Source organism: Planctomycetia bacterium (assembly GCA_016795155.1).
In the GTDB taxonomy this organism is placed as follows: Bacteria; Planctomycetota; Planctomycetia; order Gemmatales; family HRBIN36; genus JAEUIE01.
On the sequence record JAEUIE010000053.1, the window covers coordinates 173,014 to 230,684 of the forward strand.

48 protein-coding genes and 1 tRNA gene (2 of these 49 only partly in view) are annotated in these 57,671 nt (G+C 50.8%); 17 read left to right on the forward strand and 32 right to left on the reverse strand.

Annotation, left to right across the window (positions count from 1 at the left end):
• The 4 genes from JNJ77_18465 to JNJ77_18480 form a co-directional block, all read right to left on the reverse strand.
• Positions 1-189 carry the 5' end (the start) of a Gfo/Idh/MocA family oxidoreductase gene (locus JNJ77_18465; protein MBL8824576.1) on the reverse strand. 1,185 nt of this gene lie to the left of the window's left edge, so 189 of the gene's 1,374 nt are visible here — the first part of the coding sequence; its start codon is at positions 187-189; its stop codon lies beyond the left edge, outside the window.
• Between the two features lie 140 nt (positions 190-329).
• Positions 330-1,439 carry an LPS export ABC transporter ATP-binding protein gene (lptB, locus tag JNJ77_18470; protein MBL8824577.1) on the reverse strand — a complete coding sequence of 370 codons (1,110 nt, stop codon included), beginning with the start codon at positions 1,437-1,439 and terminating at the stop codon, positions 330-332.
• 36 nt (positions 1,440-1,475) lie between these two features.
• Complete coding sequence (locus tag JNJ77_18475; protein MBL8824578.1) at positions 1,476-2,933, reverse strand: hypothetical protein; 1,458 nt, start codon at positions 2,931-2,933, stop codon at positions 1,476-1,478.
• A gap of 73 nt (positions 2,934-3,006) precedes the next feature.
• Complete coding sequence (locus JNJ77_18480; protein MBL8824579.1) at positions 3,007-3,867, reverse strand: ATP-grasp domain-containing protein; 861 nt, start codon at positions 3,865-3,867, stop codon at positions 3,007-3,009.
• 49 nt (positions 3,868-3,916) lie between these two features.
• Between JNJ77_18480 and JNJ77_18485 the strand changes: the two genes are divergently transcribed.
• Complete coding sequence (locus tag JNJ77_18485) at positions 3,917-4,516, forward strand: nucleotidyltransferase family protein (protein ID MBL8824580.1); 600 nt, start codon at positions 3,917-3,919, stop codon at positions 4,514-4,516.
• Here the strand turns inward: JNJ77_18485 and JNJ77_18490 are convergent.
• Entirely contained in the window at positions 4,513-5,775 is a 1,263-nt protein-coding gene (locus tag JNJ77_18490; protein ID MBL8824581.1) for an NAD(P)/FAD-dependent oxidoreductase, read from the reverse strand. The genes JNJ77_18485 and JNJ77_18490 overlap by 4 nt on opposite strands.
• Before the next feature lie 76 nt (positions 5,776-5,851).
• On the opposite strand from JNJ77_18490, the gene JNJ77_18495 reads away from it, so the two are divergent.
• From JNJ77_18495 to JNJ77_18505, 3 genes are all read left to right on the forward strand, one after another.
• Entirely contained in the window at positions 5,852-7,822 is a 1,971-nt protein-coding gene (locus tag JNJ77_18495; GenBank protein MBL8824582.1) for a DUF2142 domain-containing protein, read from the forward strand.
• Between the two features lie 210 nt (positions 7,823-8,032).
• Positions 8,033-12,166, forward strand: coding sequence for a S8 family serine peptidase (locus tag JNJ77_18500; protein MBL8824583.1), 4,134 nt, complete (start codon positions 8,033-8,035; stop codon positions 12,164-12,166).
• Positions 12,167-12,231: 65 nt separating this feature from the next.
• Entirely contained in the window at positions 12,232-12,891 is a 660-nt protein-coding gene (locus JNJ77_18505) for a PEP-CTERM sorting domain-containing protein (protein ID MBL8824584.1), read from the forward strand.
• A 63-nt stretch (positions 12,892-12,954) separates the two neighbouring features.
• Here JNJ77_18505 and JNJ77_18510 read toward each other — a convergent pair whose 3' ends face one another.
• The 7 genes from JNJ77_18510 to JNJ77_18540 all read right to left on the reverse strand — a co-directional run bounded on the left by JNJ77_18510 (position 12,955) and on the right by JNJ77_18540 (position 20,826).
• Positions 12,955-14,373 (reverse strand): sigma-54-dependent Fis family transcriptional regulator, encoded by a 1,419-nt coding sequence (locus tag JNJ77_18510; protein MBL8824585.1) that lies wholly within the window; start codon positions 14,371-14,373, stop codon positions 12,955-12,957.
• A gap of 221 nt (positions 14,374-14,594) precedes the next feature.
• A complete protein-coding gene (locus JNJ77_18515; protein ID MBL8824586.1) occupies positions 14,595-15,059 on the reverse strand; it encodes a hypothetical protein in 465 nt (154 codons plus the stop codon).
• 215 nt (positions 15,060-15,274) lie between these two features.
• On the reverse strand, positions 15,275-16,846 hold the full coding sequence (locus JNJ77_18520) for a HAMP domain-containing protein (protein ID MBL8824587.1): 1,572 nt from the start codon (positions 16,844-16,846) through the stop codon (positions 15,275-15,277).
• Positions 16,847-17,058: 212 nt separating this feature from the next.
• Positions 17,059-18,255 carry an ACP S-malonyltransferase gene (locus JNJ77_18525; protein MBL8824588.1) on the reverse strand — a complete coding sequence of 399 codons (1,197 nt, stop codon included), beginning with the start codon at positions 18,253-18,255 and terminating at the stop codon, positions 17,059-17,061.
• A gap of 126 nt (positions 18,256-18,381) precedes the next feature.
• Positions 18,382-18,753 carry a hypothetical protein gene (locus tag JNJ77_18530; protein MBL8824589.1) on the reverse strand — a complete coding sequence of 124 codons (372 nt, stop codon included), beginning with the start codon at positions 18,751-18,753 and terminating at the stop codon, positions 18,382-18,384.
• Positions 18,754-18,942: 189 nt separating this feature from the next.
• Positions 18,943-19,923 carry a DUF1559 domain-containing protein gene (locus JNJ77_18535; GenBank protein ID MBL8824590.1) on the reverse strand — a complete coding sequence of 327 codons (981 nt, stop codon included), beginning with the start codon at positions 19,921-19,923 and terminating at the stop codon, positions 18,943-18,945.
• 390 nt (positions 19,924-20,313) lie between these two features.
• Positions 20,314-20,826: an adenine phosphoribosyltransferase gene (locus JNJ77_18540; GenBank protein ID MBL8824591.1), complete on the reverse strand. Its 513-nt coding sequence runs from the start codon at positions 20,824-20,826 to the stop codon at positions 20,314-20,316.
• 68 nt (positions 20,827-20,894) lie between these two features.
• Here JNJ77_18540 and JNJ77_18545 point away from each other — a divergent pair, with 68 nt between their 5' ends.
• Together JNJ77_18545 and JNJ77_18550 are read left to right on the forward strand one after the other, a co-directional pair.
• Positions 20,895-21,350, forward strand: a complete 456-nt coding sequence (locus JNJ77_18545; protein ID MBL8824592.1) for a GNAT family N-acetyltransferase — start codon at positions 20,895-20,897, stop codon at positions 21,348-21,350.
• Positions 21,351-21,408: 58 nt separating this feature from the next.
• Positions 21,409-22,152, forward strand: a complete 744-nt coding sequence (locus tag JNJ77_18550) for a hypothetical protein (protein MBL8824593.1) — start codon at positions 21,409-21,411, stop codon at positions 22,150-22,152.
• Positions 22,153-22,155: 3 nt separating this feature from the next.
• Here the strand turns inward: JNJ77_18550 and JNJ77_18555 are convergent, their stop codons facing one another.
• Complete coding sequence (locus JNJ77_18555; GenBank protein ID MBL8824594.1) at positions 22,156-22,665, reverse strand: hypothetical protein; 510 nt, start codon at positions 22,663-22,665, stop codon at positions 22,156-22,158.
• 179 nt (positions 22,666-22,844) lie between these two features.
• Here JNJ77_18555 and JNJ77_18560 point away from each other — a divergent pair, with 179 nt between their 5' ends.
• The 4 genes from JNJ77_18560 to JNJ77_18575 all read left to right on the forward strand — a co-directional run bounded on the left by JNJ77_18560 (position 22,845) and on the right by JNJ77_18575 (position 25,993).
• Positions 22,845-23,078 (forward strand): hypothetical protein, encoded by a 234-nt coding sequence (locus JNJ77_18560; GenBank protein ID MBL8824595.1) that lies wholly within the window; start codon positions 22,845-22,847, stop codon positions 23,076-23,078.
• A 192-nt stretch (positions 23,079-23,270) separates the two neighbouring features.
• Positions 23,271-24,500 (forward strand): PQQ-like beta-propeller repeat protein, encoded by a 1,230-nt coding sequence (locus JNJ77_18565; protein ID MBL8824596.1) that lies wholly within the window; start codon positions 23,271-23,273, stop codon positions 24,498-24,500.
• A 98-nt stretch (positions 24,501-24,598) separates the two neighbouring features.
• Positions 24,599-24,680 (forward strand) — tRNA-Leu (locus tag JNJ77_18570).
• Between the two features lie 224 nt (positions 24,681-24,904).
• The gene (locus JNJ77_18575) at positions 24,905-25,993 is read left to right on the forward strand and encodes a tyrosine-type recombinase/integrase (protein ID MBL8824597.1); all 1,089 of its coding nucleotides are present in this window, start codon (positions 24,905-24,907) and stop codon (positions 25,991-25,993) included.
• A 356-nt stretch (positions 25,994-26,349) separates the two neighbouring features.
• On the opposite strand, the gene JNJ77_18580 is transcribed toward JNJ77_18575, so the two are convergent.
• From JNJ77_18580 to JNJ77_18595, 4 genes are all read right to left on the reverse strand, one after another.
• The gene (locus JNJ77_18580; GenBank protein ID MBL8824598.1) at positions 26,350-27,225 is read right to left on the reverse strand and encodes a nucleotidyl transferase AbiEii/AbiGii toxin family protein; all 876 of its coding nucleotides are present in this window, start codon (positions 27,223-27,225) and stop codon (positions 26,350-26,352) included.
• Positions 27,222-28,040, reverse strand: a complete 819-nt coding sequence (locus tag JNJ77_18585) for a type IV toxin-antitoxin system AbiEi family antitoxin domain-containing protein (protein MBL8824599.1) — start codon at positions 28,038-28,040, stop codon at positions 27,222-27,224. The genes JNJ77_18580 and JNJ77_18585 overlap by 4 nt, the downstream gene beginning before the upstream one ends.
• 268 nt (positions 28,041-28,308) lie before the next feature.
• On the reverse strand, positions 28,309-28,839 hold the full coding sequence (locus tag JNJ77_18590; protein ID MBL8824600.1) for an ImmA/IrrE family metallo-endopeptidase: 531 nt from the start codon (positions 28,837-28,839) through the stop codon (positions 28,309-28,311).
• Positions 28,840-28,841: 2 nt separating this feature from the next.
• On the reverse strand, positions 28,842-29,174 hold the full coding sequence (locus JNJ77_18595; GenBank protein MBL8824601.1) for a helix-turn-helix transcriptional regulator: 333 nt from the start codon (positions 29,172-29,174) through the stop codon (positions 28,842-28,844).
• Positions 29,175-29,428: 254 nt separating this feature from the next.
• Here JNJ77_18595 and JNJ77_18600 point away from each other — a divergent pair, with 254 nt between their 5' ends.
• The 6 genes from JNJ77_18600 to JNJ77_18625 all read left to right on the forward strand — a co-directional run bounded on the left by JNJ77_18600 (position 29,429) and on the right by JNJ77_18625 (position 35,645).
• Positions 29,429-29,677 carry a multiubiquitin domain-containing protein gene (locus JNJ77_18600; protein MBL8824602.1) on the forward strand — a complete coding sequence of 83 codons (249 nt, stop codon included), beginning with the start codon at positions 29,429-29,431 and terminating at the stop codon, positions 29,675-29,677.
• Positions 29,652-30,854, forward strand: coding sequence for a ThiF family adenylyltransferase (locus JNJ77_18605; protein MBL8824603.1), 1,203 nt, complete (start codon positions 29,652-29,654; stop codon positions 30,852-30,854). Before JNJ77_18600 ends, JNJ77_18605 begins: the two co-directional genes overlap by 26 nt.
• Positions 30,844-31,293, forward strand: coding sequence for a hypothetical protein (locus tag JNJ77_18610; GenBank protein ID MBL8824604.1), 450 nt, complete (start codon positions 30,844-30,846; stop codon positions 31,291-31,293). The genes JNJ77_18605 and JNJ77_18610 overlap by 11 nt, the downstream gene beginning before the upstream one ends.
• A gap of 415 nt (positions 31,294-31,708) precedes the next feature.
• Positions 31,709-31,999, forward strand: a complete 291-nt coding sequence (locus JNJ77_18615; protein ID MBL8824605.1) for a hypothetical protein — start codon at positions 31,709-31,711, stop codon at positions 31,997-31,999.
• A 486-nt stretch (positions 32,000-32,485) separates the two neighbouring features.
• Positions 32,486-33,412 (forward strand): radical SAM protein, encoded by a 927-nt coding sequence (locus JNJ77_18620; protein ID MBL8824606.1) that lies wholly within the window; start codon positions 32,486-32,488, stop codon positions 33,410-33,412.
• A 40-nt stretch (positions 33,413-33,452) separates the two neighbouring features.
• Positions 33,453-35,645 carry a glycosyltransferase gene (locus tag JNJ77_18625; protein MBL8824607.1) on the forward strand — a complete coding sequence of 731 codons (2,193 nt, stop codon included), beginning with the start codon at positions 33,453-33,455 and terminating at the stop codon, positions 35,643-35,645.
• Positions 35,646-35,691: 46 nt separating this feature from the next.
• Here the strand turns inward: JNJ77_18625 and JNJ77_18630 are convergent, their stop codons facing one another.
• From JNJ77_18630 to JNJ77_18655, 6 genes are all read right to left on the reverse strand, one after another.
• Positions 35,692-35,994: a helix-turn-helix domain-containing protein gene (locus JNJ77_18630; protein ID MBL8824608.1), complete on the reverse strand. Its 303-nt coding sequence runs from the start codon at positions 35,992-35,994 to the stop codon at positions 35,692-35,694.
• A gap of 206 nt (positions 35,995-36,200) precedes the next feature.
• The gene (locus JNJ77_18635) at positions 36,201-37,460 is read right to left on the reverse strand and encodes a hypothetical protein (GenBank protein ID MBL8824609.1); all 1,260 of its coding nucleotides are present in this window, start codon (positions 37,458-37,460) and stop codon (positions 36,201-36,203) included.
• Positions 37,461-38,001: 541 nt separating this feature from the next.
• Positions 38,002-39,249 carry a hypothetical protein gene (locus tag JNJ77_18640; protein MBL8824610.1) on the reverse strand — a complete coding sequence of 416 codons (1,248 nt, stop codon included), beginning with the start codon at positions 39,247-39,249 and terminating at the stop codon, positions 38,002-38,004.
• A 1,296-nt stretch (positions 39,250-40,545) separates the two neighbouring features.
• Positions 40,546-40,830: a DUF1580 domain-containing protein gene (locus JNJ77_18645; protein MBL8824611.1), complete on the reverse strand. Its 285-nt coding sequence runs from the start codon at positions 40,828-40,830 to the stop codon at positions 40,546-40,548.
• Positions 40,831-41,186: 356 nt separating this feature from the next.
• On the reverse strand, positions 41,187-42,443 hold the full coding sequence (locus JNJ77_18650) for a hypothetical protein (GenBank protein ID MBL8824612.1): 1,257 nt from the start codon (positions 42,441-42,443) through the stop codon (positions 41,187-41,189).
• Between the two features lie 84 nt (positions 42,444-42,527).
• A complete protein-coding gene (locus JNJ77_18655; protein ID MBL8824613.1) occupies positions 42,528-42,788 on the reverse strand; it encodes a DUF1580 domain-containing protein in 261 nt (86 codons plus the stop codon).
• A gap of 425 nt (positions 42,789-43,213) precedes the next feature.
• Here JNJ77_18655 and JNJ77_18660 point away from each other — a divergent pair, with 425 nt between their 5' ends.
• Positions 43,214-44,092: a hypothetical protein gene (locus JNJ77_18660; protein MBL8824614.1), complete on the forward strand. Its 879-nt coding sequence runs from the start codon at positions 43,214-43,216 to the stop codon at positions 44,090-44,092.
• A 565-nt stretch (positions 44,093-44,657) separates the two neighbouring features.
• Here JNJ77_18660 and JNJ77_18665 read toward each other — a convergent pair.
• The 9 genes from JNJ77_18665 to JNJ77_18705 form a co-directional block, all read right to left on the reverse strand.
• Complete coding sequence (locus tag JNJ77_18665) at positions 44,658-45,374, reverse strand: hypothetical protein (GenBank protein MBL8824615.1); 717 nt, start codon at positions 45,372-45,374, stop codon at positions 44,658-44,660.
• A gap of 88 nt (positions 45,375-45,462) precedes the next feature.
• Entirely contained in the window at positions 45,463-46,152 is a 690-nt protein-coding gene (locus JNJ77_18670) for a ThiF family adenylyltransferase (GenBank protein MBL8824616.1), read from the reverse strand.
• The gene (locus JNJ77_18675; GenBank protein MBL8824617.1) at positions 46,133-46,834 is read right to left on the reverse strand and encodes a hypothetical protein; all 702 of its coding nucleotides are present in this window, start codon (positions 46,832-46,834) and stop codon (positions 46,133-46,135) included. The genes JNJ77_18670 and JNJ77_18675 overlap by 20 nt, the downstream gene beginning before the upstream one ends.
• 1,104 nt (positions 46,835-47,938) lie before the next feature.
• Entirely contained in the window at positions 47,939-48,169 is a 231-nt protein-coding gene (locus JNJ77_18680) for a molybdopterin converting factor (protein MBL8824618.1), read from the reverse strand.
• A gap of 396 nt (positions 48,170-48,565) precedes the next feature.
• Positions 48,566-49,360, reverse strand: a complete 795-nt coding sequence (locus tag JNJ77_18685; protein ID MBL8824619.1) for a phospholipase — start codon at positions 49,358-49,360, stop codon at positions 48,566-48,568.
• Positions 49,361-49,362: 2 nt separating this feature from the next.
• Positions 49,363-51,171, reverse strand: a complete 1,809-nt coding sequence (locus JNJ77_18690) for a DUF1998 domain-containing protein (protein MBL8824620.1) — start codon at positions 51,169-51,171, stop codon at positions 49,363-49,365.
• On the reverse strand, positions 51,164-54,532 hold the full coding sequence (locus JNJ77_18695) for a helicase (protein ID MBL8824621.1): 3,369 nt from the start codon (positions 54,530-54,532) through the stop codon (positions 51,164-51,166). Before JNJ77_18695 ends, JNJ77_18690 begins: the two co-directional genes overlap by 8 nt.
• Before the next feature lie 241 nt (positions 54,533-54,773).
• Positions 54,774-56,165, reverse strand: a complete 1,392-nt coding sequence (locus tag JNJ77_18700; GenBank protein ID MBL8824622.1) for a hypothetical protein — start codon at positions 56,163-56,165, stop codon at positions 54,774-54,776.
• Positions 56,166-56,338: 173 nt separating this feature from the next.
• On the reverse strand, positions 56,339-57,671 hold the final stretch of the coding sequence (locus tag JNJ77_18705) for an N-6 DNA methylase (GenBank protein ID MBL8824623.1). The gene runs 2,648 nt beyond the window's last position; only the last 1,333 of its 3,981 coding nucleotides appear in the window; its start codon lies beyond the right edge, outside the window; it ends in the stop codon at positions 56,339-56,341.

Sequence of the window (57,671 nt, forward strand, 5' to 3'; positions counted from 1 at the left end):
GGTAGCGATTGCGTTCTGGGCAGCGCCTGTGCCACGGCCGCCACAGCCAATCAGCGCAACGTCAATGGTGTTATTTTCACCAGCATGTACGCTGGGAATGCTTACGCCGGCAAGTGATGAGGTTGCGACGATTCCAGTAGTTGTTTTGATAACATCGCGACGAGAGGGGGAATTCAATCGTTCGGACACAATCTCGCTCCTGGTGTGAAAATGGCGGAATAAACCGGCGGGAATCGGTACTGATTTTATTATACAGCCGATACTAACGAAGATACTCACTCGAATGCTCAGAAGCGAGTCTAAACTTCATCTCTGCCATTTTTTCTTCATTAACCGGCTCGACGGTAAGCCCGGTCACGCAGTTTGTCGATTTGCATCCGACGTTGAGCTTCAGGTGCATAGGCGTCAAATTCGCCGCCATTTGGCTCGATCAGGCAAAAGACATGGTAGGCCATTCGGCGCAGTTCCAGATCTCGCCGTTCCAGAGCATCTACTAAATGAGGCAAGGCAGGCCTTCCGATATTGAGAAGTTCATGTTCAGCTTTATCTTTTTCCGATCCCTTCAACTGTTCAATCAATTCAAATACTCGTTCATGTTTAAGCACCGCATCTATGGTTTGAGCCGGAGCCATATTGCTCATGGACAGAATTTGCGGTGCAGCATCAGCAACGAAACCTCTTCCCTGCTGTTCTTCCGCAAAGTTCTGACCCAGGTAACGGGCAATCACTGTCTGATTCTTCACAATTTCATCTGGTGTACCTTGGGCAACCACCGATCCATCAGTGATGACATAAGACCGATCGGTAATGCGGAGGGTTTCCCGAACATTGTGATCGGTTATCAGAATGGAGATGCCTCGCTTGCACAAATTACGAACAATCACCTGAATTTCGCTGATGGTGATCGGATCGATGCCCGTAAACGGTTCATCAAGCAAAATCAAAAGAGGTTCAGTTGCCAGGCATCGGGCAATTTCCAGACGACGTTTTTCACCGCCTGAGAGCGTTTGAGCAATACTGTTTTTCAGACGATGCAGTCCGAACTCTTCCAGCTTGGCGTGGGTAATTTCCAGTCGTTGTTCTGCGTTGGGCCGTTTACCCTGCAAGGAACGTAAGCCGGGCATGGCTTCCAACACTGCAAGGATATTCTGTTCAACCGTCAACTTGCGAAAGATGCTAGATTCCTGAGAAAGGTACCCCAGCCCCAGTCGGGCACGCTGGTACATTGGCCAGTTCGTCACTGTCTTTTCTGCAAAGCTGACTTTGCCACGGTCTGGCTTCACCATTCCGGTGGTCATGCGGAAACTGGTTGTCTTCCCAGCACCATTGGGGCCTAGGAGCCCGACAACTTCACCTTGATTGACATGAAAGCCAACGCCGTTGACCACTTTGCGTCGGCCATAGGTTTTTTCAAGCCCTTCGACAGTCAGCAGCGACATGGATGTATTCCTCAGGATCTGAAACTGTCACTACGCTTAGCGAGGCGGCTGGTTAACCACCGTGCCTGAATTCAGGAAACCTGCTTTATTTGCTGGCTCATTGAATGCTGGCGCCTTCTTGGCGTTTTCCATGCGATTGATTTGTTCCAACACTTCTTCTGAAAAAGCGGGTAGTGGAGAAACAATGTTATTCTGGTAGGTACCAGCATTCACAATGTGCATGCGAGTGGGCAGCGGCTCGGTTGGTGCTGGTATGGTCGGCGAAATCCCTAGGCGTTTGAGGTAATCCTGAAATTCCGCCAACGTCCGGGGATCATTCTTCCTGGGCTCATTAGGCTTGGCTGGTGGTACCTGTTGAGGTTCAGGCTTGTTGCCTGACTGCCCTTTGCCTGAAACACCGGGAATACTTGGCAAACCACCTGGTGAAGAACTTTGTTTAGGCTCTTCAACGGGTGGTTTGTTAGCCACTGATGCAGGCGTTTTATCAGCTACTTGCTGTATGGCTGCTCCGCTCATGCCTGGAATCGTTGGTAAAGTGCTTGATTCAGCCTTTTCACTGGCTGGAAGCACTTTCGTTGTGGCATCATTTGCTTCTTCCATGCTGGCAAAAGTATTTGCGGACTTCCCAAGGCTCTGCTGACTGCCAGTTGGACTCGATTCTGATTTGGCGATTTCCGGTTGCTTGCCAGTTGCGTAATAGACCCATTGGCGCAACACGGCAAACTGATCCTTCGAGACCGGCCACTGTTTAATGTTGCCGTGAGGCTGAAACGCTCGTTGCAGCAGTTCACTTGCATCGGGCTTAACTTCGTCAACCAGTGCAAGAACGCGTTCCAGGTTGTATTTAGTCATAGCTGGCGAAGCAGGTACGCCGTTCAGTCCTCGTTTCAGGACAAAAGCACGTTTGCCTTCACTGACACCATGACATGCACCAGTACCGCATCCGCTCATCAGCGTGGGTTGTATACGCAATGCAAAATCTTGAGTAGCCTGCGGAGTCAGCATGGTTGGCCAGTCTTCGAGTTTGACTGGTTGCAAAGGCAATACTGTATTGCCGGGCAATGCAGGAATGTCTGGTGAACTGGAAGAAGGCTTATTCTGGTGTGCTATCCATTGCCGAGCTAATGTTTGTGCCTGCGAACTTCGCGGATCGGCTTTCAAGGCTGCGTTAATCTCCAGCTTGGCTTCCGCTAGTAGCTCATGATTCATGCAGAATTGTGCCAGGCGGCAATGCTCGTTGGGATCTTCAGGTACACTGCATTTCTTAAGGTAGGCATAGGCTTCTAACGGCCCTGAACAAACCTTGGCAACCATAGAAGCTGGATAACGCGATTCCCCGCTGCTGGATTTGCTGCGGATGATGTAGAAACTACCTTCCTGCACAACGCGGCCCGAGAGAACTGCTCCATTTTTGAGAAGCAGGAAATCAACCGGTGCAGGAGGATCAGCATGCAGTTGGCATACTATCCCCAGCAATACAAGAACTAGAGCCATCCATGGCTTCATACGGTATCCCATAACCCCGCACTATAACGAGGTTGCCAATCAGGTCAAGGCAGGAACTCATTCATATTCTTTCGCAATAAATAATTCTTGCGATTATCTCCTCCAGCAAATTCTCCGTAACGGCATGCCGCAACCATAGATAACTTGTCGTCAGTCGCGGATTTATTTCGATGGCTACATCCTGATCTTCTCCCAAAACTGCATCAATGCCGACGTAACCATTCAGACCGGGGATGTTAGCAACAGCCTGGCAGGCAATGTTGATGGTTCGTTGTTGCAGCATTTCATCCTGCACCAACTCGCCTCCGAGGTAGCGAAATCTACCATCAGTAGAAATATGTTGCTTGCAGGGGGGCAGTGGGGTGATTTCGCCATCGGGTGCTATGAGCAATGCTGCGCTGACGGCCTGCCCCGGATGGTATTCCTGAAGGATTGCATCTGATCCGAGTTGTTCGCCGTTCCACCAGGCGATGTCGAGTGAACCGGCACCGTAGCGGTGTTTGCGAAGGAATTTGCCTGGCTGAATGAGTGGAGAGTCAGGCAACCAGGTCATTGGAGTCAAAACATGATGCATTTGCCAATGCTGGTAGAGGTTCCATTTGTCTGCAGTGAATCGAATGGCTTCCGAATTGGGGCCAAGAAGTGGGCAACATGCATCTTCAACACTTTTAACACATGCTTGGAGGATGCCATCAAATTCTGGAGCAATGATTAAGGCGCAATCGGCTTTTCGAGCAGTTTCATACAATCTTTCCGTGAAGCCGGTTGATGAGTCAGAAACCGCAACCGGTTCCCAGCCATGAAGTTGCTGGGCATCTTCCCATACTGCATCGAACATGGCTCGGCCTTCCCGCCGCACTGATTCGGGCAAGTTGGCTGAAGCAGATTGAGCACAGGCATGTTCGTAGATTAAAAGCTTCATCGCTGTTTCTGCACTTGAGATTTTATCTGTTCACAGATACGCTTTAAGCATGAGCAAGGCTATTGAATTGCAGCCGGTGACCTGGGAAAGGATGATGCGTGCCGTGGAGAAAGTGCGCGAGAGATTATTGCGTGCAACACAAGCACTGGAACAGGCTGGTATTCCGTATGCCGTGGTTGGTGGCAACGCTGTAGCAGCCTGGGTATCGCGGGTGGATGAATCTGCGGTACGTAATACTGCGGATGTCGATTTACTTATCAATCGTTCGGATCTTTCAGCCGTAACCATGGCACTGGAGCAAGCCGGCTTTCGCTATCGTCATGGCGCAGGCATTCATATGTTTCTCGATGGCCCCAATGCCAAAGCGCGTGATGCTGTGCATGTACTGTTTGCTGGTGAGAAAGTACGGCAAGAATATGTAAGTACAAGTCCGCTGGTTACTGAATCGGTCACCGCACAACTTGCCAATTTCAAGCACATTGATTTAGAAGCACTTACAAGAATGAAACTGAACTCGTTCAGAGATAAGGATCGAATGCATCTACGTGATTTAATTTCGGTCGGCTTACTAGATCAATCGTGGCCTGCACGGTTCGAACCGCCCTTGGCTGCCCGGCTGCAGGAACTGCTGGATAATCCCGAAGACTAATCTTCACTCATCGAACGTCCTGCCAGCCAGCCTGTGCTGAATGCTGCCTGGAAGTTGTACCCGCCAATCGGGCCATCAATATCGAGAACTTCCCCTGCCAGCCAGAGGTTTGGTACGATCTTACTTCGCATGGTGCTTGAATCGACTTCTTTCAAATGTACTCCGCCTGCTGTGACCTCCGCTTTGGGGAATCCCAATGTGCCTTGCAAGACGAACTCGGTTGATTTGATCCATCTCAGCACATTGGTACGTTCCGATTTGTTGAGTTCAGACATTTTTCTATCCATCGGCACCTGGGCCTGCTGCATCAGGGCTTCGACCAGGCGGTGTGGCAACTTTTGTCCCAAAAGAGTTGCTACCTGCCGTTTGCCACCAGCGTTTGCTTCCTGCAGAAGCCATTGCTGTAACGCTGCATCGGTGTCGTCAGGCAGCCAGTCGCATCGCAGACGCAACTGTTTAGGATGCGGATGGCCTGTGTAAGCCCGGCTCACATTCAGTGCTGCAGGGCCGGAACAGCCCAGATGCGTGAAGAGAAACGATGAACGGGCTGTGTGCAGAATCTGCTTTCTGCCCGATTGCGTAGTGTCGATCATGGCTACTATCGTATCTGGCAACGTGATGCCCTGCAGAGCCTGCGCCCACGGTATCTGCCAGGTGAAAGGCACGAGAGCAGGGCGGGGTGGCACAATCGTGTGTCCCAGTTCACTGAGCCAGGCATATGCATCGCCGGTGGTGCCACAGCCAGGGTACGATTGCCCACCGGTGGTTATCATCAATCGCTTGCAGGTATAATCCTGTTGCGTGGTTTGGACCTGCCAATGCTGTGCATCGTTTAACTGAATGAGTTTTTGAACCGCTTCCCTTAGTTGAAGTATTGCGCCACTGCGATTTAGACGTTTCACAAATCCATGCTGGATATCGACAGCACTATCGCTGGCAGGGAATATCTTGCCTGTGGACTCAGTCTTGAGTTCTATCCCCTCTGACTCCACGTAATGAATCAGATCCTGCGGGCTGAGGGCGGCCAGCGGCGAATGCAGGAATTTGCCCTGATAATCGGGGAAGGCGGAGATGATGCCTTTACGGTCGGTAGCATGCGTCAGGTTGCAGCGGGTGCCTCCCGACATCAGAATCTTGACACCAGGCTTGGGCGCCTTTTCCAGAAGCAGCACCCGTTTGCCACCTTCTGCGGCACGGGTAGCGCCAATCAGGCCGGCAGCGCCTGCTCCGATCACTATGACATCCCAGACATTCGTCATCTCATTTCTCTGGTTCCAAACTGTCTCCACATTGTACGATAGGAATGTTGACTCTTGAAATCTTCTGGTTGTTTCGATGCAGGCCAAGTTTCCCCAGTATCGACATGCACTCCTGCTGGTGACACTTCTGGGGATGTTGCTTCTCTGGCTCGTTGGCTATCTCGCTCCAGTTCAAACGATTTGGGAGAAGAATGATGCGACCTTCCTGAAACGGACAGTCAAGCAGCTTGAAGGAATTCAGATCGATGCTGCGGGGAATTATCAAACAGGGACTGTTTCCGGTTGGCTGGAATGGACGGATGATTCACTCAAAGGACTGCAATATCTGAAGCTGTCTCTGCAGGCATCCACGGTTGTACAATCGGATCAATGGCTTTTACAGTTCAAGACAAACAATGTCGATTATTATGATCCCGATTACCTGCGTACCCGGACGCTACATCCACTGGTTGAATACCGGGGTGACTTCGCAGAAATAACGTGGTTTCTGCCAGAACCTGCTACCGCATTTCGCGTGCAGGTTCCTTCTTTAACTCGTTTTAGTCTGAATCAGTTTGCCGCTGCGGGTATTGATCCTACACAGCACGCAAGGCATTATCAACTGCTGGTCTTGAAACTGGTGCTCTTGTCTCTCACTCTTGGCAGCTTCATCTGCTGGTTGATTGGTATCTGTTCCGCCGGTTTCACAGCATTGAACCTGAATGGACTTATCAGCACTGGCATTTTACTGGTGCATGGCATAGTTCTGATATTCCTTCTTCCCCCTTTTCAAGGCCCTGATGAGAACAGGCATTGGAAAGCTGCGATGAAACTGTATCGATCTGATGGCCAGCAAGGTTCCATCCTGCATAGCCTGCCCGGCATACTGAATGCAGAGAAGCCACGCTGGCGTTCGGAGGTTCCTTTTCAGGCACTTCGTCTCAAATCGCTGAAAGATCATGCATTGCAACCTGCTGAGAACATTGATGTAGGTTACGTCAAGCATTGGGGTTATCCGCTGGTGGGTTTGATTTCGACCGTCTTTCCCACCGTTACAAGCGTTCAGGAAGCACTCTGCTTTTACTTCCTTTGCAGAATGGTTCCGTTACTTCTGCTCGTATTGCTGGTGTATCAGTCCTGGCAGATGGGTGCAGGCTCATGGACACTGGTAACCTTCTGTTCGCTGCCTCTGGTGTTGCAGCAATCGACTATCATCTCAACGGATACGGTTCCCATCCTTGGTACGTTTGCCGTGATGCTGTTGCTGATTCACCTGCGTTCATTATCATCTACATTCAGTTGGATAACTGTTTGGCTCATTTGTTTACTGGTGATTGCCGCCAAGCCGCCCATCTATGCATTGATCGTGCTGTTGCCTCTCAGTGAATTGAACTGGAAACGATGGTTGCGTTGGCAATTCGTGGTACCTGCACTTGCTGTTATCATGCTAATAGCTGCGGCAGGCATCTGGTTGCTTTGGCGAGTGGTGGATAGTGCGGGCATGGAACTGGGTAAGGAAGCCAGGCTGCAACTGCAATACCTGATGACCGGCGAGGGCATTGCTCAATTCATCCAGGCTGCGATGGAATATCCCGGGCGGTTTCTGAATCCTTCAGCCTGGTGCGGGCCGTTAGGATGGCTTGATACCAACATTTCGCCTCAACATGTGTCGCTGTTGCTGACCAGCCTTTTGATTGCAGTCTGCTTCGATCTTGCTGCCTGGTTCAGGCAATCGGGTTCGTGGAATGAAGCAGCTTTCTATAAGCTGCTTACGACCGTTGTAAGCGTGATCGTGATGGGCCTCATTGTCTGGTGGAGCCTGGCTCTGGTGATGTATCTGACGATAACGCCTTACCAGGCGGATAGTATTGTGGGAATGCAGGTGCGTTACATGTTCCCGGTGCTGATGGCGTTGATTCTGTGGCCAGTCCATCGGTTCAAGACCTGTCTTTCTCCGGTGTCTGAAACACAGCAGCAATGGAGGTTGCCTGGTTATGTGCTTTTGTTTTTAGCGCTATGCCGGGTTATTTTCCTGGCTGGCGATTTGCAGTTACGGTATTGGGGTTAATTTCTGGTTTGTGGTCATCTCGCTCCGTCGAGATGATGGGATCGCGCGATGTGAGTAAATATTCCGCGCGACTTACCCCCTCACCCCGGCCCCTCTCCCACAAGTGGGAGAAAGAGAACATTCAGCAGGAATCTGCTTGACTTCAATAATTGTGCCGATTCAAATCCTACTTATTATCCCACAACGCTCGCCCGAGTGAGGAACGTGAAGATGCTGCGCCGATCCAATTCATCATCCAATCAACACCGAAGCGTTCGCTTAAACCTGGAACATCTCGAAGACCGAACCGTGCCTGATGCCGGGCTGACATCCAAGCTGTCGCTGCTTCAGCCGAAGGATAGTGCACCGGCTACGCATAATCTATACACGCTGACCGAGGTGATGGTGCAGTTTGCCAACGCCAATGGCCTGGCCGCGTTGCAGCAGGCCATGAAGCCGGTCGGGCGCAATGTGGCTATCGCTCCGGTTCAATTTGACTGGGGCAACAGCTTCCAGATTTTTGCAACGCAGCAGGGTTCGAGCGTTCTTCAGGTGGGGTTGCAGCCTGGCACTACACCCAAAGCTGCGGTGGCGTATCTGAGTTCGATCAAGGGAGTGGAATGGGCTGAACCCAATTATCTCTATCAAGGTGATCCGCGTGATTTCACGCCTAATGATACTCAGTACGGCAGTCAGTATCATCATCCGCTGATGCAGAATAATCTCGCGTGGGATTCGACGCTAGGTTCTCCTACGGTGCGAATTGCAGTGCTGGATGATGGTGTTGCCACCAACCATCCTGATTTAAGTGCCAACATCTGGGTGAATCCAGGAGAATTTGGTGGCGAAGTTGGTGTCGATGATGATGGCAATGGCTACATCGATGATCTAAATGGCTGGGATACGCTCAGCAACGACAATAACCCTAATCCGACAGGAAGCAACACACACGGTACTCACGTAGCAGGCATTGCTGCAGGGCGCACGAACAATGCAACAGGCATTGCTGGCGTGTCGGGCAACTCGAAACTGGTGCCTGTTCGCTGGTATGATGGTGCCAGTTGGCCAGCCTCGGTGGTGGCAGCAAGTTATGCCTATGGCGTGGCGAACAACATCAAGGTCTTCAATGCCAGCTACAACTTTGATGGATGGGTAGGGAACAACACTGTCACCGCAGCAATGGATTTGGCCTACAACAGTGGCGCCTTGCTCTTTAATTCAGCGGGAAACAACGGCGAACTCAATCCGGCTCGGCAGGCATTTGAACAGGTGATCCTGATCGCCAGCACAACCAGTACCGATGCGAAGAGCGGATTCAGCAATTATGGATTTGGTACCGATCTCAGTGCGCCTGGCAGTGGCATTCTTTCGACCACAACCAATAATGGTGGAACAACATTCAATTACGAATTTTTCGATGGCACCAGCATGGCAACTCCCAATGCAGCTGGTACTGCCATGATGGTCTGGTCGCATAACCCCACGTGGACACGAGATCAGGTCATTGCACGGATGGTAGGTCTGGCTGATGATATCAGTGCCCAGAATCCAACCATTGCTCTCGAACTGGGCGGTGGTCGTGTCAATACATACAAGGCCATGCGGGCTGATCTGTTTGCCTTGCCTGAACCACGCATGAAACGGCTGACTGGTCTGCCAGCAGATAACTCATCAATCAACACACCGCCTACCGCCTTTTCGCTGGATGTGGCGAATGTGCTTGATCCGGCAACCGTTTCACTTTCACAATTTGAACTACGTGGTGATGGGCCTGACAATACTTTTAATACCGGCGATGATGTACTGATTCCGATCAGTCTGCCTGCCGGGTTCAATTACCGGGTTGGCACTAACCGGTTTGATTTCACCATCAACGGAACCATGCTGCCTGATAGATATCGTTTCAGTGCGCTTTCCGGAGCGAATGGATTGAAAGACCCGTTTGGCCAGCAGCTTGATGGGAATGGCGATGGGAATCCGGGAGATAACTATACCAGAACCTTCACAATCAATGCCCCCAGCCTGGCGGGTACGGTCTTCCACGATTTGAATGGCAACGGCACGGGTGACCCGGGCGAGCCTGCCATTGCTGGTCAGCAGGCTTATCTCGATTTGAATCTCAATGGACAGTTTGATTCCAACGCTCAGACATTCAACAGTGGCACGCTCAATATCAACATCCCGGATAACAATACAGCATGGACCAGTGCACCGATCGTTGTGAGTGGTATGACAGGGACGGTCACCGACATCAATGTGCGGATCAATCTTTCGCAGACCTATACTGGTGACATGGAATTCAGGCTGCTGGGTTCCAACGGGTCCACGATTGTCAACCTGATAACGCAGCGTGGCGGCAGTGGTGACAATTTCATCAACACGGTACTGGATGACCAGGCAGCCAACCCGATCAGTTCGGGTAGTGCTCCATTTACTGGCAGCTTCCAGCCTGAACAGCCGCTTTCTGCGATGAATGGCCTTAACCCCAATGGCACCTGGACCCTGCAGGTTCGTGATATTGCCAGTGGTGATTTGGGTGTTCTTCAGAACTGGTCAATTTCAGTAGGAACGGGAATCCCTGAGCCGACAGCCACTGCCGATGTAAACGGTTTTTATCGCTTCTTTGGCATGAGCGCTGGTAATTACCGCATTCGAACCATTGTTCCTGCAGGGTTCAATCAAACCAGTCCGGCGAGCGGATATTATGATGTCTCGCTGCCACCCGATGGTTTCATCGGCAATCTGAATTTCGGCCAGGCACAGCAGAACACGATTTACGGCAATGTCTACAACGATCTGGATGGCAATGGCAACCAGAATGGTGGCGAAACGGGTCTGGGCACCAGAACCGTGTATGTGGATGCCAACAACAACAATATCTATGACGCAGGCATTTACACTGTCAATTCGGGCACGCTCAACATCAACATTCCTGATAACAATACCGCCTGGACCAGTGCACCGATGGTGGTTTCGGGTGTTGCAGGAAGCATCGCTGATGTGAATGTTCTGGTTAATCTGACTCAGACCTACACCGGCGACATGGAATTCCGGCTGCTCGGACCAGGCGGTTCACAAATTGTCAATCTGATCACGCAACGTGGCGGTGGTGGCGATAATTTCGTCAACACGGTACTCGATGATGAAGCAGCGGTTGCCATCAGTGCAGGGTCCGCACCGTTTACGGGCAGCTATCGTCCTGAGCAGTTACTTTCGGCTTATGATGGACTCGTAGCCAATGGTACCTGGACGCTACAGGTTCGCGATATCGCAGGCGGCGACCTGGGTGTGCTGCAGAACTGGTCGCTGATCATCACTGATTCTACTGCGGAGAGATTCAGCAACACCGATGCAGCAGGCAACTATGTCATGTCGGGCATGCCGGTTGGCGCCTATCTGCTGCGAAGTGTACCCCAGGTTGGATGGAAGCCAATCAACCCAGACTTCGGACAAGGCATTGCAGGCACAATGAATGTGGGTGAATCGCATTTCTCCAGATCGTTTGGCCTGCAGCAGGATAGCATTGCACCGTCTATTCAGTCCATCGTTCGCACGGGTAGCAATCCGACCAATGCCGGCAGTGTACAGTTTACGGTGGGATACAGTGAAGCCGTTGCTGGTGTGTCGGCAGCCAACTTCGGCCTGATAACAGGTGGCGGCATCGCTGGCGCCAGCATTTCTTCCGTATCTGGATCGGGCAACACCTGGACCGTAACCGTGAATACGGGGACCGGCGATGGTACGATTGGCCTCAATCACACCAGCGGCGTGGGCATCACCGATCTGGCATTGAACCCACTCACCAGCGGCAACTTTACCGGCGAAGCCTACACGATAGACAAGACTGCACCAGTGGTGCAAGCCTACCGTGTTATCTTCGGCAATAATCAATCGTACAACCTGATAGGCAGTACGCGCTTCACGTTGCCCTGGCAGGTTTCCGCCATTGAAGTGGTATTCGATGGGCCCGTCACTGGCGCTACCGGTTCGCTGGTTCGTACCAATGGCAGCCTGCCTATAGCATCCTTTAATGGTTCAGGAACCAATACTCTTCGCTGGACGTTACAGAACCTGTTGATGACCGACCGTGTGTTCAGTGAACTGGCAGGTTCTGGCGGCAGCACGATTTCCGACCAGGCTGGCAATGCACTGGGCAACGGCACCAATTACTCCCGCAACTTCAATGTGCTCTGGGGCGATGTGAACGATGATGGCTTCGTCAGCATTGCGGATGCACAACTGGTGAACATCCTTATTCGCAACAGCCAATACAGCCTGTTTGGCGATATGAATGGCGACGGTGTTGTCAATAATGCCGATACGCAGCTTGCCCGCCAGCGGGTTGGCCAGCAATTGCCAGCTTAATTGTTTGACTTGAAGCAGCGACTTGTTCTAATGAAGCACCTAGGATTTGCAACAGGGAGTGATACATGCAGTGGTTGAATCGATGGATGCTGGCTGGGCTGGCGCTCTTCTGTCTTACTGGTTTAGCCGCTGCCCAGGCTGCATTGCAGATCATTGTGGGAAGCGCTACCGCCAGTTCGCCTTCAACGGGTAATACTTTTGAAGTGAGCATTACCAATGTAGGGAATGCTCCGAGTGCACCGCTGGCCGGGTTTTCTTTTGGAATATCGGTGCCGGGCGGATCGGGAATTACGTTTACCAATGCGACCATCTTGACAGCACTCAATCCCTATCTGTTTTTGGGCCAGTCATCCACTCCTCCATTTTCCAATACGGCATTTCCGAATCAGTCGTTCATTGCTACTGATCTGTATGCCACGGCTGGTGGCGTGCCTGTTCTGCCTGGGCAGACCTTTGGGCTGGGATTGATTTCGTTTGATGTGGCAGTTGGCTCCAGTGATACTACGGTAACGTTGGCTGGGTTTCCTGCTACCGGCTTGAGCGATGAAAATGGAAGCACGGTCGATTACGATGGATTTAATGGCCTGATAACCATTGCAGCAGTGCCTGAACCAGCGACCTGGGGCATGATTGGTTTGAGTACGATGGCAGCCGCTGGCTTGTGGTATCGGCAACGCAGGAATCAGAAGCTGGCACTTGAGGCGAGATTATCAAAGGAAGATTAACTGTTAAACACCAATCGAAAACGGCAGGAGATACTCCTGCCGTTTTCGTATTTCAGCGTCAACTTAGCCTGCCTGGCGTTTTTCGTCCTGCCAGGCGTTGAGGCGGTTGTAGAGCGTTTTCAGGCTGATGCCTAGTTCAGCAGCGGCGGCGGGTTTGTTGCCCTGGTGTTTGTTCAGCACGCCGAGGATATGATCCATTTCTACATCTTTGAGTGAACGCCCATCGGGGCCGGTTGCTTGCGTCGCTGCGACGGCTGGTCGTGCGGCGCTGATCGGCACGGTTGCAGCCTGGCTGACTGCCTTGACATAGTATGGCAGATGATCGGCCTGGATGGGACCGCCCCCGGCAATGATGAATGCATGCTCCATGGCGTTGGCGAGTTCACGAACGTTGCCCGGCCAATCGTGTTCGAGCAGGGCATCAATCGCTTCAGGAGTGAGCACCTGTTTGGCATAAGAGATATCTCGGCGGGCTGCTCGGGCCAGCAGATGCATGGCTAAGTCGGGTATATCAGTTCGACGTTCCCGCAGAGCAGGCAGCTTGACTTCAAAGGTATTGACCCGGAAGAAGAGGTCTTCGCGGAAGGTGTCAGCTTTCACCATTTCGCGCAGATCGCGGTTGGTGGCGCACAATACCCGCACATCCGTCTTGAAGGGTTCCGTTTCGCCCACTCGACGGATTTCTCGTGATTCGAGGAAACGGAGCAGCTTCACCTGAATGTTCTTGTTGAGTTCGCCTAGCTCATCCAGAAACAATGTTCCGCCGTTGGCGACTTCAAATAGACCTTTGTGTTCACGATCAGCGCCGGTGAACGCGCCTTTGCGATGGCCGAACAGTTCACTCTCAGCCAGTTGTTCTGAGAGTGCCCCGCAGTTAACAGGAATAAAGGGCTTATCTGCCCGCAGGCTTTGCTGAACGATAGTACGAGCCACCAGTTCCTTGCCGGTGCCAGTTTCGCCCAGAATCATCACAGTACTCTCGGTGGGAGCAATGCGTGTGATGAGGCGGTGTACCGATTGCATAACTGGCGAATCACCAATGAGGATCGTCGGCCCTTCAGCAGCTTTGACGCGGCGTTCCAAAGCGATGGTTTTGTTGACTAAATCTCGCTTCTCAGCAATACGACGCAGCAGGCCTTCGAGGTCAGCAAGCCGACATGGCTTGGTGAGATAATCAAACGCACCCAGGCGTACCGCCTGCACGGCAGTATCGACGCTGGCGTAGCCTGTCAGAAGTACCACTTCGGTGGAAGGGCTGAGATGCTTGATCTGTTCGAGGACATCGATGCCGGTCTTGTTGGGCATCTTGATGTCGAGCAGAGCGACATCAAACGGGCCTTTTTCGAGTGCCTTGATGGCTGCCATGCCGTCCTGACAGATGATGACCTCATGTCCCAGGCCAGGGAGTTCGCTGCGCATGAATTCGCGGAGCGACGGTTCGTCGTCAGCGAAGAGAATGCGTAGGCCTTTGCTGGTTGCCATGTTCTATCCTTACCGTGTCGGGCGTTACCGTGTCGGGCGTAGCGCCGCTGTGATGCCAAGGTTGTGAGTTTGCGTCAAGGGGAAATGAGAGCTTAGAGCAATCAAAAGTTGTCTCCCGTGTACTGCGATCCCTTTGTGATCGTTGTGTTTTTGCTTTCCCCCGACCGGTGGTCTTCGACCACTGGCTACCGTTTTTGACCCCTTCGAAAGTTGATGAGAAATTATTTCAGGTTTGCAGGTTTAACGAGCGTCAGTCGAAGATCGACCTTGATATTCTCCAAGTTGTCGCCATTGCCAAGAGGCAATGTTTTGGTTTCGTTGAGTCTCCATTTACCCCGATAACGAACCGACTTCTGACTGGTAAGCAGACTCCCATCCGTGGATGGTTGCTTGGAAGTAAAGAGAACGGACATGTCAACCTGGCAGTCTTCACCCTGGTTGTCATAGGCGATGCAACTGACAATGATGCCCACTGGTTCGTACTGAACCGGAGTTGTATTCGGGATAGGCTCTTCGCCACCGACGACGAAACGTGCTGGTTTGCCAGCGAGGACTTTCAATGCAGGATTGCATAATACCCGTTCGATGCTGGCCTTCAGGTCGTATACTTTGACTTCTAACTGGTAAACGGTTTTGGTGTCTGAAACCAAATGCATCAGACAGATACAAAGGCAAGCACTGAACATTTATCACTCTCCTTTGCTGCGATCCCTCCGGGATCGATTTGCTTTTTCGCATCCCCTGACCGGTGCTCTTCAACCACCGGCTACGGTCTTTGCCCCTTCGTGGTCTTTCTGGGTGCCATAGCCTGCCTGTACTCAGGCTGGCTATGCTTGGGCACTTTGTCGTTGCATGCATGGTTAGGCGGAGTACCGCCAAACCATGGCACCCGTTGCGCGCCCTACGCTGCTTTTTTCAGTACCGTTGCCACTGGGTCTTCCTGTGGAACGGTTTCGGCTTGCTGAAGTGGGATGCGTACCGTGAAGGTGCTTCCCTGGTTTGGTCCGGCACTGGTGGCTTCAATCTCACCGCCGTGCTGATTGATAATGCGATGACTGATGCTGAGACCCAGGCCGGTGCCTTTGCCTGTTCGAGAGCGTGTGAAGAACGGTTCGAAGAGGTTTTCGAGCACTTCCTGTGTCATGCCGCAGCCTGAATCGGTAAAGGTCAGTAGTGCTGCATCGTGAACGACGGCGAGTTTGATAGTCAACAGGCCGCCGGTGTCCATGCTTTCCAGAGCATTGACGATCAGGTTCAAAACGACCGATTTGATTTCGGGCACGGAGAGTAGCAGGTGTGGCCGCTGCTGTACTTCGAAGACGATACGTTTTTCCTGATGATTGGGCAGATGCTGTACCATCTCCAACACGCTTTGTACCAGTTCAGCCAGGTCGGCCATCTGCTTGGGGCGGTCGCCCATGCGACTGAATTCGAGCAACTTCTGGGTGATTTCCTTGCAACGGAAGGCTTCCTGCTGAATCATGAGCACATAGCGGTTGATCAAGGGAACATCGGGATGTTCCGGGTGCTGTTCCATCAGGCCTTTGAGCCGTCGTTCGAGTGCTTCGCCACAGAAACTGATGCTGGCCAGAGGGTTGTTGATTTCATGAGCCACGCCGGCAGCGAGGAACCCTACGCCTGCCAGCCGTTCACTGCGGACGAGTTGTTTACTTCGTTCCTGCACCTGTCGTTCAAGATCCTGATAGATGCCTTGCAAGCGGTCTGACATGTGGTTGAAGGCCACTGCCAAATCCTGCATTTCATCGTTGCTGCTGACCTGGACATGTCCGGTGAATTTGCCGGTCGCCATCTGGGTGACCTTGGCGTGCAGTTCGCGGATCGGTGTAGCTATCCAGTGATAAGTAACCCTGGCCAGAATCAGCAGCAGGACGAAGCCGCCGATGCTGATAGCCAGTGCGAGTTGTCGGGTTTGCTGATAACTGCGATCCGCGGCGGCAACCAGGTTTTGAACATCACTATCAATGACATTGCAGAGTTCAGCAGTCAACTTGCTTAACTGTGAAACGATTGGCCGCCAGGGCGCACGAGGCTGCGAATCGCCAACGTGAAACTCTACGGGTTGAATATGGTGTTTCAACTCTTCAACTTTGGATCGAATCTGCATGAGGTAGGCTTTTTCTTCCTTGCCACGGTCGCGATCGAGGCCGGTCTGCTGGGTTCGCATCAACAGCGATTCATACGTGCCGGCAGCTTCCATTAACTGTTGAGCCAGTTCTTCCTGTTGGGTGGAAGTGGCAAACGTGCTGGATCCATAGCGGGCCAGCCAACTGGAAACACAATCGTGCATGTAGCTGGCAGCTTTCTGCTCGTTTTGGCGACTATCAATGCTGTTGACGGTAATGCGATGTGCAGAAAGGGCATGCAGCGTTGCGCCGAGCAGAATCAGCATCGGCACACCAACCATGAGCAGGCCAAGCAACAACTTGTGGCGTATACGCAATCGCAGTGCCACGGTCCCCCCGTCTTCCTTGACGTCCCCGTGAGCCGGTATTGGGAATCCCTCCCACCGGTAATTTTGTAACTTTTACCAGATGCGTACAAACAATGCTAGCCCGATTAGGCGGTGAGCGCAAAAAAGATTTAATCCTGGCGCACCTTGGCATCTTGGCGGTTCTTTTTTTTACCGCCAAGTCGCCAAGAAGCGCCAAGGGGGTTCCATGTAGCTTAAGCAACAGAACCAGACGCGTTCACCAGGCTGGTTTGCCCAGGCTGGGGAGCATTGGCCAGCAGCCAGTCTTCGAGAATGATGTGTTCGACATAAGGAGCACGAAGGAGTGCAGTGCTTTGTGACAGCAGTCTGGTCAGCCAAGGCCGGCGCATGATCGGTTTCATGGCACGCAGGCCGAAGCCGCTCCAGGTGCGCTCGGCTGATTGCCCGGCAATGTTGTCGCTGATACGTTTGAAGGTGGCAGGGACCAGGTTGGGATCGGGGCCGACGTGCACCACGATTTCCACTCCCGATGCCAGTGTTTGAAACACCATGTCCCACAGTTTTTGTGGATGATCAACCCATTGCTGCATCAGGTGCCTGCTGTTGGTTTCGTTGAAACTCTTCTGGCCTGTAACGCTGCTGATGATGGGGACCGTGGGTTTGGTTAAGCCACCCTTGGTTTTCTGCAGAATGACAGCAGTGCGATTGGGGATGTTTCTCTGCCAGGTGATGGGGGTATGCAACGGCGCCCAGCGATGCGGGTTGGCACGCAAGTGTACTCTTTCGGGAAAGCGTTCCTTCATGAGTGTGCGGAACTGTTCGAGCGTATCGTTTTGAGCCAGGAGCAGCAGACTGTTGGGAGACAGGTACGTGGAGGGGGATATGATCCCTTTGCCCTCGGTGCCGATTTCCAGGCAGGTTTTATGTACCAGATCGAGATCGAGTTCCGGGCCGCGGGAAAACAGAATGCCCATCGTGACATTCTGTGAAAGTGCCACGGAATCTTCGGACATCAACAGTAGGGGGATCAGCATATCCTGTGCGGTAAAGACTTTTGAGGCAGCCAGTGCAGAGGTTTCCCCCAGGCTGTAGCCGAAGGCGATACGAGAAGAATCAAAGGGAATATCAAAATACTTTTGCAGCAGTTCGAGTTGTACCATGCACATGGTGACGATCAGGACAATGTCTTCTGCATAACTGGTCAAGTCGCAGGTTTCCCGCCGCTGTCTGACTCGTTCGACGAGGTCCATTTTCGTCTGCAGCGTATCGCTGGCTAATACGGAATTTTCTGCAAGTGCCTGTTCAACTTCTTTGCCGTAGAGTGGATGTTCGAGTAGTTCGGGAGTGCGTCCAAGGTTGGTGATGTTGTAGCCTCGAAAAGTAAAAGCAGAACTGGCAATTCTGCTGCGAAGTTGCACAGCGTCGAGCATACCGGTGCACCTGATAAGTTGAAAGGACAGCGGCTCGTGCCCATCGGCCTGTCAAAGAATACAGGCGCAAAATATGACAAACATATGAGTTCGAGAGGTCGGAATTATTCCAGAGATTTTTTACTTTTACAGATACGGGTCGCGATTGATCATTTTTCTACTGAGATCGACAATGTAGCAGACTTCACGCGAAATGGGTTTGCCTTGCTTGTTCAATTTCAGCGTTACCCAACAGCGGGGCAGTTTATCTTTATCTACGGTAACGTTGGTAATCGTGAATTCAGTCAGTGTGCTGCCAGCTTTCCAGTCTTCGTCAAGAAATTGCCAGCCATCGGGAATGGTTTTAGCTGAAGCAGGTGTTTTCTTGTTTTGCCAGATTTCGAGTCCCTGTTTGACGGCACTTTTCACCTGCTCGATTTCCTGGCTGGAGAGGCCCGAGCCACAGCCGATGAGTGCACATGACAGTGACAAGAATATACATACGCTCAAGCGTGTCATGTGCTGGTTCCCGTTGGAATCCCGGTATGTAACTGCGAGCACACCCCGGCGGAGTACCTCCGGAGTGTGGCACAGTTTATGTCAATTGACGCCAAAGCTTTTAGAGAAGGGGAAATCTGCAACAACCCAAAGCTATTGCACATCTCCCCTAGCTGACGCTGCGGGCTACCAGTTGCAACACGCAAAAGATCAATCAAGGTTAGTGATGTCGCCGCGGTTGCGGGTTTCAGCTTCGGCCCAGGCTTTGTCGCCAACATTCCTTACAGCACGTGCACTGCCATCAGCCAGGCAGATGCAGATGATGTTGGAAGTGAAGCTTTGGGTTTTCAACGGATGAGCATTGTTATCGGGCACGCCGAATTCAGCACAGACCATGCAGCGGCAAAGCCAGGGTTCTGTTCCGGTCCACGCGGTGGGTACGGGGCCTGAACGATTCACGAAACCACTGCGAGGCCAGTAGCCGTTCACATAGAGTGAGTCGGTAGGAAGGTCGACTGTGTAATTGGTAGTGACAGGCAATACTCCATAAGCCCAGAGGTTAGCGCCATAGCGCGGGTTGCCAGCAGGCCTGGAAGATACTGCATACTTCTCGCAGAACATGATGGTGTTGGTCATGCCATCAGGAATGGTGGAAGGGAATACCGCGCCCAGGTCGCCAAAGACCTGCCAGTTGGCGGCATAGCTGGTCAAGCCCCATTTGGTATTGCTGGTGCCGGTGGTGGCCCAGGGTGGAATGGGATTGCCGGTGCCTGATGCTGACCACCAGGATGGCATGGCGCTGGTGAGATCGAATACGCCATCGCCGAAGGATCGATCCAGCGGGGCTTTGAAGATTTTCAGCACATAGGAGCGGGCAACATCTGGCCCCAGTTTGTAGATGTTGTCTGCTTCGATATAAGGCAGCAGGTGATAGAACACTGAGCCTTGCACACCCGTGGGGTTTGGCAGCATAGCAGGGTAGGAGCCGAACATCGGCGGGGTTTTCTTGTAGTCGCCATGGGCATTGTGCACGGCGATGCCGAGTTGTCGCAGGTTGCTGAGCGAAATCATCTGATCTGATGCAGCACGCACGCGCTGTATGGCAGGCAGCAGCATGGCCATGAGCAGAACAATGATGGCGATCACTACCAATAGTTCGATCAAGGTAAATGCAGATCGTTTGGAGGACATGGCAGATCCTTTGCGTTGAGTTAAAGAAGATAAAGGGGCAAATACGGGAAACGGAGGACATTCAGTCGCGATGGTGGAACGTTTCAGAAAGCACAGGAGAGATAGGATACACAGACTTCATTGCATCGCGATATACCGGTCACGCCGACACATGGAGCACTAAACTCAGGTGAAGCCCATCCGCATGGCGACGCGCGATAATGGTCGCTTTGAAGATGCCAGATGTGATGTGCAAATTGGCTTCATGTATTCGCACTGAGAGTCGATTCAATAATTACCCATCATAGTGCTGTTAAATCTTCATGCAACAGCTCCATGATGCAAATAAGCAAAATCGCTCTCTCAGAATTTTCATATTCAGAGAGCGAACGAATTGTCGGAAGAATGGAATCAGTAACTCAACAGACAGTACAACTCGTAGCCTGGAAGTTTTCCTGCACCTTCCAGGAACGAGAGCTCGATGAGGAAGGCGCAGCCTGCGACTTTGCCTTTAGCCTGCTCAACGAGTTTGCAGGCGGCCTGCATGGTGCCGCCAGTTGCCAGCACATCATCCACCAGCAGCACATGATCGCCGGGCTTGATGGCATCAACATGCATATGCAACGACGCTGAGCCATACTCGAGATCGTAGCTGTAGGATGTTGTGGCGTAAGGCAGCTTGCCAGGCTTGCGCAGTGGGATGAGTGGTTTCTTCAGCAGATAAGCGAGCGGAGCGGCGAGGAGAAAGCCACGAGCCTCGGCAGCAGCGATGGCATCGACCTTGGTGTGCTGATATTTCTTCGCTAGTTGTTCGACAGCAAAGCTGAAGGCTTCGGGGTTGCTGAGAAGTGGGGTGATATCTTTGAACAGAATGCCTGGCTTGGGGAAATCCTGAACGTCGCGAACAAAGTGTTTCAAATCCACGCTGATTCTCCGCCCGGGCTTTGTAACTTAACTCCATCAGACTAGCAAGCCACGAGAGCATTGCAACCATGAGTCTCCAAATACGACAAGCTGTCGTTTCCGATGCAGAAGTCATTGCAGACTTCAACAGTCGCCTGGCGATGGAGAGCGAAGGGAAAACGCTCGATCAAAAAACTTTGTTGCCGGGTGTACAGGCCTTGCTCCAGGATGCCAACAAGGGAATTTACTACCTGGCTTGCGATGAAGCTGGTGAAGCGATTGGCCAGATCATGCATACCTATGAATGGAGCGATTGGCGGAACGGCTGGTTCTGGTGGATTCAAAGTGTGTATGTGGTTGCGGAGCATCGGGGTAGGGGAGTATTCACCACGTTGTTCGAACATGTCAGAGAGCAAGCCAGGCGGCAAGGCAATGTGATTGGCATTCGTCTTTATGTGGAGGATAACAATACCCGGGCGCACAAGGTGTATGAACGAACCGGTTTTGAGAGTGCAGGCTATTTTGTGTTGGAGTGCGGAGTGTAATTATGGAGTATACTTTGAGCTTGAGCAACCACTAGGAGCGCGGGATGGACTGGGAGAGGTGGAGCCATCTGATTTTTTTTGCGCGACTTTGCTGATAGTCTTTGTCGGGTTCGTTGCAGTTTATTTCGTCCAGAGTTACAGGATTGATCGGCAGCTTGTCCAAGTCGAAGCATTATGCAAGGAATCACTGGAAGAGGGATACCTGAAGTCCGTAGATGTTGCAGAGCGGCATCCGAAATGGGTCGAGCCACAGATTTTTGCATGTCAGCTGGCTGTAAACACAGGCCGATATGCCGTGGCAGAAGATCATGGCCGAAAAGCCATCCAACTCCTCCAGGGGGAAGTTGTCCGGGTGACCTCGTGCTTCGATGCCGGTCGGAAAGAAGACAAGGATCTGTCAAGCGTGAAATATGAAAAGTTTCTTTTGATACTGGTGGAAGATTTGATTGCGCGGGCTGCGGTACTGGCGTGTTACACAAACTATGATTATGAAGGTGCGTTACAGCGCTGCGATGATTTTAATTCAGCGAGCAAGTCGTATAAGAGCCTGGTTGACGCCTGGCGTGCTCATTTCTGCATGCTCCTAGGCAGGTATGACGAGGCGGAGCAGCATTTGGAAAATGCCAGGCGTAAGGATATCAAGGGCGTCCAGTACCTGGCCATCCAGGGGCACTGGCATCTGATTCATGGCGATCCCAAGTCAGCGGTCGAGTACTATCTGAAACATGGTGATCGTAAGAGCCTGGCTGAGGACTTTGTCCACATCAAGGCTGTGTTCGGAATAGATGAACCAAGTTGGTGATGCTCAACCGGGCACAACTTCAAACAACTCAATGGCAGGCTGCAGGTCGCAGTAGAGAATGCCCAGGCGGCCATAGGCTGGGGTGTTATTCTTGAAGCCTTGCCAGTGCAAATGTTCAAATCGTACATAGTTAGTGACTTCAATATGGCGCAATACTTCATGATGGATAAGCACATGCCCCAGTGGCGTATCTTCTCTCAGTATGGCTTGCTGCACTTCGGGCTCCAGCATATGGAGGTGAATGCGGACAATGCCTCCCTGAACTACCCGGTCTGATCCAACAGGAAGCAGAAGAATCTGTCGAGCATACCACTCAGGGGACTGTTGACGCTGCAAAACCTGCACGCGAATTTTGCACTGATGGTAGGATTCCATCGCCATGGTCATGTGCCGATCATGCACCAGCAATTGATGAAAGGGTTCGGGAACTGCAGTGGGGTCGATCAGTTGAAAAGGGGGCAATGGAACCGGTTGAGGCAGCGAGGCAAAGAGTGTTTCAAGCGATGGTCCCATGATCTGGAGTATTATATGGCTGTTTATATGAGTGATGGATGATGAACCTGCACCGATGGGCACCTGTTGAAAATGAAATGTGTTTCTTACTGTGACTTTGTCGCTCAACTGCGAATTGGCATTTACATTGAATTGAAAGTCACTAAGGTACTGCACTGACGATTAACGAGGATGAACTTATGAATAGCGATCAAGTAGACACGTTCTACATTGCTGATACTGACGAGGGAAACGTAGCACTTTCCAGAACGCCTCAGCAGACTGTTTCTTCAGATCCTTTGCAATTACTGGTGATAGAAGGTAAGGAGAATATCACACCTCCCAAGATGTTGATGACTCGCAGCGAGTTTAAGCAATGGCGATATCAACTGGAAGATGAGGGGTGTTATGTCGAGTTACGATTTGCATCGTAATTGAGTTGCACCTGATAAGAGAGCATGGTGGTAGAATGATTCTCCGCCATGCTGCCAGATTCATTACATTACACATGATGAAGTTGAACTAAATCTTTGTCGAGTATTGTGGCGTCTGCTCAGTTCGAATGAGTGACCAGTTGTGCAGTTTTCTCCATAATATGAATCAATGGATATTTCTGGAGCTTTGTCATGCGCTGGTATTTCACCCTGGCTGCGGTTATCTCTCTGGTCACTGTTCTTCAGGCAGCTGATTGGCCACAATGGCGTGGGCCTGAACGAACTGGCATATCTCAAGAGAAGAACCTGCTGCAGGAATGGAGCAAGGAAGGCCCGCCATTAGCCTGGAAATCCACTGGTCTGGGTACGGGTTACTCCTCGCCCACCATCGCCAATGGCCGGATTTACCTGCAGACCACCAGGGATAAAGTGGAATATTGTATTGCGTTGAACGAGCAGGACGGCAAGCAGATTTGGTCAACGGTCATCGGTAAAGTGGGCGCCAATCAGGGGCCGCAATATCCTGGAACTCGGGCAAGCGTCACGGTTGATACTGATCGGCTTTATTGCCTGGCTTCGGATGGAGAAATCTGCTGTCTGAGTGCAACAGATGGATCAATCAAATGGCAGAAGCATTGCCGAAAAGACTTTGAGGGCAAGCCAGGGCAGTGGGCGTACTCCGAATCGTTGCTGGTGGATGACGACAGGGTGATTTGTACGCCTGGCGGCGAGAGTGCGAGCATGGTTGCCTTGAACAAAATGACCGGTGAAGTGATCTGGAAATCAGCTATCCCGGAAATCGGCACAGCAGAATATTCATCCATCATGGCTGCGAATCTGTCAGGCAGCAGGCAGTACGTCACGTTTCTGCGCAAGGGGATTGTCGGAGTGGATGCAGTAACAGGTAAGTTAGTCTGGAAATATTCCAAAACGGTAGATATGGGTGCAAATATTCTCACTCCCATTATTCATGAGAATAAAGTCTTCTCCTCCGGTTCACGAACTGGTGGCGCCGTAGTGGAAATTGTGAAGCAAGGCGAGAATGTAAATGCGAAGGAAGTTTATTTTAACAATAAGCTGTCGCCGAGCATCGGCGGAGCAGTTCTGGTGGATGGACACCTGTATGGCAGCAACAGTCAGGGTGTTTTCTGTGCTGACTTTTCTACCGGCGAGATCAAGTGGTCGAACCGCAGCGTAGGCGCTTCATCAGTCTGCTATGCTGATGGCCGCGTTTATTTACGTGGACATACTACGGGTGAAATGGCGATCATTGAGCCGAATCCCCAAGCTTACACCGAGCACGGAAGATTCAAGCAGCCTGAACGGAGCAAGATTCAAGCATGGCCACACCCAGTCATTGCGAATGGATGTTTATACCTGCGTGATCAGGAGACGTTGCTTTGCTTCCGGGTAGCGAAATAGCAAGAGGCAAGCGATGGATTGCAGAATCTGCTTTCAGGAGCGTGTGAACTTATAGCAACATTTTGTGTCCGTCCATAGTATACTGAGACAGATATCTAGCACGAGTGGCGGAACTGGCAGACGCGCTGGACTTAGGATCCCGTCCCGAAAGGGGTAAGAGTTCAACTCTCTTCTCGTGCATTTCCCTATTATTCGCAGATATTTGCCTTTCTGCCCCATGCTCCATACCATTCTTTTGCCCCAAGGTGGGGGCAAGGTGGGGGCAGTAGGGGAGTAACACGGCAATGGCATGGATAGAGACGGATCGACACGGGGCATTCCAACTTTGCTTCCGCTTCCAAGGGCGGAAGTTCAAACGGTCTTTACAGACTAGGGATGTTCAGGAAGCTCAGGACATTTCTGGTGTGGCTGGGCAAACGCTTCGGAACATCAACCTCGGCATCCTCGAAATGCCAGACTGCGATCTACCGACTTTCCTGATATCGGGTGGGGGGAGCAAGCCAAAAGTACTCCCCATCGACCCGACTCTCACACAGCTCTTTGAGCAATACTTCGAGTCGTTACCTGTTGGATCGCTTGAGAGAGAGACGATCAACAGCATGAAAACCCATCAAAGGCATTTAGAGCGGCTCTTGGGAAAGAAGTTACGTACGTCGGAAATGACCACTGAGGTTCTCCAGAAGTATGTCAACGCACGCGCCCTCGAAGATGTGACGTCAGATACAATCAAGAAGCCGATAGTCACGCTGCGGGCAGTTTGGAACCGCATTCTTAAGAAGCCATTCCCCAAAGGCATTACTTATCCGAAATCTAAAGAGCGGCCTCCGTACCAATCCTTGAAAGAAGTTCAAAGGGGAGGAGATTGGGACTCTCTGTACCTCACATCCGATGAAGTAGATGAGCTATTGGGCTATGTGCGGGCTACAGCTCGGCATCCGTTTGTATTTCCTCTCATCTGCTTTGCAGCACACACAGGAGCTAGACGGGCTGAAATCCTCCGCTGCCTAAAGTCAGACGTAAACCTGGAGCAAAGGATCGTCACGTTACGAGAACGTAAGAAATCCCATAGTACACGAACGACCCGGAGAGTCCCGCTTTCTCCACTCTTGGCTGATGCACTAGGAAAATGGCTGGATGCTCACCCAGGAACTAACCATCTTTTCGCAATCTCGGAAATGGAGCGAAGCAAGAAATCCGGTGTGCGGCCAATGACACGCGATGAAGCTCACGACCATTTAAAACGTGCCCTCAAAGGTAGCAAGTGGGAGGTGATCAAGGGATTCCACACATTCCGGCACTCATTTATTTCCGCACTTGCCAGTAAAGGAGTGGACCAGCGTATCATTGATGAGTTTGTTGGTCACCAGACGGAAGAACAACGGAGACGTTATCGACACCTTTACCCGGATGTCACGCGGAACGCTCTGATGCTGGCATTTGGAACACAGGTAGGCCATCTGAAAGGTAAAGTTAGACTTCGTTCTGGCAAGTAATCTTATTATCATTCCTCCTTTTCCATGTGAAGAGTGCTGCTCTAACTAAACCCTTACATATTCAAGTAGATGAACGAATCACCTATTTGGTGCAAGAAGTCGCGGGTTCAAATCCCGCTAACCCGGAGGTCGAATGACTCTGTGCCCCGACATCCTGCACGATCCACCCTTGAGCTTCGTAATGACGAATCGCCCAAGCAACCGTGTACTCCTCTATGATCTTGCGTAGTCCAACGAAATGATCCCGCCTTCCTGAGGGAGTATGGAAAACGTGGCGTTAAGCATCGCACCGTCGAAGTCAACAACAGCCTTCATTTCCAGCTTCCAGTGTCAACTTCCCGAACTGGCGACCTCTACTACACGTGAATTCCTTCAAGCAGCTTGGGTATAGCCGACTTACGGATTGCCTCGATCACAGTTTTTGACGACTTCCACGACTCACCCGGAATCCGTGCGATCAGATCGCCCCAGACTCGGCCAAACGCTGTGATTGCAGCATCGTCATCGAAAGTCACGCCAGCAGGAAGCAAGGGGGCGATGTCTTCGATCAGGCTCTGATTGAGTTTCTTGAGCATCCGCTCCTCGGCGTTCGCCCGGCTGATTGGATGGCCTTCCTGATCGAGATAGTAGTGGAAACACGCGAGCAACTTGTCGCGGTCGAGTCCGAGTTGGAGCAGACCTTCGTTGAGGTCGAACAGATCACGGTTCTTGTGTCGCTGGAGCAGCGCCCGTAGTTTCGTGCCAAAAAGCTCCTCCGGCTCGAACGAAACGATGTCCGCTTTCGCCTGATGCCAGTCGCTATTGATCTCGAAAAGGTAGGGTTTCAGACCGTGAAGAGTCTGGTGCTCGCGTGTGTTGATCTCGATTTTGAGCTTGAGAGAGCCACCACCTGCCTCTGGCGTAAACTTGAAGACCAGATGCGTCGTATGGGGTGCCTGATCGCGGGTGCATTTCCCCAACCACGACAGAGCATCCCGAACGGCGTCAATGATGCCACCAATTGGCTCGGGTTGCGTCTGAACCAGGTCAATGTCTTCCGAATACCGTAGCGGCTTTTTGAACAACAGCTTGTTGATGGCTGTGCCGCCGCGAAAGGCGATCTTGCCCTGCAACTGCGGATGGTTGAACAGATCGCACATCGCACGGCAGATCATCAAATCCTGCTCTACCTGCCGGAGGTCCGGCCAGGGAGCGTGCGCCGTCCATTGCTGGATATGAGCCAGTGGAATCACAGGTCAATCTCCACGGGCACGTTTATGACGAGTTTCCATTCCGTGTTCCGTTCTTCCGTCGCAGCCAGTTCGGGAACGAGGGGTTTGGCTGAAGGATCGAGGGCTTTGAAGGACTTGGCCTTTCCGACAAAGGGCCGGATTGCGTTGGCTTGCTTGGAATGCCCGAATCGTTCCAAAAAGTAGCCCAGCCGCCGGACAGCCGAGTTCTCATAAACATCGGCTGCCTTAGCGAGAATGCGGGCGTCAGCTTTCTTCCCAAGGTCGTGGGTAGCCTGCGCGGCTCCGTTAATCCCACCGGCCCGATGATAATAACGGCAGATGTCGAGCAAGGTCAGCTCCACACCAGCAACCTTGGCGAATCCGGCATCCGTTTTGAGTTGCGCGAGCCATTCGGGACGGTTTCCCTTCGCAAAGGCTTGTGGCGACTGGAACAGGAACTCGACGCGCTGCCGACCAATCTCGATGGTCGGCAGTTGTCGCGGAGTGATCATCTGAAAGACCATCGCGGCCTGATGGCTTGCTCCATGAAACGCTGCCGCACGCAGTAGGGAAATGCGGTAATCTACTTTCAGAAACTTCATTAACGGGTCTATCCATCGAGCGGGATCAGGAGCACCGAGCGCCCGATCCTCGGGCCGCAGAATCAGATAAAATCCCCGTCGCGGGGAAACGAGTTTGCCTTTCCTGGAAAGCCGGGCGATAGCCGACTTTAGCGCATCTGGCGACAGGCCAATATCGTCCAGGGCGGCTAGTTTCGTAAAGAAACCCCTACCTCGGGCAAGCTGTGAATCGACAAACTCCTGCACGCTGTTCATACCCCAATCATACCAGAAAAGTGGCGTAACGCAACACTTTTCAAATATGAGTGGGGAGACTCGGAATCGCGAATTGCGGAGACATCTCTATTGGCAGGTTCAGGAACAAATTGCATCGTGCGTCAAGTTTTTATGCAGTAAAACTTGACAATAGGGCCACTGAAAGCACTGCTTTAGAACCAATAATGACAAGCAAACCGTTGAGAAATTCCTGAAATCAGCTTCCAGGGCGTCACCAGCTAGCCGGATTAACCGGCGGAGAGAGTGCCTATTGATGGATATACCCGAGATATGCCAGCCGGAAGGTCATCGCCTGGGTGCTGACACCGTATTTGGACGCCAGCTCCTTGAGCACTTCCTCATCCAGCAGATCGATGGTGCCAATCTCCTCGACATCGTGGGCAAGGAAGTCCGCCGGCATCAGTAATTCGGCTGCGAACAGATTGGCTTCCTTTTCTTCAATGTCGGTTCCCTGGCTAGAGGCTTCACTTCGCAGCCAGACTTTGAAATGCCGATCAACATGTACGTCATCGAAATCGTGCAGAAGGTAATGCCCCAACTCGTGCGCCGTGGTGAAGTTTCTGCGGTTGGGATGGTGGTCGGCATTGACGCCGATTACGGCAAGTTTGCGTTTGCGGTCGCGGTACAGGAATCCTGACAGATCATCCTCGGCAGGAGTTTCCTGCACTTCGACGCCCATTGCCTTTGCAATGGCTGACACATCAATCGGTGCTGACCGTACCCTCTGTTCGGCCAATAGCTTCTGCACCGTTGAACGTATGTGCTTTCTGCGAACCATCTTCATTCCTTCCCTTTTTGAGCTGCGTTAACCGCCGACCTGATCCAGTCCTTTTCCGATTTTGGGCGATGCTTGAGCGCCTCATCTAACTGGTGTTCGGCCCCTGCCGCCGATTGCGGGAGAAGACTGGCAGGATCAACATGGAGTGCTGCGGCTATGTCTGCGAGCGTATGGAGCAGGAACTTCTGGCGCCCCTTCTCGACATTGGTGATCGAGGTGCGGGTCAAAGATACCAGCCCGGCAAGCCCTTCCTGCGTAAGGACCGGTTTGCGGCGTTTGCGGGCATCGCGGATACGCCTGCCCACCTCTTCGTAGAACGCGTTGTGGTTGTCCACGCCCGAATTTCCCCTGCTCGCTTTCGTATTGCCGGGAGGTATCTTACAACCGCTGGCGTCAAATGTCAACACGGCAAACTGTTTGTGTGGCAAACACTGACAAGTTATTTAGTTCTTGTTGTTGACATTTGAAACGGGCACCCCTACAATTCGCGTAACTGAAAAGCCACTCCCTGAGTGTTTCAGGCTGGCCGAGTGCATTCCGGGGAGTTCGCCCCAGGGCCTCGAAGTACCCCGAAATAGCAGGAGGATTTATGAGCAACGAACATAGCAGCAAGGACAAGGAAATCACGATCATCGTGAACGGCCGGCCGAAAAAGGTGCCGGACAGGCCCATCTCGTTTGAAGAAGTCGTGGCACTGGCCTTCAACCCAGTTCCCCCGAATGCCTTTTTCACCGTCACCTATAGCCACGGCAACACAGGCGGAAGCCTGACGCCGGGGAAGACCGTTCCAGTCCAAAACGGGATGAAGTTCGATGTCACAGAAACTGGTCAGTCTTAATCCGGATTTGAGCCGGTTGCGTGCAGAGGGCCTGGACATTTCCATTGGGAAATCCAGGCACCTGTTCATCCGCGATATTCCGTATGTGACCTCCGCCAGGGTAGTCAAGCGCGGAATTATCGCGTCGGCACTCGATCTCGCCGGCGAGGCAACGATCCCACCGGAGACCCATGTTGTTTTTTTCGTGGGTGAGCCGCCCTGTGATGAACATGGTTCTCCGTTGCCCGGAGTTTCACCAAACTCGAATCAGCCTCTGGGCGATGGCATGATTCCCAACCATCAGATTTCGAGGGTGCCGAAAACCGGGCCGACCCCTGGCAAATACCCGGACTACTACCAGAAGATCATGACGCTCGTCGCCATCGTGTGCAGCCCAGCCCAGGCGATTGATCCCACCGCCACTGCCTTCACTCACCCCGTAGTCGTGCCCGACGAAGAGGACGACTCGGTTTTCAACTACATCGATACGGCTGCCACCAAAGCGGGTATTGTCATAGCCAACCGCAAGCTGGAAGGCAAGAAGATTGCCATCGTGGGTATGGGCGGGACAGGCGCTTACGTTCTCGATTTCGTTGCAAAGACCCCAGCAGCGGAGATTCACCTTTTTGACCGTGATGTGTTCCTGAACCACAATGCCTTTAGGTGCCCGGGTGCGGCATCGCTCGATGACCTGAACAAGAAGCCGCAAAAGGTCAATTACCTGGATGCCATCTACTCGCGGATGCACCGGAAAATCATGGCGCATGACTGCTTCATCGACGACACTACGGTCGAACAATTGAAGGGCATGGACTTCGTTTTTGTCTGCATCGACAAAGGCACGGGCAAGCGACTGATTGTTGAACGGCTGGAAGAATGGGGCATACCGTTTGTGGATGTGGGAATGGGAATTCAGCTTGGAGAAGACAACACGCTCGGAGGAATCGTGACGGCCACAACGAGCACTCCGGCCAAACGAGATCACTTCAGAGTCCGCGTGCAATTCTCCGACGGCGAAGCAGCCAACGAGTATTCACAAAACGTCCAGATCGCTGAACTGAACGCGATGAACGCCGCGCTTGCCGTTATCAAGTGGAAGAAATTCTGCGGCTATTACGATGACGTAACCAGGGAGCATTACTGCGCGTACACGATCAGGTCGAACCAGCTTATTTCCGAGGACGTACATGAAGCCTGAAATCGTTCTCGCGCATGAATTCGTCGAGTATATCCCCGAAGAACTTAACGAACGAACGCTGTACATTTCCCGGACATATGGAACCGCCGTGCATAAGTGTTGCTGCGGGTGCGGCAGGGAAGTGGTAACTCCGCTTTCGCCTACGGCATGGCAACTGACCTTCGATGGCAAATCGGTTTCACTGTACCCGTCGATTGGAAGCTGGAGTCTGCCTTGCCAGTCGCATTATTTCATTACCAAGAACAGAGTGGTGTGGTCAGTGCAATGGACCAAGCAGCAGATTAACAGGGGACGGGCGCAGGAAGCCATGGCCAGGGAAAGACATTTCGAGACCGCCAATGCCCCGGCGAATCCGGATCTGACGCAAGCCGCCACGCCACCTACGAGCAGCAAACCGAAGGAAAGCCTCTGGCAGAGAATCAAAAGGTGGTTCTCGTGATCGACCAGGACAAGGGGGATAATCATCAATGAAGTGGCATGAAGAAATCCCATCGGGAAAATCCTGGGCATCACTCTGGAACGGCTAGACCATTTGCGGTTCATGCAGAGGAATACGCGGATTGGAGGGCAAATGCCCCGAGTGCGAAAGTGACCTGGGTTCAGTTCAAACCAACATTGTAGCCGACGGAAGGGAGATCATTACACACACAGTAATGGGGGCGGAAGGGCGTTACGAGGACTATCTTTACCTCCAAATGCTTGAACGTGAATGGAAACGACCTGCCTCGGAAGCCGACAGACGCGTTGACTCCGACCCCGCACGCCAGTTATCGCCTCGTGCGACGATTGTCGTACTTTTCTGGAGTTACTTCGAGACACGCATTGAGAGACTCATTCGGGCAGGAATGCACGACGTGCCCGCGCGTCTTGCCGAGGATACTCTCCAGCGTTACACGTCCATCGGTTCACGTTTGGATCGGCTTTATCGCGTCCTGTTCGAGACGTCTTACGGGGCGGACCTCACTGACCTGGGCTTCGACGACATCCGCCTTCACCTGGCGCAGGTGCAGGAACGCAGGAATGCTTTTGCTCACGGCGACCCAACGGCAGTCGACGACGTGCTCGTGGTCGCTATGGTGGACAACGTGAAACGTGAGCAGCAAGCCTGGATTGCAGCTTTTAATCTTAGAGGCACCCGTTCTTGACACAATCTCCTTGTAGTAAAGGTTATCCGTCACCCAATCGTTGTCTCAAACCGGCTTCCCAGCACACACCCCGGCCACAAAGGTTCAATAGACGTCTTGTCGCCCCGATAATGTTGCAACATTAAATTCCGCCAGTGGTTGCGAAAGCGACTGTTATCGGGATTTGAACGTATTCTCCGTCTGGCCGATTACGTATCGCAGTGTCGGACCGTAGTAACATGGAGCCCAGCAATGCGCTCAGGCGTTCGCAAAACATGTGCCCCAGTGGATTAATCATCTCATCTGCGGCCTATCGGAACTCCTTTCGATTACCCCCATTACTGCCGCCGCAATGCCACAATTATAATTCCTTTCCTATGCTTTCCACGTCCCCGTGTGAACGCTTCAGGGGATGAGTGATTAGTGACACAGGAAAAAAAGGGATCACCGTCCCGTTTCTGATGCACAATCTATGTACCATCTCAAGTCGTTCAGGAGGAGTCTCCAATGATTACATCGCCGTCGCTCTTGCTCGAAGCGATTCGGGTGCGGCTCGATACGGGCTGCCATTTGCGTTGTTTCTTCTGCAACTCATGGCAAAAAAAGGAGACAAGGCTGTCGAACGAAACCCTATTATCTGTCTTGGACGCGGCGAAAACAAATGGTGCGAAACATGTCGCCTTGTCTGGCGGAGAGCCACTCATTTCGCCAGTTCTTGATTCGTCACTTGCAGCTATTCATGCGGTCAGACTCCCTTCACACATTACCACAAGCGGAGTCGGTCTTGAAAAAAAGGCGGCTCAATTGGCCACAATGGGAGTGACTCACATTCACCTCTCATTGGAGTCGCTCGAAGGTAAGACGCGTTACTCCGAAACAGGCGAATCCGACATCGCCACAATTCTCGCTGCGATAGCTGGCTGTAAGGCAAACGGACTACGAGTCGAATTAAACTATTTAGTCCTGCGTAACAAGAACTGGAGTAAAGGACACATGAGTCGCTTGATGGAGTTTGCCACAGCAAATAGTGTCGATATTACGCTGTTAGATCTTTTGTACAGTTGGAATTCAGATCTAGAGCATTTTCACGTACCTGCTGAGGAAATTCGTGATTTTCTTGCAACAGAGTTTGGCCTCAGAGAGCAAGTCGTTATACGAGATGGGACAGTTCAGACGGAGTTCTCTTGCGATGGCATCCGTATTCGATTGAGGGATTTTCGAGCTCGCCCGGAAAGCAGCCTTTGTGCACAATGCGCGACCGACTCAAAACATCTCGGACTCACACCACCGCAGATTAGTACAGCAGGTACATTAGCATTTTGTAGTCACAGACGTATTTATATAGGGGAGTCTGCTCAGGAAGCGGCTATTGCATACACCGAGGTGACACACCGTATCGCACAGACAAAAACACTTCTGTGGAAACGGAATTGATGTCTTCAAGAACTGGCTTAAGCAATGAAATGCGAGATCAATGGATACATCCTTAGATTTGATTCGTGGTAACATTCGAGGCTGTCTGGAAGCAAGTCACCGCTTACTGTTGGACAAGCTTTTGCGACATGGCGACCAAGTTGGCTGGCGCCAGTTTTTGCGGGAGTCCAATAGAATCGGCACGTACGGTACAGCCTGCGGCCTCATTGCTTACTCATCAGTAGCACCGTATGACGTTGACACCATCGAATGCGTCGCAAAGTGTTTGGCTCAGATGCAACGCCCCGACGGCTCATGGCAGTCCCTTACTATCGCTGAGAATGTGGGACTTACAACTGCAACCTGCTATTCGCTTTTAGCATTACTCAAAGCAAGTGCATCGGGCAAATATACAAGTGAAATACAAGCTGGTGTGAAGTGGCTTGCGTCCCGAATAAATGATGATGGTTCTGTCGGGAATACTGAAACCGATCATGAGCCATTCACAATATGCGGTTCGCTAACGATTCGAGCTCTCTCAGCGGTTAACGATGAAGGTCAACGCGTGCACTTGGAGCGCGCCGCTGGTTGGCTGCTTAAGTCGCAAAATGAAGATGGAGGTTTTGGGCCAACGCTTGGCTCGAATAGCACATTACATCACACCTCCGAAGCCATTCTTGCGATCGGATGTATATCGGGTGATAAAACTTATGAGGCAAGCAAACAGGCTGGCGCATTCTTGCTTAAGAATCATCGTCTGGGGGAAAATCGTCATCAAGATATAGCGTACATTACGGCAGGTAACCGTCAAGCGATGCTACCACACACGTATCAGACCGATGGATTACTCCTTCAGGCTCACTTACGACTTAATGCACAAGGCATTGCTTCTCGGTGTCAAGATATTGCGTTGTGGATTATTCAGCTTCAGAAGGATGGATACTGGGAGCATGATCTCCATGTAAATCGTGCTCCTTCTTGGTCCGTGATGGAGTGCACGTTGGGTCTTTGCGGATATCTAGCAACGTTGGGCAATGAAGGGCAAGCGGCAACTGGACGTCTCCCGAGTGAAGCTAAAGTACCTAGGCGTCATGACATCTTGGTAGTTGCAACGGAATGGCGATCAAGGCACGGTGGACTATCAACCTTCAATCGAGAAATCTGCAAGACGTTCGTCAGAGCTGGACACACGGTAGCGTGCCTGGTACCCTACGCGGAGAGTTTGGAATATGAGGACGCTAAGGCGGCAAATGTGACACTTTGTACGCCCCCGGAAAAATCTCAATTATGGAATGCAGTTCTTTATCGGCGTCCGTCGTTGCCCGCAGGTTTTTCGCCTACGTTAGTCGTTGGGCACGGACGCATCACCGGACAGTTCGCCCGCGCTCAAGTTGAGGACAATTTTCCGCAGGCGCAGCGAGTACATTTCCTACATATGATACCGGACGAGATTGAGTGGTATAAAGAAAACGCCGATGCAGCTCAGATCGCCGAGGGCCGAGTCCGGGAGGAAAAATCACTGTGCATAAATGCGATTCCGGTCGGAGTCGGCCCTCGCATTACTCGCGAGTTTGCAACTCATCTCCACAGTTTAAAAATCGAAGTACAGCAATTCGATCCCGGCCTGAATCCAGCCTCTGGAAACGACGATGTTCCGTCAGGAATACGTTGCCTTGTTCTTGGGCGAGCAGAAGACCTGCATCTTAAAGGTCTCGATATCGCAGCAAGGGCAGTCTCTTTGCTGCCGCATCCGATGCCAAATCCATTCAGTTCAGCACCTATACTCTATATTCGGGGAGCTCAGCCCAGCAGGGGTGCAGAACTGCAAAGGAAGCTGCAAGAGTATGCAGCAAAGTCGATCGATGTTCGTGTATTAGAGTACTCCAGCAATGAAGGCGATATCGCTGACGATATCCAAAGTGCAAGTGTTGTCATGATGCCCTCCCGCGCTGAAGGCTTCGGTCTTGTAGCTATAGAAGCAATCGGGGCAGGTCGCCCCGTACTCGTCAGTGAACGGAGTGGCTTCGCTGAATTGTTAAGTACGGTCTGCCCTACCTACGTTCATCATTGTGTAGTTGCGACTTCCGGCAATTTGGACAATGACGGAATCGTATGGAGCAATGCCTTGGAACGCGTGCTTCGAGATCGGAAAGCATCATTCCAAATAGCAAGGGAACTCCGAGACAAACTTAGCACTGCCTTGTCGTGGGACATGTCCGCCGCTCAACTGCTCACCAAGACGAAACCACTGTGATTTGTCAATTCAGTGGTGGTGGTTGTCATTGGCCCTGGCAATTGACTTATTTGCCATGCATAGCGTCTCTCCCATTAAGAATTGTGCCATGAGGCAACAGGCCATTCTGTCTATACCGTTCCAGCTCACTATGGGTGACAACCCATTCGAGCGAGCTACCTCGCCCAGAATATTTCTTCTTGGCCTGTAACCGCCCAAGGCGACACCACTCCCTCACGGTATACTCCGACTTCTGAACAGCCTGAGCAACCTCTGCTGTGGAATAGTGACTTTTCACAACTTGTTGATTGACCAAAGCCTTGAGAAGGCTCTCGATCTTATCTAGTCTTTGTTCAAGCAATGCATCCATGTTGATTCTCAACCCTAACATTAGCATCGATCCACAGTTCGTATCGATCATGAAGGTCTTCACGTGAAGAGCATCAAGCGATGACATATCATGTCAAACAGCATGATTCTTTTCATGGGGAGAAAACTGTGAAATAGAAGATTTCGATACTGATATGTCTCGACGCAATTAACGCGAATGTCTTCTGCCATGTGACAGTACTGAGGTTAGGTAACCCAAGAACCCACTTCCGTTTCATCACGAAATAAATCAGTTTGCCAACCCTCTTGGCTAGACAATACAGGCTCAACACTGGCGCAATGGCCTGTCTTTTGCATCCAGCGATTATGCGCATTCCTCCATCGATTTAACAACTCTGCTTGCGTGGGGATTTCCTGAAAGCCCACAGCATCAGCAGTAGTACGGATCTTGTTGTATGCATAGATCGCCATTTCTTGATCGAGAAAGTAGGGGCCAGCTTGATCAATCCATCCTTCGATAATCCGGGCTGCTCGCAGCGGGGCAAAGGGCTGGTTGTGACAAAGTCGCAGATGTGTCTCCAGGTGCTCCCACGCTGCCGAGGTAAAGCCAACACAAAACTGTCGTGGCGATTGCGGTTGAAAGTGAATCTGGTAGCCCAGCCAATCCAAATGAGAGAGCACACGTAAATTCATCTTGGCTAGTTCTGGGCCGTTCTTCAGCCGCATGTTGGTACCAGACAACCGTTCTACTAAGAATGCATAGGCTTCATCCGCTTCCTGTTGATTCCTACAGAGGAAAAGAATGTCATCCGCATAGCGGATCAAAACAATATGAGGAAACCGTTCTGCCCAATGCTTGTCTAAATGATGATGTAGATACAAATTCAACAATAGGGGTGACAACGGTCCTCCCTGTGGCAATCCGTGCGTATTACCGTCTGTCCATAGGCACCGTCCGATCAAGTCAACAAGTTTCGGATTGGGTAGGTAGCACCTAACCACACCGAGCAATCGATCTCGGGGGACCGAAGGAAAGGCTTTTTGGATGTCTTCCGCCACCCAGATCGTTCTTTGCTCGTGTTGTGTAATGTTGAGAGCTTGACACAAGGCATCTTCACGGCTCAGACCTGGACGGAAACCATATGAGCACCGTAAGAACACGTTCTCCAGATGTGGTTGAATCTTCAGTTGAATAGCTTTCGCGGCCAGTCGGTTTTCGACGTTTGGTACCTCCAGTGTTCGAAACCCACGCCCTTGCCCTTTGCTGATTCGAACTCGCCTACCTGGGACTGGGGTATAGCGACCTTCACGAATAGTAACGGATAGTTCACGCAGTAGGTTACTGAGGTTGGGTTCCTGAATATCCTCGAAAGTGATGTTGTTGGGACCGGGGCTGTAGCCACCGAAAGTTGATAGCCTCCACCAGGCAACTCGAAGGGTTTGATAGTCTGCAATTCGGTTGTGGAGGTCTGCAACAAGCTGGGCACGGGTCTGTGAAGAGTGCATCAGAGCTCGTCTGACATCCTCATTGTATTTGGTGATGTATTCTTCAAAGCTACCCTGGCGTGACTTGTGTGAAGCACGAGATGTCTGACGACATCGGGCAAGCCTATGTCGAAGGGCAAACGAATAAGACATTGTTATCTCCAGAAGAAACAGGGGTCCAAAGACCCCTGTAATGACAATCCATAACTCGTGAAATAGCAAAGATTTGCGAAAGGCTCTCGGTGCGGAGCGCCGAACAATGCTATATAGAGATCTATAGTCCAGACCCTCGATAGCTAATCCCCTCGACACGGGAATTTATGGCCTCTATCTGTTGTCTGGTCTCTGGTCAAGCAGTTGCTCAGAGTTCAATGGTCCGGCTTCTGAAATCAGATTTCTCTGATGTAAAAGCGGGTGATCCATTTCACAAGCCTAACCTGCCTGTGATAGGTGGGTCGGGGATCAGGTGACCCTGACAAGACTTGTTCGCAAGTCTTTGATCCCTGTTAACTTGGGTGGGCCTCGGCAGCGTTGCTGTAGTACCATGAAAACATCCTTTTCATTAATCAACATCATGTGATGCTGATAGTGGATCAAACACGTGATAGCCCTGCTTATGGTGGTGAAGCTTTCGCTCTTGCGTCTGACGCTCCAGTTCAACAGGGATTTGGTCAAAAAGATCAATAACAACAATGGGGCTCTCTGCTCTGGTCTCCCTGGCTGCCTTTAGCCAGGGCCTCGGCACGGAATCCACACCACCGACAGCCTGGATGATGATGTCAGCATTTAGGCCATGGTGGGCGGCATAGGAAATGGTGACAATGTTGTCATTCTGGCTTGGCAGTACAGGGCTTGAGACTCCTTTGGCCAGAATACCCCATCCTGGCAGTCGACACTGCAGTTCCTGGGCATGAACTAGGTTCTCCACCAGGATAATTACCCTTTTGAAAGGCCGACTGAGGTATTGGATTACCTCGGGGTAAATGCCATAACGCTCTAGCTTCCAGATTTGGCCTTGAGCTATGGCAGAAGCCAAAGACGCAACCCGGTCATTCCTGACGCCTGAAGACCAGATTCGTCTGCCTTTCCTTTCCAAAGCATTAGTATGGTGTAATTTGTCCTGCCGTGGTGCCAGCGCGAAAGCCACCATTACTTGCCGTAGCCATCGAGCAGTCCGGTATCGCTTCGGACCGAAAATGGCCTCACGGTACATTTCTGGATATGGCCGTTGTTTGATATCAGACTGGAAGCCAATGAGACGGTCCAACGTACAGTGATCCATTAGACTGTGAAATAGCTCTTCCCCACGCTTATTGAGCAAATCATCGACATCCAGCACCACCAAGATCATGGGCATGGAAATCAGGCTTAGTGTCTTTTTCGTCGGTGGTCCGACGGTGATTCTGGCGCCGCTATCACTATTCACGTCACCACCACGACGTACGGGCTGTCCAAACTTCTTTATGAGATGTTCACTAACCTTTTTGCTTTGTCGCTTTGTCTTGGCTAATACAACGATCTCGGCGTGAGGAAACAATTGGCAGATCAGGTCGAGGCTATCCAGAGTCTCACTTTCCGATCTCACGCTGAGGCGAACCAGCCGGTTTCGTCTGAATACCTGAACGCTATGCTCTTGCAGAATGGATAGGCGTTGAACTTCAGCTCGATCAGCAATGTTGGTGGCAGCAATTCTACGATGATTAGCAAAGTCCAGGGTGATTCCTTCTTCAGCGAGGAGCCTTTTGATCCGTGGCAAGAAGCCCTCACATGTTTTTAAGTCATGGTCGGATATTCGCTCTGCAATGGTCACCTGCCTCTGTTCGGAACACCATTGACCGTTTTCATCAGAGGTAACGTATTTGATTGAGAAAGTGGTAGCACGAGTAACCAGGTCAATAACGAACGCACAGCCTGTGACCAAAATGTAATGGCTGTGCAAATAGCTGATCGAGCAGGAATGCCGGGCGGACGATGTCATGTACGTCTCCGATCGCTTGTCTCAAGGAGATTGGTGAGTTTGACAAAACTCCTGTTATCCCTCGTCGACATGACTACGGGGCGGTAAGGTTTTTCCCGGGCACCGGCAGCGGCGGCGCCGCCGCCCGTTAAGGCGTTAGAAATGGAGCCATTATTCATCGCGGCTTCCCAATAGATCACAAGACTTATCAATCTCATGCATTCCTCCGATCTTGTTGTCACAAAAGGACTTTGTTCTATCCCAAGAATTGGACAGATTCATTGCCAATATCGCTGGCTGACATTAGAAGTTGGCAGGTTTGAACCCTCACCGCCATCTCCATCCCGTCTCATTTCTGTTCCCCATTCCTATGTCGACACTGCCAACACAGAGGACGGCGTGTTTCACGAGACTGGTGGTAAGAAACCTCAAATGTCGGATAGCCTAAGCGTTGGTATTGGTTGAGACGCATCATGGACGTGTGTTCTGCCCATAAGGGTCCTTCATCGAAAAGATCAATCAAGAGAGCTGGTGTTGGCATCCCAGCATCCTTGATAAGGTTCTCCCACACGAATCCAAATGTCTCCACTCCCCCGCGAGCCCAGAGGTAAATGCTGGCAGGGGTTATACTCTTCAGGGAGTAAGGGGGGATCACGATGCTATGTGGGCCATACTTACCAACATCTGCATATGATCTGATGGGCCAGCCTGGTAGAAATGCTTTCTTCAATATCCTGGCGTGCTCATTCCTGTCAACAAGGATGGCGACGCGGCTGTCACTGCTTTGGTAAGTCAGAAGATGATGCGCCCATGGCAATCTTTCGATCGGATTGGCATCTCTTCCAATGGCAGTCATGGCAAGGTCGGCAATTCGCTGATTACGCGAGCGATTGTTCACTAATGGGTTGCGATGGCTGGAAGAGCCACTTAGGGCTTTGCGCACATGTGTAAGCTCGGCATGAACCATCATGATCTGGAGTGGAGGCAAGCGATTCTTCCAGCAAACAATCGATTCCGTTCTGGGACATCTGTTAATCGCAACCGGTGGCATATTGATTTCGCCATGTGGCGAAACCTCAGGTAATGCAGACATGTATCCTCCTAGCAGAAATGGAGATATTTGATTAAGGAATTAGGCTGACTGAAAAGCTACCTGATGCCCAGTTCGTCGACTTGCCTATCGACCATTTGATTCTTCCTGGCCGTCGGCACAGTCTGATCGCTGATAACTGCGCCGTTGCTAAGATGAGCAACGAAGCGTGCGATCGCTTCAGTTGATACAAATCGACGGCCGCCAATGAGCGCCGATTCCAATCGCACGCCTCGGATTCCATATCGAATCCACCTAGCGAGGGTACCCACATGCGGTTTGCCTGGTACAGTCTGGGCTGCCGCATTTAGCGTTAGCATTGATTCACGGCTGGTATCGATCATGAACGTCTCCTTGTATAAGTCATCAAGTAAAGACAAATCATGACAACTTCAGCGATTCATTTCATGGGGAGAAAACTGTGAAATAGAAATTATTGCACACTGACCCGACTGACTGGATCGCCAGGCAGCTGCACGAGAAATGGAGTTACATCGCATCGACGCCAACACGTCGATCAAAGCATGCAGACCGGTGTTACAGAAACAGCAAGCTGGACGGTTTGTGAGCATGCATATTCAAGGAATACTGAGAACACAGACTCGAGTCTAATCTGCAACAATTGACTCAGACTGAAGAAGGTACATTTGAAAAAGGAAACTCAATGATCGTAAACCACTGCTGCAACATGGCAAAGCTGTCATCTCGATGGGGATATATCCCAACTAATCTTCGATGTAGTGTCGTATACTTTCAGTTTAACAGGTTTAATACGCTTATTGATATCATGTATGCACTGATAAGTACTGCCTTGATCGAAGTCACCAATGATATCGTCCTTTATCGGATTATCAATTGATGCTACCCAGTTTAGTTTCTGAAACTTTTCAAGTAAAAGCGCTTCTTGCGAACGGAGTTTTGTAAAACGATAGAGCTCTCTGCCTGCGAAGGTTATGATGCCAGTGTCTGGATTGTAGAATGGCTTCATAAAGATGATGTCTTTCTTCGTCCACTTTCGACGTTCTAGATGGCTGGTGATATGCTTTTCCAGCTGATCAAGAGTGAACCTCAGATCAGGGATTGCATCTGGTAAACTCCAATTACGTTGGATTATTTCCTCGAGCATTTCGTGAGTTCGCCCTTTCTCTTTTGTTAGCATCGATTGTGCTAACAAGACTTGAGGACGCATATCACATGGCCAGCTCTTCGCGCTTGGTGCCAAACTGACGAATGACGTAGGCCTTGGTCGCTGACGCTTTTGTTCATGCTGTGATTGGGATGTTGCTTTGTCATATAGGTCTAGAAAACTCGAAACGGTCCGTATTCGATTCTGATCAGACTTCGGCAACTTTCCTAAAGCGTTCACTAGACCTTCCAATGACAGCGATGTCGGTGGTGTAGCCTTGTAGCCTTCATTCACTTCCCAAGGCACTCTCCAGCCTTGCATTTGAATATCGATGGAACTTAAGGCTGCACCGAGTTGATACCAAGATCTGTGCTGAGCACCTCCAAGAAAGTCAATTCGGTCCAATCCAGCCACATACATGTCTTGCAATTCAACCATCCTTTGTAGTACTGGTGACAACTCCTCATAAAGGTTCTTATGGAACAAGTCGATCTGTCTTTTCGATATGGATTCAGCTGAAGTAACCGCAAGATTATGCTTGATGCAAATATTCTTCACATCATACCAACTCATTTTCAATTCGCGTCTCCAAGTCTCTATTTTTAATTCAGTCTTTGCACGAAATAATTTCCAACGTGAACTAACTATTGCCAACCTCCGTAGTTGATTCAATGCGTATTGATACTGCTCTTTCAAATTGGAATCGGGATAGTCCTTAAGCTGAATCGTCCAAAGTGGGGACTGTACTTGGATTCTTCCATACAAGAACAATGCATACTGAGGTGAGAATGAATTGCTGTTCGGCTTCTTTGAAGTTTCTGAAACACTCATGTGATAACCAATGTCGAGGTACCCGCTTGTGGAGTTTGCTAATCACGATAATCAAGTTTGCAACGCTACGTGAACCAGATCCAATTAGCTTGATCGCCTCAAATCTTCATCACTAAGTTCAGGCTCGCGATAGTTGGCGATGGATAAATTCGTGAGCTTATTTACGAATCGCTGTAATGCCTCCTGCGTCGTGAAACGTCGCCCGCCCACCAATAGTGTCTCCAGATACACACCACCACAACCAGACCTTATCCACCTGTACAGTGTGGACAGATGAGGTTTGCCTGGCAATGCGAGGGAGGCTTGCCGGATAGGGATGGGTGATTCTGTATTCAGTTTTATCATCTAAGACCCTCCTGTAACTTACAACGGCTTTCTGAGAAGGATGGTATGTCAGAGTTTGAGGCAATTCAATAGCGAACCTGCAAGTCTAGCATGCCACACTTCGCTGTAAGAAGAGATGAGAAGGATTGCTAGGGATTGCGTGACGTAAGACGCACAGCGTTATGATGCCGCCGAGGAAAAGAATCGAATCCATAGTTACAGTAATCCTAGGGTTTCTACATCGCTCTTTAGAAGTCCGCCAAGAAATGCTAAAAGCGAAATTCAACTAACCTGTAACACAAAACGGACGAGTTTTTTCTATGTCGTGGGAGACCCGCAGAGGCAGAGGCCAGTATTACACACGCAGCAGGCGTGTGAACGGCCGCGTTACACGTGAATATTGCGGCTCAGGCGTAAGGGCCCTCTTGATGGCGATGGAGGATGAAATGCGTCGGCAGGAACTCCTTGCACAAAAGCAGCGGATAGCGAGTTATCGCTTGTATTTTTCTCGGCTTGAAGAGCAGCACAAATTATTGGATAAATGCCTTGGGGAAATCACCTCTCGGTTTTTCCTTCGTGCTGGTTATCATCCACATGGACGTTCTTGGCGGCGGCTGCGCAAGAAACAGGAACATACTTCGATGCAAACAAAAGAACAAACGGCTCACGACAATGATGCAGATATCCTTGCAAGCGATGAATTAATCACCAGGGCCCGGAAAGGCGATATGACCTGCCTCAAGGAACTGGACAAGCGTTTCGATGATAATCCTGAGTTGTGGAAACACTACAGTGATTTGTTCAACATTGTGCTTGAACATTCCTTGGACAAAACTGCTGGCAGTAATTTGTTAACTAAGGAAGCACTAAAGCGAAAGGTTAAAGCATGGTTGCTGGAATGGGCCGGCGGCGGTAGCTCGTTAGAAATGGCATCGGCTGAACGCTTGGCTCTCATGAACATGGAGACCTACATTGCTGATCTTTTCGTAATTGAGGCCAGACATAAGCAGGGCAATAACTACGTGTTGCTGCAGCACTTGGAGAAACTTCATAGTATTGCGCAGCAACGTTTATCGAATGCGATGATCAAGCATACTCAGCTGTGTCAAATGGTGAGCAGACTTCGACTTGTGAACAGTGCTCAACAAAAATCCATTGCACAGAAGCCAAGTAAGAAAGTACGGTCCATCGCAAAGAAGGCGACAAAGCGGCTCGTGGACCAAATTAGAAATCCATACCCTCACCAGGCCCAAGAACAGCAGGACTTAGATCAACAACTAGCGATACTCAAGGACCGCCTCACAAGCTTGATTCCCAACAATTGAGACTACCGCTTTTTCTACTTATGACCAAACTAAGCTAATTCGTACAAGCGCCAATCGGGAGCACTATTGTCTGTTTCTAACCTTAACTACGAGATCTAGCTCTAGTAAGCGCTAAAAAAAACACACAACACGAGGCAGCCTCTACAGCTGCCTCCCAAAACCACCCCGTTCAAAAGAACGGGGTGGCGATGTGTGCTTCGCTAGTGTTTTTTCCTCCCTTCAGCCCGGAATGCCCCAGTGTGTACTGCAATAGCTAGCAGAATTCCAGATGTGACCCAAAAGACTGTAGCTGAGGTTGTGACCAAGCCTGCAATCGCTCCGAGTGCCAAGATGATATAAAGCGAGACGCCGTTGAGTTTTTGCCGTGCTGGCATTGTTTCCTCCTTGGATGTAAATGAGTGAAACGATCAATCGAGTTCGTGAATACGACTTCACAAACACGAACAGGTGTTGAGTGGAAGGAGTGATTAACGACTACAAACCAGTTTGAAATGCTGGATAACCCACGATTAACAAACCAAATTCAAATCGTCCGGCGGCGCCGCCGGAGAGAACTGGCATGTTCTCACGCTTCAGAAACTAAAGGCAAGGCAAGCCGATGTTGAACCCGATGGCCAATCTTGTTTGAAGAGAAACACCACTGGCATGTATCGCAGGTAATCCGTTGTGTCCTGACGATCCCATCTTGCTCTGGGCAGACGTGAGCTCCGTTGGAGTTCACAATTCGCTGTTTCCGCAGCCGATAATCCCTGAAGACCAGATGTACTGTAGCTGGTGGGATATCGTTAGCATCAACCTGGAGCCAGGCGAGCCGAATCCTAGGGGGTACATCTGCAGGCAGCCCTGTTTCTGCATCACAGGAAAACCAAGACGAACAGTTCTGTAGGCCTGCCATTTGCTCCAAGACTAAGCGTATCGACGGATCTCGCCATGATCGCGAATAGTAGAAAAATCGAACGCGAGGCGATCGTTGAATGATGCGGAGCCATTTATGGGCATACTCAGCCGATCCGAAGTCGCCCCCGCAATGAATACGGACAACTCGAATCCGATTAGCGCGAAGAAAGTGATAAACTCTCTTCGTGAAATCTTTCCGTTGTGTCAGAAGCAAGTTACGCTGATACGCCTTGTGCACTTTGGGTCTGAGCATCTCCAATCGTTTGGAGTAGCAATGGCGAGAACAAATAGCCGTCCGCCCAGGGCAAACTGCATCGGTTCCAGATGGCAGCGTAAAGCCCCAGATCAGCCGCTTTCCCAACTTCTTGTTCCCTTTTGTGAGCACTTCGGTCCTCCTATGCAAAAAGAAAACCCTGCATGATCGGCTGGATCAGGCAGGGGCTTGATGTGTCAAAACTCAGGTGAGTGAGTCGTTAGTTGGTTTCTCCTGGAGCGACAAGTTCGCAGCTCAGGAGGTTTAAGGTTTGATCAAGCACGACTGGTATACGACGTAACCATCGTGTAAATTGAGCTACCATCAGTCCAGCAGCAACCGAGGCTGAATAGATGGTGCTACGGTATGTACAAGAACCAGTATGAGCTTCCTGCTCCGGAAAGAGTGTGGCAAGATATAGACTTGGTTCCATCCGATCATCGATGGCCAGCACACGGATGATTTCTGCATACATGCGTCCATCAACGAAGAGTGCTACCTGACTATACAGCGAGTCCCAAAGCATCTTGCGAGTGCTTATGCTGTCGACGCAAGCAAACACTACCAGCTTAGTTTCTGCATCGTGCATTTGCGCCTCACTTCGTCGAAAGCGCTCTGACACGGTGGTGATCTCCATGCCAGGGAGAATCTGCTGACAGACCTTGGCGGTGGCATGGACTTTTGGCTGTCCAAGATCTGCCGGCCAATAACCTTGTACGGCTAGGTTCTCGACTGCCACGTAGTCATGGTCATAGAGCGTCATGCGACTGACTCCAATACTGGCAAGCTGGAGTGCGACCTGTCGGCCAATTGCTCCCACTCCAATGACCAACGCGTGAATACTGGACAGCTTGTCAGCAGGAATCAAACCACGCTGCCGGATATCTCGATCAGGGAACGGGGTGTTCATGGATGGTTTCTCCTAAAGAAGCCCAGAAGGATTCATCACCATACCAATCATCCAGCTCCTGCAGCTGGCTTGTGTCGGTGATGAGTTCTGGTCGTTTGAAAGATCTCGGTCGTAAGTAGTTCGGAAGCACTTGCGGCAAAACGTTCTGCTCGTACTCCTGGTGCCAAGCATCACGATGGTCTGCAAGAGAGTTCTCTGACAGCTCCTGGGGCCAGGATTCCCAGTCGACACGCCAGCGCAGGCGACAGCGAGCACCAGGCCCATTGTTAACCTGCAGCCGAGCATAGCTATGCCCTTCGCGGCTCAGGATGGCCATGACGGCCCAGTCGGTACTGCCAAAGACACGCCGAAACGTCTCTTCATCGGTACCACTAGGTAAGGCGGAAGCACCAGGGTGTGTATGAACCCAAAGTCTCGCGAATTGGGCCGGCTTCATTCCTTGATCCACACAGTGGTCGAAGTAATCGGCGACCGCCTTGTCGTCGAAGTTCACGCTGGCCATCGTGGTTTCTTGTTGCACTGTCACCATATCGGTGACGTAGAGCGGATGCTCTGGTGCAGAAATAGCAAAGGCCCCAACTTCGGTGGGGCCTACATGACACAGGTACTGGAGTTTAAGCCAGGCTAGCGGGGAAAAGATCAGGCTTCGTCGTTTAGGACGCTGCCGTCTCTGCAGCTTCATGAATAGTCTCCTCAGAGGGTTCAGGGATTTCCACATGACAATCGGGACAGAGGCCAGTCTCAACATGGAGATTGCTCGGGCCAACAGTATCTTGGCAACCAGGACAAATCTCCCGGCAGCTTCGGCAGATCTCTTGATCCGAAATGGACGATGTCTCAGAGCAGGTACCGCAGCAACGCTCGTTGCAGACTGAACATTCTCCCAGGCAGCTCAAGCAACGGCTGTCACTACAGCTGGAGCAACTCGAGATGCAGTTTTGACAGTAGTCGTGATCGCAGCCGGCACAATAGCTGCGGTCGTCTGGATTGGTTACATCGCCACAGTCATAGCAAGGTATGCCCAGCCATTCCTCCAAGCGTACATAAGCACTCTTGGCGTTGTAATTGGTTAGGACCGCATGGACGATTAGAAAGCCTTCCGCCAAGCGTCCCTCCTCGAAAGCCTTGTGTAAGGCACTGAGAGCATCTCCTGCACAGAGTTCACCTTCACGTACATGAGGATGGGAAATCTCATCGCTCATTTCAGCCGTGTTGGGCTCTTCAGCTACAACCTTCAAGCAAGCCAGGATTGGGTCCTGAGCCCATTGCTTCCAGTCCAGCCGTAAGCTGAAATGCCCCAACTCCACATCACCCAGGATAATAGGCTCGGTTTCAACAATGAGTTGCGATTCCTCCCAGCTGACTCGGACGTCAGCAAACTCTTGTTCAAGTTGCACCAAGTCCTGATAAAAGTCTCGCAGTGCAAAGGATCGACGAACAGTATGGTTAGATGACTCTTGGTCTTGCAACGTGATGCGAAGGCTTCTGGCGTGGAACTGAGTTTTCTCCTCAAGTGACGGCTCAATCAGTTGTAGTCCACGCGATCGAGCCAGACTTAAGAGATCTTCAGAATGACGCAGTCGTTTCAGGTACGTAGCAATTACTGTGCTGATGGGTACCACCGATTGAAGCTGGCGTTCTTGACCGAGTTGCCAGTACTTCTGTAACTGTAGGGCAACTCGCAACCTTTCGTGATGGGTCATGACTGAGCTCCGAGTGAAAGTGTGTAGAAACGAAAATGGCCTGCAAGTGATCTCTGCAGGCCAAGGTGTTGGAAGCTGAACGGTTAGGCAGCCAGACTGGCGCCGTGGATCTTCGTGGGGGAGATGGAGATTCGATCCTGCTCTTGCAGGACCTGGTCGGCACTGACTGGCAAGCGATTGACTCGAATGAGATAGTCCTGGGCCTTACGATTCGGCATACGTTCTTGAAAGAACTGCTGGACAGTCTGACCATCAGGGATCTCAATCGTATCCGCAAATCCGCCGCCGTCGTTGTTCACAAAATAGACCTTCATGAGATGCTCCAAGAGAGTGTTGGGAATTGCAAAACGTTGGATACAAAGCGCAGCCTTGACGGTGGCCCTCGAGTGAAGGACATGGCAAGCTCCTGAAATGCCAGGGAAATGGGATCGCGCGAATAACGCACAACGACACTTGAAAAAGGATTAGCCTGAGGGCTAATCCTTCAGGGAATGATGACTGAAAAAACGACTTGTTTAAGCTCGGGAAGAATGACAAACATTGCTACAGGGAGGTGCTGATTGTGTTTCCTAGCGTCTCATAGTCAATCGTGACATTTTAAGTGCGTGATCCGAGCATAGAAGTTGTAATGTCTTCATGGAAATTTCACTGCGAGTGCAGAGTTCAGATGCTATTTGGTTGGGGAGTAAGTTGACATTGAGTGCAGAGAATCAAAAGGAAACTCTTCTCAAATGGTTGCTATCACACAGCGTTTCAAAATGTCTTTCCAATCTTCTGGCAATTGGCTCGGATTTTACGAGCAGTCCAACTTCGATATTCCTCTTTTGGGCAGCAACTGTGAAATTCGCTGAAGACACAAATAGCTTATGATGATCGACAACTATGCATTTAGCGTGAAGTGATGATCGTGCGGTAGAGTAGTCATCTAGCGACCGAGGATCGTAGTAGACTTCTGGCAGTGGTCTTCCTTGAGGCCATTGGTTTGTACGAAAGTTCAGAGCAAAGTGCTTTAGGATTGAATCGGGATTTCCTTCAAGATCGTTCCCTCCGCGTGCATCAAGGAATAGACGCACTTGAAGGCTTGGAAGTAAATGCATCCGATCTGCTAGTGTTTGAAAGACCTGTTGCCCTTGGTAAACTGCATACCCAACAACCATTACTGCTTGAGTTGCGTTGGTAAAGAGGTCGCGCACCACTACGCTTGTGTCTCTTGAGTTTATACCTACTGTGTCTGGACCCGTAGTCACCAGATCGACAAGTTCTTCGATATCGCATCTTCTAAACCGTTCTGCTTTGACCATTTCAAGTAGCGATATCACCTGTGGCGAAGTAAATCCCAATGCTGCTAGTTCATTCAAGAATGAGTGCCAACCACTCTTGTGACATCCATCAAATAATTTAGACATGCCCCAAGAGTTTATTGGAAGCGTTATTCGCTGAGACTGAAGTGCATTGATGACATCTTGTATTTCATCTAGTGAAGCGTTCGATGGAATGACGTTCATCGTTATCTCACCGTAAAAAACTCTGCACTTCGATTCTCCAGCGTAGGAACTACTAATGAGCGATCTAAATAGTCGTTCCTTTGCTCACATGATGTTTCTGCGATGAGCAGACAGCCATGACAAGCTGCTCCATGAAGGAATCGATGTTCATGCTTGTTGTCTGGATGATGTTCAGAGCAAACTGGATCATTTGAACAAAGTTCGCCAAGCTCCAATGCTTTCCTAAAGTGAACATCAATTTGACGCCCGGTTTCAACTAACCCTCCAAGCGTTCCTTCCGCATCGGTGGTTGAGGTATAGAGTAAAATGCCATAGCCAACACTAGGAATGGTGTAAACTCGTTCGCGGATCGAGCTTGCTGGATAGCCACACTCCAGCGATAGAGTCGTAATGAGAAGGTGAGCAAATGAATGGAATAAGATAAACGCTGATCCGGGGTAGACTTTCTTGCTATGGTAATGTTCATTCTTCCAGCAATTGAAGCCTTCCTCCAGCTCCTTTCCACGTTTCTGAACTGATTTCTTTTTCAGCCACTCTTCCACATCGATTTTCTTGAACTGTATGAAGATCCCTTCGCCTCGATTCTCGAGACAAGGTAACCAGCTTAATTCGCGCGCAATGAGGGCCCGGGAAGTCACCATGCTCAAATCACCATTGATATCAGGTGTTGTTGGCTCAAACCTGGAAAACCCGACCTGTGCCACCACTTCACGCAAACGGTGCACCAAAACGATTCTCTGAACCTTTTCCATCCAGGGCTTCTTCCAAATCGATTCAGGCAGTGAACGTGCAAAGAAGGTTCCGTCGAGAATGTCGTTGCCAATTTCTTCTTTTGCTGCAATCAATGTCTCTAGCTCAGCCTGCTTCACACTCTTTGACTCTTTCAGAAAATCGTTACGACGGGACTGAATCTCGTTCATGATTTCGACATCACTGAAATCAGTTAATGCTACCTTCACCTTCTGCTTGCGACGTTCATACTGCAGTTCAGTCACATCTTGTACAACTTCGATCATATCCCATACCGTATCAACAGCGGCTTTGATTTTTTCGTCGCGATCGGGGAGAGAAATGACACTTAGGGATTCTGGAAAGTATGCGTGACTTGCATTTCTAATCAGCAAACGATAGGGCTCGCCACAAACTTCTCTTTCCGTTGGCCCGAGCCAAAGTTTTCGACCTTCGCATAGGCCCAAAGCCTGGAAACGCATTTCCGAAGCATCAAACATACTTCTTTGAGCCGAGCAATCGCAGCGAATCCAGATCTCGGAAAGATCGCCGCTGGTTCCACGTTCTTCGATCCACAATTGACGTTTACAATCACTCTTGCCCTGATGTACAAAGTCGAACCAGTTAATGTCAGTCACATGTCCTTTGCGACATGCTCTAACAAATCGAATGGGCACCACTGATCTCTTTTTATTATCCTGATCGATGAACTTTCCCTTCGTCAGGGATTTGCGGTGAACCAACATGCGTGATCGAGGGTTGGCATCACTATCCTTTTCGGGAGGCTGAGCGACAAACCACTCAGGGAATTGCCATGCACCAATTCCTGTGGGTGGGGCATTCAAATCCTGCTGATCTGCAGGTGGACGATACAGCTTGATAGCGGGCACATCTAACGCTTCGCAGATCTTCTCAGCTAAGCGTGGTTCCACCACTTCGTCACCCATTCCTGCCCAATGTTCAAGGCCTGCAACGAGTACTGACTGATTCGGCAAATCCAGCATCGAACCAGGGCCAAACGTGGTTACAATCTGGCTTTGCCTTAACTGCCCATTTGGCTTCTTGCTTTTTTGCCTACTCATGGGACCCCTCCTCATTTTCAATGGCATACCCATCGAGTGTCTTAAGCCACAGATTGACGCTGGGCTCTACATCGCGGAGAGAGCGATTTGCACGAAACTTCTTGTGCCGCAGTGGCAGCTTCTTTAGCTCTTGATCAAGGAAATCGTACAATAGCTGTTTAGCGCCTCCCGTTTCATAAGGATTGTACTGCAACTGGGCACCAACCTGCTGATAGTCGTGTGCAATGGCATTCCAGTCGTCGAGCAGTTTTTTTGCTCTGTCGCGTACGACCTGCTGTAGTCTTTCAGTTTCCTTTGGATCTTGATGCGAAACACGATTAACCAGGTATGCAATTATTGGATCGAGCTTTGACAGTTGAACTAGTATCTGGCTGGCACCTTTTGGATGCGTCAGTTGCGCGTTTCCATGCCGTGCCAGACCTACCAATGCTGCCGCCAACCCTCTGTCCAATGCACGAGGCGAAAAAGGAGTGACACTGGTTGGCTCAACGCTACGGTAGAAAGTCTGGTGATAATAGTAAAACCGTTCATAATGCGAGCGATCACGTGGCTTATGCACGTTGAGCATCGTCACTACTAAACCAGGCCGCTGAAAATCACGACCAACACGACTGGTCGCCTGGATATATTCGGCACTGGTTTTGGGTTGGCCAGTGACCACCATCAGCCCCAAACGAACGATATCCAACCCGACTGAGATCATGTTGGTGGCTATCGCTACATCCACATGATTATTGCTGGCAAACGATTCATTGAGCCGTGCTTTTGCTTCGGCAACTCGGTTCGTGCTTTCCCGGCTGGTCAATTCAACCACTTCGTACGCAATCCGTCTGTTGGAAAAGCTGCCTTCTTCTTCGTTAACACGTTTTCTCTTCCCATAGCCTTGCAAACTACTGCTCACTTCGTCTTCAATTACCCGCCGAGCACCACCCAGTTCACGCAAGCTGTTGAAGTAACCCAACAATGTCATGTAGGGATCGGCTGGATTGGTATCATCCTTTTTTCCATACCTCTCATAGGCTTTCTCCCCAGCAGCGAGCAACGCTAGGTAGGTGCGTAACATGACGACCTTTGGGCTTCTCCCTTGAGCCGCTATTCCCAGGTATTGGCGAGCATTACTCTTGGAGGAAGGAAGGGTTTCAGCAAAGAACGAATCCCGGCGATCGGGACCAGGGGGCGGAAAAATATCCACCATCTTGTGGTTGTAAAGTGCTCGGATTTGCTTTTCTGCCCGTCTGACGGTGGCTGTCGAAGCTATGATCTTGGGACGTACTTTTTTACCATTAATCATTCGACTGCTGAGTTCATCCAACGCACATTCATAGAGGCCGACCATCGTGCCTAACGGTCCTGAGATCAGGTGTAATTCATCCTGAATAATAAGGTCAGGAGGGTTCAACTGGCCCTGGGGCAAGGGCAGTCCAACTCCAGGGTCACAGGGCCCATAGAAACCATGCTGGTCATGACGATCAACTTTCCCAAAAAACGCACCGATTTGCCCCACCCAGGGGATGCCGGCAAACTTGTCCACGGTGGCAATCATGAAACAAGGCAATCGTCGATAAATAGGCTCATCCACTGTCAGGAGAGGCAATGCGTTATCCCGACTGAACGCACACTCCCGATTGCCACTGCAGACAACCCTCAAATCTATTGGATGATCTGGATTCGGTACCAGCTGGAATGAGTTAACGGTAAACTTCGTGCCACACCAGGGGCATTCCTCCAAGGGTATTGGCGAGCCCTTTCGTTCGTTGTTCTTGTAGGCAATGGTTTTCGCACGGGCTGAATCAGGATTGTTGTCCCCTTTTTTGCCCATCACGTTTGGCGTGGCTCCTTTTCCTACCCACAACCCAATCTCAAAAGGCCAGTCGCCCAGCTTCTGTACATCTTGCTGCCGTTCGAGTTCCAGAGCACAGATCAACGTTGCCGCTCGCCCAAGTTGATCGAGTGTCAGTAATCGCAATGTATAACGCATCAATACTGCCAAGCCGGCAGAGCTAGTCCCAGGGTTTTTCAATCGCCGATGGACCAAGGCAAAAGCAGCTAGCCCCAGATAGGCTTCAGTCTTGCCACCACCAGTCGGGAAGAAAAGCAAATCCACTACGCCACGGTCGGTATGCCCTGGTTCTGCTAGTCCTTTCAAGTTCATGAGCAGGAATGCTAACTGAAATGGCCTCCAGCGAGGATTCACTGTGCCAGGGTCTTTCTTAAGCATCACTCCCTGACGTTGCCTAGCAGCTTTAGCCATCGCTTTGTTGGAAAGGCGAAAAGCTTCCAGGCAAGCTTGATCGTTTAACAGCTCGATGCCGTCGCGGATGCGTTTTAACGCTGTCCCAATGCGCTGGAACAGTTCATCTGCGATTTCTTTGCGGTGTTTCGACAGTCCCGCAACCTGCTTCTTCTGATCTGCGATCCACGCTTCGTACTGAGTCGCCAGTGGCTCCAAGCATGCTTTCGCCGTTTTGCTATCTGGCACTGTCGCCAGAGCATCCATTGAAAGTTCCACACCTTTGATGTCCGCTGGCGCCACGCGTTCGACTTCGGCCAATGGCATCCAACATGTTCTCACCTGATAGCATTGGCCATCAGTCAGTATTGCCTGGGCTGCGACGTTATGCCCAACTGCATAATCACCATCATCCCGGTACTGCAGATCAGCCAGCCGATCATCCCAGTCCGTACTTTGCAAACTGCGCAGGTCCGGTCTTGAGACGATACCCTCTTTGATCTTTACTTCGATCTCAGCCTGGAAAGCATAGGCTTCATCACGCACTGAATCTGGTTTCAGTTTGCGACGATTCACCAGGAATACTGAGAGCGATCGTGTGCCTTTGGGCAACCCTCCCTCCACTTTCTCGATGACAATCGGTCGCACAGATATGGCTAGCTTCAGCCCCTGGCTACTTGGTACTTCCACCTCGGGTATTTCCTTGGCATCATGAGGCAGCTGGATGGTCACCGGTTGCTCACGAGGTGTACGTTGCCAGTGGCCGGAATCGCCTTTCAGTAACTGATAGTCTCCCCATCGCACTGTGACCGACAGTTCTTTCGTATCAGAGGAGACTAGCAGGCTCATGCCAATTGAAGAAGGAAAGTAGGCTTTGCGGGCTGCAACAGATTCTGGGATCGTAGCATCGTCCGTACCCTGACGATCGCTGGGCATGTCGAAGCCTTCTTCTTCGGTTGGATCGCTTCGATCTTCTTCTGCTGCATCAATGGGTGATAGGAAACCCGTCAAGTACCAGCGTGATGGCATCTGAGGCAGGATCTCTGTTTCCAGCCTCGTTCCATTCTCTGGTCCGACAAAATCCAGTTTCAGAGCATCAACTAATTCTGATCGCACTTCGACTGACGTCACGATATTTCTCTCCTGTCTTTACATGGCTTTCAGCAACCTGATCAGCTCCTGCATATCTGCAAATGCAGAACGGCGGGCCTATTCGTAATCGGCGGCTTGTCCAGCACCGACAATAGCCGCATACACTGGGCCTACTGAATCTATGCTGGCAAACTGATTTGCAGGATGCCCCAGCATTCTTGGGCCAGGCCGTTTGCCAAGTGTACTCCAAGCTTTTTCGAAAGCGACTGTAAACTGAGGTTTAGGATTTCTCCTTGTCCTTCTCTTCAGTGGCTTTCTTCAAGTCTTTCTTGTTGAAGGATGCTTCAAATCCTTCATTGCTGACTTTGAGTTCAGTGGCTTTGAGTAGGTCGATGCTCTTATGATCTTCTTCCTTGGCCTCTGTGTCTGTAAACAATTCACGACTAAATCTTTCTGTTAGGACATTTGGAATATGCTCACCCACCGATTTCTTCCATTCCAACGCAAGTTCGACTAGCCATGATGCTCGCACTATATCCACACCCATTTGCTGGAACTTAAGTTCCCTCTTCGCGAAGCTGTTGTAGTTCCCAATGCTCCAGAGAATGAATGTTGATGTTGCAGTAGCAAAACCAAACACCAAGAACAATTCACGCACTACTATGACCCAGTCAAACTTTCCTGAGTTTAATGTTGATGATTGATCCTTGATAACAAAGGCGTATGCACCATAAAGAAAAACTCCAATCAGTAGTGCGAATCCACCAAGTATCCACCATGATTTCTTTCGAGTCGTCCAACTGATGTCAAACGTTGTTGCGAGGTTCTTGAGTTCTTTTTTGAAGTCATCACCTGTCTTGATTCTCAGATCACGATTCGCCATCTCAGCGATGGCAGACTTCAACTTGGCAAGCTCTTCTTTGTCCTGTGCAACCTTCTCTTCCCATTTCGCTTTATCCGTTTCGAGTTTAGCGTGTTTCTCTTCGTAGATTGCGTCAAGCTTTGCTGTGTGTTGGAGCATCGATTCCGTGACCTTTGTGGTGGCAATCGAGACTTGCTCCTGCATCTTGTCGATCAACCCCTCTTGGCGTGCCAAGTAGTCATCCCGCTTAATGGCAAACGATTGGTCACCTTCACTGAGGTAACCAAGATAACTCTGTGTATCAACAAATTCAAATTCTTCACGAGCTTGAGCGGTTAGCTTAAGTGCCTTATCAGCATCATAACCACTGGTAAGTAGTGTCACTGTGAGGATGTCAAAGTAGCCGGGGGGTATCGTGTCCTCGGTTTTGATCTTTCCTTCTCGACCCAACGAGAATTGATTCCGTTGGGAATTACTCGGATTCTGTGTGTCTTGGCACTTAATGGTGATGGATTTGACTGTCACAGTGTTCGACAAGTAACTCGCTATCGAGGTTCGTGGACTATTAGCATGGATCACATAACCGTGGTAATTCTCATCCTCAGGTTCTTGCGGATCGCTTGGATCACGAAGAGGTTGTTTGTCCTGCCTCTTCATTTGATAGTCTTCCGATAGAGCATTGAAGGCATCAGTAAAAGTAACGGTGAGCGTCTTCCATCCTGACTTGCAAGCCAACCTCATTAGCGATGTAAAAGCATCGCTATCCTTTTTTTTGCGTACATAAGTCTGAAATTGCCGTGTATCGCTCATGTGGTAATCCTGCATTGTTAACACGTACATTGTATTGTGTCATGGATGTGTCACAACAATCAACGTAGCCGAATCATGAGGTCTTTAGTACTATTCCGCCACCATCCGACAACGAAGAGTTTTATTCTGATCGTAACCACCAAACACCATCACGGAAAAGTTCATAAGTATGCCTACTTGAACAATCCAGGCTGCTGATCATCCTTGGCCTTTTTACCCTTTGCTCCTCGCTTCCCCTTCGGTTTCGCCTGGGCTTCTGCTGCTTCGCCGCTCAGGCGTTCTTCTTCGGCTCGTTGTTTGTTGAGTTCCAGGAGGCGGGCTAGGACTTCGTCGCGGAAGTCGTCGGGCCAGCGGTAGCGCCAGGGTTTCTTTTTCTTGCGGGTGGTGGGAACTCCAGGTTCGTCGTCGTCGTCCTCTTCGTAGTCGAGCAGGAACTCGCAGGTGGGTTGCAAGTCCTTCCAGCCGTAGGCATCGAGTACGGCACGGTCCATGGCGGCATGGAGTTCGCGGAGCTTCTTTATCTCCTCGCTCGGCTCATTCGGATCGTGAAAGCGGTTGTAGGTCTTGGTCAGCCCTTCGTTGTTCTTCACCATGAGCGCTGCTCGGAACTCGTAGTACTCCTTTCCCACCGCTTCGAGAGTGGCATCGGTTTCAAAGTGCGGTGGAAAGGGGAAGGTTTCAAAGCAGTCGGAGGGGGTATAGCGAAGGTCGTCTTTCATGGAAGACCCAAGGAAACGGGCCCAGATTTCATGGGGACGTGATTGGATGGAGCAAAAGGACGAGTGCTCATCTAGTGCAAACACGGCTGCAGTATGTGAAAAAACTACTGGCAATCGGACAAATGCAATCGCAAGATGTGGTGTAGCACCGCAATTTATTGCTAGAGTGTGCTTTGAACCTGAAATGTTCTTGTACAGTTCATTACGAACACGCATAAAGTTCCACCACCTATTTTTCCCATGTGCATCATTCTGGCTCATCCTTTGCGGTTTAACTTTCGCCTCGACAATCTTGAATAGATCAGGCCACTTCCTTGCCTCATCTTCATCGAGCTCTTCGAAATTGATCACATAACGATGTGGTGATTGCGATGGCTCGTTGTTGATCTCCTCACCTCCGATAAATGGAAATATTCGTTCGGCATTTTTCTTGTTTTTGGCTTTCAATTTGTTCATCAACTCGATGGAGTTAACTGAATCATCATCAGTAGTATCATCAAATGTAAACCCCATTCCTAATAAGAAGCTTCCAATGAAACTCTTACCCGCGTTGGCCTCCAGCCTTGCCGGATCATCGTGTCCACCCGCATGGAACAGGTACGCCGTGATGATTGGAGCTTCCTTCTCATCAAGCAAATACGGCCGATGGTGTTTGCCCTTTGCGACATGCACCACGCTCACCACCACCGCTGCCAGGCCGGGCCATTTGTAACGACGGCGGGCGTGGTAGATCGTTCCCCCGTTAGTGCAGATCCAGCGCAACCCGGTGCTGCGGGTATCCCCCTGG

What these genes read in the sequence shown, in the direction of transcription:
- lptB (MBL8824577.1), bottom strand. Translation starts at nt 1,439, where the DNA reads ATGTCGCTGCTGACTGTCGAAGGGCTTGAAAAAACCTATGGCCGACGC.
- JNJ77_18475 (MBL8824578.1), bottom strand. Translation starts at nt 2,933, where the DNA reads ATGGCTCTAGTTCTTGTATTGCTGGGGATAGTATGCCAACTGCATGCT.
- JNJ77_18480 (MBL8824579.1), bottom strand. Translation starts at nt 3,867, where the DNA reads ATGAAGCTTTTAATCTACGAACATGCCTGTGCTCAATCTGCTTCAGCC.
- JNJ77_18485 (MBL8824580.1), top strand. Translation starts at nt 3,917, where the DNA reads ATGAGCAAGGCTATTGAATTGCAGCCGGTGACCTGGGAAAGGATGATG.
- JNJ77_18490 (MBL8824581.1), bottom strand. Translation starts at nt 5,775, where the DNA reads ATGACGAATGTCTGGGATGTCATAGTGATCGGAGCAGGCGCTGCCGGC.
- JNJ77_18495 (MBL8824582.1), top strand. Translation starts at nt 5,852, where the DNA reads ATGCAGGCCAAGTTTCCCCAGTATCGACATGCACTCCTGCTGGTGACA.
- JNJ77_18500 (MBL8824583.1), top strand. Translation starts at nt 8,033, where the DNA reads ATGCTGCGCCGATCCAATTCATCATCCAATCAACACCGAAGCGTTCGC.
- JNJ77_18505 (MBL8824584.1), top strand. Translation starts at nt 12,232, where the DNA reads ATGCAGTGGTTGAATCGATGGATGCTGGCTGGGCTGGCGCTCTTCTGT.
- JNJ77_18510 (MBL8824585.1), bottom strand. Translation starts at nt 14,373, where the DNA reads ATGGCAACCAGCAAAGGCCTACGCATTCTCTTCGCTGACGACGAACCG.
- JNJ77_18515 (MBL8824586.1), bottom strand. Translation starts at nt 15,059, where the DNA reads ATGTTCAGTGCTTGCCTTTGTATCTGTCTGATGCATTTGGTTTCAGAC.
- JNJ77_18525 (MBL8824588.1), bottom strand. Translation starts at nt 18,255, where the DNA reads ATGCTCGACGCTGTGCAACTTCGCAGCAGAATTGCCAGTTCTGCTTTT.
- JNJ77_18530 (MBL8824589.1), bottom strand. Translation starts at nt 18,753, where the DNA reads ATGACACGCTTGAGCGTATGTATATTCTTGTCACTGTCATGTGCACTC.
- JNJ77_18535 (MBL8824590.1), bottom strand. Translation starts at nt 19,923, where the DNA reads ATGTCCTCCAAACGATCTGCATTTACCTTGATCGAACTATTGGTAGTG.
- JNJ77_18545 (MBL8824592.1), top strand. Translation starts at nt 20,895, where the DNA reads ATGAGTCTCCAAATACGACAAGCTGTCGTTTCCGATGCAGAAGTCATT.
- JNJ77_18555 (MBL8824594.1), bottom strand. Translation starts at nt 22,665, where the DNA reads ATGGGACCATCGCTTGAAACACTCTTTGCCTCGCTGCCTCAACCGGTT.
- JNJ77_18560 (MBL8824595.1), top strand. Translation starts at nt 22,845, where the DNA reads ATGAATAGCGATCAAGTAGACACGTTCTACATTGCTGATACTGACGAG.
- JNJ77_18565 (MBL8824596.1), top strand. Translation starts at nt 23,271, where the DNA reads ATGCGCTGGTATTTCACCCTGGCTGCGGTTATCTCTCTGGTCACTGTT.
- JNJ77_18585 (MBL8824599.1), bottom strand. Translation starts at nt 28,040, where the DNA reads ATGAACAGCGTGCAGGAGTTTGTCGATTCACAGCTTGCCCGAGGTAGG.
- JNJ77_18590 (MBL8824600.1), bottom strand. Translation starts at nt 28,839, where the DNA reads ATGGTTCGCAGAAAGCACATACGTTCAACGGTGCAGAAGCTATTGGCC.
- JNJ77_18600 (MBL8824602.1), top strand. Translation starts at nt 29,429, where the DNA reads ATGAGCAACGAACATAGCAGCAAGGACAAGGAAATCACGATCATCGTG.
- JNJ77_18605 (MBL8824603.1), top strand. Translation starts at nt 29,652, where the DNA reads ATGTCACAGAAACTGGTCAGTCTTAATCCGGATTTGAGCCGGTTGCGT.
- JNJ77_18610 (MBL8824604.1), top strand. Translation starts at nt 30,844, where the DNA reads ATGAAGCCTGAAATCGTTCTCGCGCATGAATTCGTCGAGTATATCCCC.
- JNJ77_18620 (MBL8824606.1), top strand. Translation starts at nt 32,486, where the DNA reads ATGATTACATCGCCGTCGCTCTTGCTCGAAGCGATTCGGGTGCGGCTC.
- JNJ77_18625 (MBL8824607.1), top strand. Translation starts at nt 33,453, where the DNA reads ATGGATACATCCTTAGATTTGATTCGTGGTAACATTCGAGGCTGTCTG.
- JNJ77_18630 (MBL8824608.1), bottom strand. Translation starts at nt 35,994, where the DNA reads ATGGATGCATTGCTTGAACAAAGACTAGATAAGATCGAGAGCCTTCTC.
- JNJ77_18635 (MBL8824609.1), bottom strand. Translation starts at nt 37,460, where the DNA reads ATGCACTCTTCACAGACCCGTGCCCAGCTTGTTGCAGACCTCCACAAC.
- JNJ77_18645 (MBL8824611.1), bottom strand. Translation starts at nt 40,830, where the DNA reads ATGATCGATACCAGCCGTGAATCAATGCTAACGCTAAATGCGGCAGCC.
- JNJ77_18650 (MBL8824612.1), bottom strand. Translation starts at nt 42,443, where the DNA reads ATGAGTGTTTCAGAAACTTCAAAGAAGCCGAACAGCAATTCATTCTCA.
- JNJ77_18655 (MBL8824613.1), bottom strand. Translation starts at nt 42,788, where the DNA reads ATGATAAAACTGAATACAGAATCACCCATCCCTATCCGGCAAGCCTCC.
- JNJ77_18660 (MBL8824614.1), top strand. Translation starts at nt 43,214, where the DNA reads ATGCGTCGGCAGGAACTCCTTGCACAAAAGCAGCGGATAGCGAGTTAT.
- JNJ77_18670 (MBL8824616.1), bottom strand. Translation starts at nt 46,152, where the DNA reads ATGAACACCCCGTTCCCTGATCGAGATATCCGGCAGCGTGGTTTGATT.
- JNJ77_18675 (MBL8824617.1), bottom strand. Translation starts at nt 46,834, where the DNA reads ATGAAGCTGCAGAGACGGCAGCGTCCTAAACGACGAAGCCTGATCTTT.
- JNJ77_18680 (MBL8824618.1), bottom strand. Translation starts at nt 48,169, where the DNA reads ATGAAGGTCTATTTTGTGAACAACGACGGCGGCGGATTTGCGGATACG.
- JNJ77_18685 (MBL8824619.1), bottom strand. Translation starts at nt 49,360, where the DNA reads ATGAACGTCATTCCATCGAACGCTTCACTAGATGAAATACAAGATGTC.
- JNJ77_18690 (MBL8824620.1), bottom strand. Translation starts at nt 51,171, where the DNA reads ATGAGTAGGCAAAAAAGCAAGAAGCCAAATGGGCAGTTAAGGCAAAGC.
- JNJ77_18700 (MBL8824622.1), bottom strand. Translation starts at nt 56,165, where the DNA reads ATGAGCGATACACGGCAATTTCAGACTTATGTACGCAAAAAAAAGGAT.